Origin of the sequence: Corynebacterium sp. AOP36-E1-14 (assembly GCF_052377495.1) — a bacterium.
Lineage (GTDB): Bacteria > Actinomycetota > Actinomycetes > Mycobacteriales > Mycobacteriaceae > Corynebacterium.
This window is the reverse complement of sequence record NZ_JBQSWV010000018.1, coordinates 1-55955: the sequence shown is the minus strand read 5'-3', so window position 1 is coordinate 55955 and position 55955 is coordinate 1. Positions and strand designations below refer to the sequence as shown.

Genomic DNA, 55955 nt, shown 5'->3' with positions numbered 1-55955 from the left:
CCTCGCCCCGGTCGACGTCCGCGGCGTAGCGCAGGATCGCCACGGTGAAGGGCACCATGGAGACCTGGTACCAGACCGAGGCGTGACCCGGGTGCTGCTGGCTCATGTCGAAGCCCCACAGGGCGTAGGCCAGCACCACGGCCGTGGCGGACAGCGTCCACACGAACCGCAGGTAGGTCGGAGTGTAGCTCTCCAGCGACTTGCGGATCTTCGCGCCCGAGCGCAGCGACAGCTTGAGCTCCGCGTACCGCTTGCCGGCGGCCATGAACAGCGAACCGAACGCGGCGACCAGCAGGAACCACTGGGACAGGTCGATGCTCGCGGCCACGCCACCGGCCATGGCGCGCAGCATGAACCCGGAGGACACCAGCGCGATGTCGATGACCGGCTGGTGCTTCCAGCCGAAGCAGTAGCCCAGCTGCAGCCCGATGTAGATGGCGATGACGATCGCCAGCGAGCCGCCGTTGGACGCCAGGAAGCTCAACCCGATGGCGGCGACGATGAGCACCACCGCCATGGCGTAGGCCAGGCCCACCGGAAGCACGCCCGCGGCGATCGGCCGGTAGCGCTTCGTGGGGTGCTGACGGTCGGACTCCACGTCCTTGGCGTCGTTGACCAGGTAGATCGACGAGGCGCCGAGGCAGAACACGACGAAGGCGATGATGATGTCGGTGATCACCCGCCCCTGGAAGAGCAGGTCACCGCCGGCGGCCGCGGGCGCAGCGACGACGAGGACGTTCTTCACCCACTGCTTGGGGCGCAGCGCCTTGACCATCGCCTCGGGCAGGTTGCGCGGGGCACGGTGGCCGGTACCGGCACCGGTGTCCTCCGTCGACTCCTTGGCGTAGGTCTGGTCCTCCCACTCCGCCGGCTCCTCGAGCCCGGAGGTGTGCGGTTCGGACCCGATGAACACCTGACGCTCCCCCGGACGCTCGTTGGTGTCGTTGGACTCGGTGGGGTCGAATTCGGGGTCCGTCCCGGGTCGGGTCATCGGTTGATCTCCTTCGCAGTTCGGTGGACGGCCTTCTCGGTCGCCACCCCGAGGGCGACGCCGGCGAGGACGTCGGTGGGGTAGTGCACCCCGAGGACCAGGCGGGACGCCATCATCACCGGCACGCCGGCGAGCGGCAGCCGGGACCCGGTGACCCGGGTCAGCGACGTCAGCGCCGCGGCGGTGGACGTGGCGTGTGACGAGGGGAAGCTCAGCCGCGACGGCGTCGCCACCCCGACGCGGATGCGCGGGTCCGAGGGCCGGCGGCGTCGCACGACCCGCTTGAGGACGACGGACGCCGCGTGGGCGGTGAACGCCGAGACGCCCAGCTCCACCCAGGGTGCCACGCCGGCCGTCGCGCCGGCCGTGTCCTTACGTCCGCGCACGGCGGCGACCGCTGCGCCGGTGCCGGCGAGGGCGAACCAGCCGAGCGCGTGCTCGCCGAAGTGGCTCAGCCCGCGGGCGGTGGCGAGGACGGTACGGTCGGCCGGCGCCTTCAGGACGGCGTCCTGCACGGCGACGAGCACGTCCGCCTCGGAGCGGACCGCAGAGGTCATGACGTCTCCCCCGGCTCGAAGATCTTCGCCCAGGCGTCCACGCTGGTCAGCTCGGGGTGTGCCACGCGGTAGCGCTGCCGCATCTCGTCGAAGCGGGTCGCCACCTCCTTCTGCAGGCGCGCGGACTCGCGGGCCAGGTCACGGGCCTTGTCACGGTCGCGCTTGCGGTAGACCACGCCACGGCCGTCGGCGGTGGTCACGGTGACCCCGTCGAGACGGCCGAGGGAGAACCAGCGGGCCTCGATCGGGGGCAGGTTGACCTGCGGCACCTCGTGGTGGTGCGGGTCGGCCGGGCGCAGGTTGTTGGCCACGACCTTCGCCAGGCGCGAGACCTTGGCGAACGGCGACAGCGGGATGTCCGTCAGCTTCGCCGGTCCACCCACCGGGGCGGGCAGCTGCGCGGCGGACGGCACGACGACGGCGTCCGGGTACTGCTTGCGCAGCGCGTTGATGCGCGGCAGCGCGGTGTCGAGGATGTCGAAGAGCTGGTCCGGGCCGGCGAGGAAGTCCTTCATCGCCTCGTTCTGGATCGCCACGGTGGAGTACTCCAGGCACATGAGGTGCTTGGCGGTGGCCTTCGTCATCGAGGTGATGATGCCCGTCGGGCTGCCCTCGTGCTGCAGGGCGGCGACGATGAGCCGGTTGCGCAGGTGGAAGTAGGCCTGCCAGTCGATGGCGTCGTCCTTGTCGGACCAGGCCATGTGCCAGATCGCAATGCCGGGCCAGGACGCCGTGGGGAAGCCGTGGTCGCGGGCGCGCAGGCCGAACTCGCCGTCGTCCCACTTGATGAACAGCGGCAGGGGCTGGCCGATGGTGTCGGCGACGACGCGCGGGATCATGCACATCCACCAGCCGTTGTAGTCGGCGTCGATGCGGCGGTGCAGGTCCTTGGAGTCGACCGCCTCGCCGGAGGCGTTCTCCCCGTACTCGCCGCGGTCACGCAGCGGGTGGTTGTAGAAGTCGTGGTCGTAGTGCGTGTGCGGGGCGGCGGTCCACATGAAGCTGCCACGGTCGATGATCTCGCCCATGGTGTGCAGGTGGCTGCGCTCCTGCAGGTTCAGCATCTGACCGCCGACCAGCATCGGCGAGGTGGCGTAGCGCGACGCCGCCAGGGAGCGCAGCACGCTGTCCGGCTCGATGGCGATGTCGTCGTCCATGTAGAGGATGAACGGGCTGTCGGTGCCGCGCTCCGGGTGACGCGCCTCGTACATGATGCGCGAGTATCCGCCGGAGCCACCGAGGTTGCCCTGCACCGGCATGCGCAGCCGGTCGCCGTAGTGCTCCTCGACCGCCGGGAAGCCCGGCTCGTCCTTCGGGTGCTTCGTGCCCTGGTCGGGCATGATCAGCGTGTCCACGACCGAGTCGACGACCGGGTCGGACGACAGCGCCTCCAACGCGGCGACGGCGTCCGCCGGACGGTTGAACGTGGGGATGCCGATCGTCACGCGCGGCTCCGGGGCGGGCAGGACGTCTCCCGCCTTGAGCGTCTTCTTCCCGCCGGTGACGGGATCGGTCACCACGGTGTCGGAGACCACGCGCTGCTCCCCGGCGTCCTTCGTGGCGAACCAGCCGGCGCTGTGGATGACGGTCTCGGACTCGCAGGTGATGTCGAACCAGATCCAGCCGCCGTCCTCGAACGGGTCCAGGGACATGGTGAACTCCGCGACACCGCGGCCGTCCTCGTCGACCTCCACGATGCCGCCGGTCACGGCGATACGCGAGCCGTCGATCTTGGAGCGGTAGATGTCGATGCGCGCGTCGCCGGTGAGGTCGACGCGCAGCTGCACCTCGTCGAGCTGGCTCCACCGGCGCCAGTAGGACGCGGGGAACCCGTTGAAGTAGCTCTCGAAGCTGATCTCCTCGCCCGCGGGGATGCGGGCGGACGTGCGCGACAGGGCGGTGACGCGCCCCGGGGTCTGCTCGTTCTCCACGATGTAGAGGGAACGCACGTCCCGCGGTTCACCCCGCTTCGGCAGAATGACCCGGGCGAGGCGCCGCGGGTCGTATCGATCCTCGCTCCCGACGGCAGCCCGGTCGCCGGACTGGTCGCTCATCTCAGTGGTTGCGCTCATGAAGTTCTACGCCGGCCTCCGTTAGACAGTTGTACGCCGCCGATTATTCCCCATCAGCACCGCAGGGACGTAGTCGGGCACGCTGCATACGCCTGTGAGTCCTCTGTGGGTTCGGGCAGGGACACGGGTGCAGATACGGGTGAGGGTACAGGTGCGTAGCCTGGGCGGGCATGAATGACAGCAGAACGATCGTGATCACCGGCGCCAGCGACGGCATCGGCGCCGCAGCGGCGCGCCACCTGGCGGCGTCCGGCCACCGGGTCGTCCTGGTCGGCAGGTCGCCGGAGAAGACACGCGCCCTCGCCGACGAGCTGGACGCCCCCTACCACCTGGCGGACTTCCAGCACCTCGACCAGGTGCGCGACCTGGCGTCCGACCTGCTCGACGCCTACCCGCGCATCGACGTGCTGGCGAACAACGCCGGCGGCATCTTCTCGCAGGAGACCACGCAGGACGGGTACGACAAGACGTTCCAGGTCAACCACCTGGCCCCGTTCCTGCTGACGAACCTGCTGCTCGAGCGGCTACGCGAGTCGCACGCCACGGTGATCCAGACCGCCAGCATCGCCGCCCGCCTCTTCGGGGACCTTGATCTCTCTGACCTCGACAATTCAGGGAAGTGGAGCGCGAACAAGGCCTACGGCGACGCCAAGCTGGAGAACATCCTGTTCACCGGCGAACTGGACCGCCGGTTCGGCGACGAGGTCAACGCCGTGGCCTTCCACCCCGGCGTTGTCAGCACCAGTTTCGCCTCGGACACCTCCAGCCTCATGAAGATCGTCTACCACCTCCCCGTGGTCTCGAAGCTGCTGATGACCAGCCCCGAGGACAGTGCACGCCTCCTCGTCGACCTGGCCCTGGGCGAGCCCGGCACCGATTTCACCCCTGGCGGCTACCACGAGCGCGGGAAGCTGGCCACGAAGGTGAATCCGCAGGTCCACGACGCGGCACTGGCGGAGGGGCTGTGGGAGCGCAGCGCGGAGCTGACCGGGGTGGGGCGCCCGTAGGTTTCCGCACCGACATCCCCGTCGGTACTTTAGGGTGGAAACATGACCGCCGAGATCCTGTCCCGCGACGACCTGTCCTTCCTGCTCCACGACTGGCTGCGTGTCGAGGAACTCACCGACCACGCGCCGTTCGCCGAGCACTCCAGGGACACCTTCGACGCGATGCTCGACGCCTCCCGCGAGCTGGCGGTAACGTCCTTCCGCCCGCACATGCGGGCCTCCGACCTCGACGAGCCGACGTTCACCAGCCGCGACGGCAGCGTCCACACCCACGAGGCCATCGCCCCGGCACTGCGCGCCTTCGCCGACTCCGGCCTCGCCGCCGCGTCCTTCGGGGAGGAGCACGGCGGGGTCGACCTGCCGCTCACCGTGTCCCGCGCCTGCTTCGCCTGGGTCCAGGCCGCCAACATCGCCACCGCCGCCTACCCCATGCTCACCATGGCCAACGCCGCCCTGATCATCGCCCACGGCTCCCCGCAGCAGGTGACCGACTACGCCGACCCGCAGCTCGCCGGAGTCTTCAGCGGGACCATGTGCCTGTCCGAGCCCCACGCCGGTTCCTCGCTGGCCGACGTGACGACCCGCGCCCGGCGCGACGACGACAGCGGTACGTGGCGCCTCACCGGCACGAAGATGTGGATCTCCGGCGGCGACCACCAGATGACCGACAACATCATCCACCTCGTCCTCGCCCGCACCGGCGCAGCCGGGGTGAAGGGACTGAGCCTCTTCATCGTCCCGAAGGTCCTGAAGGACGGCGAGCGCAACGACGTGACCCTCGCCGGCCTCAACCACAAGATGGGCTACCGCGGCACCACCAACACCCTGCTCAACTTCGGCGACGGCACGCACTCCCCCGGCGGGTCGGCGGGCGCGGTCGGCTACCTCGTCGGCGAGGAGAACCGCGGGCTGCAGTACATGTTCCACATGATGAACGAGGCCCGCATCGGCGTGGGCACCGGCGCGGCCGCCCTGGCGATGACCGGGTACCTGGAGTCCCTGGACTACGCGCGCAACCGCCCGCAGGGCCGGCCCGTCGGTGCGAAGGACCCCGCCCGGCCGCAGGTGCCGATCATCGAGCACGCCGACGTCCGGCGCATGCTCCTGGCGCAGAAGGCCTACGCGGAGGGGTCCATGGCCCTGTGCCTCTACGCCGCGAACCTGGTGGACCGCTCCACCGTCGCAAGCGGTGAGCAACGCCGACGGTTCGACCTGCTGCTCGACGTGCTCACCCCGGTGGTGAAGAGCTTCCCCTCCCAGTACGGGCCCGCCGCCAACGACCTGGCGATCCAGGTCCTCGGCGGTGCCGGCTACACCCGCGACCACAACGTGGAGCAGTTCTACCGCGACAACCGGCTCAACCCCATCCACGAGGGCACGCACGGAATCCAGGGCCAGGACCTGCTCGGACGCAAGGTCGTGATGCAGGACGGCGCGGGCCTGCGCCTGCTCGCCGAGACGATCACCGCGACGGTGGACGCCGCCGCGGCGTCCTTCCCCGCGTTCTCGGACGCCCTCGCCGCCCGCCTCGCACGCCTCGTGGAGGTCACCGCGACGTTGCGGAAGGACGGGGACGCCTCAGCCGCACTCGCCCACGCGACCGACTACCTCGAGGTCACCGGGCACGTCGTGGTCGCCTGGATCTGGCTGGACATGGCACACGCCGCCCGTGAGGCCGGCTCCCCGCTGGCGGCCGGCAAACGGGCCGCCGCCGAGTACTTCTTCACCCGCGAACTCCCCCTCGTCGACCCGGTGCTCGACCGGCTCGCGCACCCGGACTCCCTGTTCACCGGACTGGACTGCGCTGATCTGTGACGCCGTGTGACGCCGTGGCTACCCGACGGTCTCAGCGTGCCGGGCGCACCACGGCACCGCCGTCCAGCGCCTCGGACAGGTCGTCGAGGAACCCTTCGTCCAGCGCCCAGCGGATACTGAGCGGACTGGGACCGTTGGTCGCCGAGGCGAGCGTCTCGTCCTCGAGGATGTAGTAGTTGCCGTCCTCGATCGGTCGCCACCGCGACATCGCCGGGGTCTCCAGCGTGTCCCGCGTCTGCTGCGCACTGCTCGACCAGCCGACGAAGAGGTCGGTGTCGACCCGTCCGACGTTCTCCAGACTGACGGTGCCGAAGAAGGAGTCCTCCTCCTCCAGGTCCATCGAGTCGGCGAGGTTGGAGCTGTCCACCAGGCCGAACTCCCGCAGGAAGGCGACCCGCGGGTCACCCGACACGTAGAGGCCCAGCTCCTGGGAACCGCCGTCGAAGGTCAGCCCGTAGACGAAGGACGAGTCCTGCAGGTTCGGGTACTCCGCGGCCTCGTCCGCCATCGCGGTCTCGGTCTCCCCGATGAGCTCGGCACCGCGCTCCTGCTCCCCCATCGCGGTGGCCACGGTCTCCGTCAGTTCCTGCCAGCTACCGGACTGCCAGGGGCTCTCGGTGTAGGCCACGGTCGGGGCGATGTCGGTGAGACGACCGTAGTCGACGTCGGTGATCCCGGAGTGCGGCGCGAGGATGAGGTCGGGTTCGGTGGCCGCGATCTTCTCCACGTTGATGCTCCCGTCCTCGGAGTCGGTGAGTTCGGGCATGTCGGCGTCCAGGACGTTCTCGACCTGGTCGCGGAACCACGGGCTGAACCCCTCGTCGTCGCCTCCCCAGGTCTCGTCGACCCCCACCGGGGCGGTGCCCAGGGCGGCGACGATGTCGTGGGTGATCCATCCGATGGTGACGATCCGCTCCGGCTTCTCCGGGATCTCCGTCTCGCCGTAGACGTGTTCCATGGTGACCGGGAAAGTGCCGGATCCGCTGTCACCGCCACTGCCGCCCGAGCTGTCCCCATCGTCGGACCCGCATGCGGTCAGTACCGCCGCCGACGCCAGCGCCACCGCGCTCAGCATCCCCAGCCAGGCCACTCGCATGCCCTGCACTCCACCTGTTTTTGTCATGGTCCCACTCCTGTTTTTTCTGCTTTTTCTGTTGTCATGTTGTCGTCCCGCGAGGAACTCACCGCACGGTGCGGAAGTACTGCGGGCCGCGTCCGGTGACGCGTTTCATCGCCGTGCTGAAGGCACTGGCGGAGGTGTAGCCCACCTTCCTGGACACCGCGCCGACCGGCGCGCCGTCCGACAGCAGCCGCACGGCCTCGGACATGCGGGCGGCCGTGCGCCACTCGCTGAAGGTCATGCCGGTGTCCGCCCGGAACGCCCGGGCGATGGTGCGCCCGCTGGTGTTGAGGATCCACGCCCAGTCGTCCAGGGAGCGGTCGTCGTCCGGACGTTCCATGACGTGACGCATGATCGGCTGGATCAGCCGGCTGTCCGGCAGCGGCAGTTCGAGCCCCGGCAGGCACGGCTCGGACATGAAGTCCAGGCACAGCCGCTGCGCCCGGAACCGCCGGTCGCGTCCCATCGCGTTGTAGGCCATCATCACCAGCATTTCCCTGGTGGCGGCGTTCACCGCGACATCGTGCACCCGGTCCGCCGGCCCCTCCCACGCGTCCGGTCGCACGTAGACCGCGGTCAACGTGCTGGACGCACCGGTGTCGGCGGCGTGCCCCACGCCGGCGGGCACGAAGACCCCGTGCCCGGGCGGGAGGTGGTGACGGTGCCCGTCCACGTCCACGTAGGCGCTGCCTCGCATCGGCCAGAAGACCACGTGGTGGTTGAGGTGGTGGTGCGTGTCCCCCGTGCAGACCTCCGGTTCGAGCGGACTGGGGTAGCGCAGTTCCCGCATCGTGAGCAGGTAGTCTCCGGGGATCAGGTCGTCCTGCTCGGCGGACATCGGCGGGACGGACTCCGGCGCGTCGAGTACCGCGCCCTGCAGCACGGTCACAGCCCGTTCGTCTCGTAGAGGCTGTCGACGAGGTCGGTGACCTCGTCGGGGTCGCGGTCGCTGTCGTAGAGGTCACGGACCTTGTCGGCGAACTCCTCGCCCAGCGCGTCGTAGGCGGCGATCCACCGCTCCTTGTCGTGGACCCAGTAGCCCATCGTCGTCGCCGCCGTCCGGGCCAGGCCCTTCTCCTCACGCAGCTGCCGGCGCAGCGTCCGCGAGACGCGGGTCTCCGTGCCCACCCACACCGCGGCGTCCTGCGGGATGTCCAGGTCCGACAGCGCCTCCGGCAGACGGGAGGGACCCACGCCGTTGCCACCGCCGGGCAGCCAGACGCATTCGACCTCGCCGCGACGCGGCGCGACCTCGTACCCGGCGTCCCGGACCTCGCAGACGAGGGTGGACGTCATGCCCGCCGGAGCGTCCTCGCAGATCCGCAGTGCCGCCGGCAGGCCCGGCTCGTCGCAGAGCAGGACCTGGTGGGTGGCGTCCTGCGCCCGCCGGTACACGGCGACAGGCTCGGTCAGGCCGACCTCGCCGCCGACCTCGACGGTGGTCGCCCACGTCGTCGCCACGCCGGTGCCGTGGACGACGAAGTCGACGTCCACCTCACCGGGACGCCAGTCGCGGATGGTGTAGGTGCGCATCTCCGAGGCCTCGACGCCGTCCGCGTACACCCAGCCGGTGCCCTCCACACGCGGCAGGCGGACGGGCTCGGTCGGGGCGTCCGGGAAGAAGACCCGCACCCACTCGTCGCCCACGTCCGTGGTGGGGTAGTCGGCCATGTCCGGTCCGCCAAGACTGACCCGCACCATCGCCTTGCCGACCCTCGTCACCGCCGTCACCCGGGCCCGGTGAATCCGGGGATCGGAACCTCCCTGACCTGCATCCACGCGTTTCTCCCGCCGTCCGCGCAGCACCCTGGCGGGTACCGCTGCACTTATTTTCGCTAAGGCAACCCTACATGTACCGGTCTTCGCGCAACGGACAGGTCACCTCGCACAGACGTCAGGGATGCGGTGCTGCCACGACCGGCGCCCCGGGCGCAGGGCTGTCGTGAAACAGACACAATCTGTCCGATGCCCGCAGATACCGACGGTTAGCGTCGACTCCATGACATCACGAGGACGTTTCACCGCACCGCTGCTCGCCGGCCTGTGCGCCGTATCCCTGACCGCGCTCGCCGCCTGCTCGTCGGACGAGGACTCCGCGACGGGTGGCGACTCCGGCGCCGACACCATCACCTTCGACTACGCCGACCAGCAGGTGGAGATCCCGGCGGACCCGCAACGGGTGGTCTGCATCGAGACCCGGCTCTGCCCCGAGTTCGCCGAGATCACCGGGCTCAACCTGGTGGCGACCCCCGAGATCACCGCGGAGTCCGCACAGAACAACGTGGTCAACGACGACCTGCCGGACACCGTGACCAGGTACGACTTCAACACCACCGACCCGGACGCCGAGGCCGTGGCGGACATGGACCCCGACCTGATCATCACCACGGCCGCCTGGTTCGACACCTACGACAGCGAACAGCAGCAACGCCTCGAAGAGATCGCCCCCGTGATCGGACTCGACGGCGACCTCGCCCGGGATGCCAGGGCGTCCTCCCTCGGAGACGACGCCTGGCTCGAGCCACTGCTCGACCAGGCCGAGCAGATCGGCAAGAGGGAGGAGGCAGAACAGAGCATCGCGGACTACCACCGCGTCGTCGAGGCCGGCGCCGAGGACCTCGGCGAGTACGCCGGACAGACCGTGGCCATCGTCGCACTGCAGGACGACCAGTTCGTGCTCGAGGACGAGAACCTCGCCCCCGAGGTGCTCACCGACCTGGGCTTCACCGTGCTGACCGACAGCGGGTCACGCGAAGCCGACGGATCGCTGCGGATGTACAGCAAGGAGAACCTGAACATCCTCACCGAGGCGGACGTGATCCTGGTGCAGAACCCCGACTCCGCCGTCGCCGACGACACGATCTGGAAGAACCTGCCCGCCGTGGTCGACGGCAAGACCCCGCAGCTGCTCTACAACCACCGCGCAGGGTACTCGAAGGTCGGGGCTGACTTCGCTGACTACGTCGTGGACCAGCTCACCGACTGACAGTCGAGCGCTACCCCGGCGCTACCCCACCGAAGCGGACAGGACATCCGCGATGTCCTCGACCGCCCAGGAGAGGCTCAGCGGCGTCGAGGTCGCCAACGCCAGGCCCACGTCCGGGTCCTCGATCACCGAGGCATCACCGTCCGCGACCGGCCCCCAGGCGGCGAACGTCCGGTCGGCGTCCACCGCGGCGTCCCACTCCTCGCGGCTGACGGTGCTCACGTTGGTGTCGGCGTCGGTACTGATCAGCCTTTCGACGGCGACGTTGAAGCTCGACTCCCCGTCCGCCTGCTCCGCCAGGGCGGCCAGGTCCGGCGACGGGGTCAGACCGAGCTTCTCCAACGTCCCGACCCGCGGGTCCGCCTCGGAGAAGATCACGACCTGGCCGTCCGTCGGGAGGAAGCCGTAGAGGAAGGACACCCCGGACAGTTCCGGGTGGGAGTCCGCGACCCCGCTGATCTTCTCGTCCAGCTCACCGGTGATCTCCGCCGCCCGTTCGGCGCGGCCCAGCGCCTCACCGACCATCGTCAGGTGGTCCTGCGCGGACGTGGCCCAGGGCTCGTCCGGGAAAGCGACCGTGGGGGCGATGTCGGTCAGCCGGTCGTACTCCTCGGCGCTGATACCGGAGTTCACCGCGAGGATCAGGTCGGGTTCCTGGGTCGCCACGAACTCCGTGTCGACCTCACCACGCTCCAGCGACTCATCGGTCGCCGGCAAGGGTGCGCCGAGTTCCTCGACGGCCTCGCGGAACCACGGGTGGTACTCGGCGCTGTCACCCTCGCCACCGGCGATGCCCTGGGCGACCGGGACGGTGCCGAGCTGTACGGCGAGGTCCGCGCCGCCCCACCCGACCACGAGGACACGCTCCGCCTGCTCCTCCACCGTGGTCTCCCCGTAGGCGTGGTCGATGGTGACGGGGAACGCGCCGTCGTCGGGTTCGGCGAAGACGCGTTCCGCGCCGTCGCCTGAGCCGGACGAGCCGGACGTCTCGTCCTGCGCCGAAGAACATCCGGCGAGCAGGGCGGGGACGGCGGCGAGCGCCAGGACGGCGACGGCCGCACGGCGGCGTGCCGGACGGACCCGTCGCGGCAGGGTGGTGTTCATGTGACTCCAGTCATCGGGAATAGGGGTGGAGCGGGGACAACGACAGGTCAGCCCTGCAGCGGGGCGAGGACCTTCTCCTCGATGATGTCGAGGAAGTCGACCGCAGAGGCATAGTCGGTGACCGACCCGTCGACGGGCACGACGTGGTCGTCCTGCGCGGCCTTGAGCTGCTGGAACAGCGGGTTGTCCATGACCTCCTGCATGCCCGGGTCCACCGTCCCGTCCGCGTTGAGGGGCACCATGACCACGTCGGCCTCACCGAGGAGGGAGCCGATGTTCTCCGTGGAGTACTCCTCCCACCCCTTGGGGAACTCGCCGGTGGGCACCGACGACGCCGTGGTCATGCCCACCTCCTCGAAGATCGCGCCGAGGATGCCGGAGGGGTAGTTGATGTAGAAGTTCGTCGGGTCGTCCATCGGGCCGATCGAGGCGAAGGTGTACTCGTCGAGCACGTCGGCGTAGTCGTCCTGCAGTTCCGCCAGGCGGTCCTCGTAGGCCGCCTTCGTCTCCTCGAGCTCGTCCTCGGTGCCCACGGCCTCGGCGATGGAGGCGACGATGGCCTTCCAGTCACCCCGGTCCTCACCCTCCACGATGACCGTCGGGGCGATCTCCGCGAGCTTCTCGTAGACGTCGTCGTCGATCTCGAGGACGTCGCCGACGATCAGGTCCGGCTCAGCCGCGGCGACCGCCTCGATGTCCAGCTCGAAGAACTTGCCGACCGGTTCGGCCTGCTCCACGAAGTCCAGCTGTTCCTCGGTGAACCCCTGCGTGTAGTCGCTGTAGTCCTGGGTACCGACGGGCGTGACGCCGAGGGACTTCAGCTGCCACGGGGTGTCGTAGGAGACGGCGACGACGCGCTCCGGGGTCTCCGGGACCTCCACCTCGCCGTAGGCGCTGTCCACGGTGCGGACGTTGTCGGCGTCCTGCCCGTCGTCGTCGCTGCCGCAGGCGGCGGTCGCCGCCACCAGCCCGGTGGCCACCGCCACCGCTGCGACGGTCCGGCCCACTCGCCGGCCCAGTTTCGTGGCCCAGTGCGTGGCCCCGGTTGTCGTCCTCATCTGCTGCTCCTCATCTGGTTCTCCTCGTGGCGTCCAGAAAACTCCATGGACATTCATCCAGACCGTAGCGGGCGGTCGGTCGGCGCAGCGGACACTGTCTGCAGCGCAACGGACACAGGAACCGACCCTGTCCGCTGCACGACGACTCCCGTCCGCCCCGCCGCGAGCCACGGCCCTAGCGTGAACTGTCATGCGGACCACCGACCCTTCCGGCGACCCCACTGCCGCTCCTTCCGGCGTCACCACCGGCCACGTCCTGCGCATCGCCCTGACCGGCGACGGCCGGGCGCGGCGCCTGGCGGCGTGCACCCTCGGCCTGGTGGTGCACAACCTCGGCGATGCGGCCGTGCCCGTGCTCATCGGCGTCATCATCGACCGGGCCGTCATGCCCGGAGACCCCCGGGCGCTGGCCGTGTGGCTGGGGGCGCTGGCGGGGGTCTTCCTGCTCACGTCGCTGAGCTACCAGCGCGCGATGCTGGGCATGGTGCGGGTCTACGGCCACGGTGAGCACGACCTGCGCCAGCTCGCGCTCGGCCGCGTCCTGCACCCGCGTGGGCACGCCCGGCGCTCCACCGGCGAGGTCCTGTCGATCACCACGAACGACACCTTCCAGGTCGCCGGGGTCTCCTGGAGCATCGTGCAGCAGCTCGCCACCGTCGCCGGACTCGTCGCCGCGGCCGGGGCGTTGCTGGCCGTCTCCGCTCCCCTGGGCATCGGGGTCCTGGCCGGGGCGGTGGCCGTGCTGGTGCTGATGCAGCGGCTCTCGCGTCCGATGTTCGCCCGCGGACGCACCGAGCAGCGGGCCGTCGCCGCCGCCAGCGACGTCGCCGCGGACGCGATGGCGGGACTGCGCACGATCCGCGGCCTCGGGGCCGAGGACGAGGTCGCCCGCCGGTACCGCGTCGCCAGCGCACATTCGCGCGATACCGCGGTGGCCTCGGCATTGTCGCTGCGCGGCTACGAGGCGGTCAGCGACGTGGTTTCGCTGGTCTACCTGGCAGTACTCACCTTCGCCGCCGGCTGGCTCGCACTCGACGGGACGATCACCCCGGGTGAGCTCGTCACCGTGATCGGGTTGGCGCAGTACCTCAAGGGCTCGCTGTCGCACATCGGCACGTTCGGGGCGAACTGGGCGTACAAGCGCGCCTCCGCGGCCCGGCTGCGCGCCTTCGTCGCCGAGGAGTACCAGCTGCCCGGCGCGGCGCACCCGGCGCCGCGCCGCAGCGGCGACGCCGGCGTCCTGACCTGGGAGGCGACTGCAGACGCCTCGGCGGCCACCGCGCCGACGGTGACGGCACGCGCAGGACGGCTCGTCGGCGTGCACGTCGCGACGTCCGACGCCGGACGCATCGCCGACCGGCTCGGCTTCCGCACCGTCCCGGCGCGCGGCGAACTCACCCTCGACGGGGTCGACGCGCTCGACCTCGGGCCGGACGCCTGGCATCGGGCCGTCACCGTGCCACCGCGCGACTCGACGCTGTTCACCGGCTCCCTGCGGGAGAACGTGACCTTCTCCGACGCGCAGGTGGACGCCGATGTCGCCACCGCCACCGCGTTGGACGACGTCGTCACCCACCTTGGTTCCGTCGAGGCCCCCGTCGGCGAGGGCGGCCACCGGCTCTCCGGGGGCCAGCGGCGCCGCGCGGTGCTGGCCCGCGCCCTACATGCTTCCGGGCATGTGCTCGTCCTCGACGAGCCGACGATGTCCCTGGACCCGGTGACCGCCCGCGACGTCGCCACCGGACTCGCCGCGCTCGTGCACGACAGGCCCGGGCTGGCGGTGCTGGTCATCACGTCCGACCACCTCATGCTGGACGCCTGCGACGAGGTGGTGGAGCTGTGAACACCACCACGAACCGGCTGCCCGAGGCCACCGTCCGGCAGACCGGTCGGGTCGTCGCGGAGCTGCTGCGACCCCGCCTGGGTGCGTTGTCGCTGGTGGTCGCGTGCCTCACCCTCGGCTCGGCCGCGGCGCTGGCCGTGCCCGCCCTGCAGGGGCGCCTCGTCGACGACGTGATCGACGGACGCGGCCTGGACCGTCTCGCACTCACCGTCGGCGGCGTCGTCGCGGCCGGCGTGGTCGCCGCACTGCTCGTCCTGTGGGGCGGTCGCCTGCTGGTCAGGACCCTGCAGGATGTGCTCGCCACCCTGCGGGAGGACGTGCTGGACGCCGCGGTCCACCTCGACCCAGGGGCCGTGGAGAGCGCCGGCAGTTCCGACGTGGTCTCCCGCGTGACCGGGGACGTGGAGTCCGTCACCACCGCGGTGACCGAGGTGCTGCCGCGCACGACCCAGGCCCTGTTCACCCTGGTGGTCACGGCCCTGGGCTTCGCCGTGCTGGACCCGTGGCTGGCGCTGGCCGCACTCGTCGCCCTGCCGGTGCAGGTGCTCTCCGGCGCGGTGTTCCTGCGCAGGTCACGTCCGCTCTACGTCCGTCAGCAGCGGATGGACGCCGAGCGCGGGCAGGCGCTCATCGAGACCGTGAACGGTGCGTCCACCGTGCGCGCCCACGGGCAGGGGGCGAACCGGTTACGCCTGGTGGCCGAGCGCAGCCTCGCGTCGGTGGAGATCGGGCGGGCGGCGACGAAGGTGCGCAACGTCTTCAACGGCGGGTTGAACGTCGCCGAGTTCCTCGGGCTGGCCGCGGTGCTGTGCGTGGGTTTCTGGCGGGTCGACGCCGGGGTGCTGAGCGTGGGGGCGGCCACCGCCGGCGCACTGTTCTTCCAGCGCATCTTCGCCCCGGTGAGCGTACTGCTGGCCAGCATCGACGACCTCCAGCGCGCGGAGGTGGGCCTGGCCCGGCTCGTCGGCGTGCTCGGGGTGGGTGGGGATGGGGTTGGCGCTGCTGGCGGGGCGGGCGGTACAGATGGCACTGTGCAGATCACGGACGTCCACTTCCGCTACGGCGGTGACCAGCGCAGCGGGACCGTCAGCGGGACCGGGCTCGACGGCATCACCCTCAGCGTCCCCGACGGGGCGCGGGTGGTGCTGGTCGGCGCGTCCGGATCGGGGAAGTCCACGCTGGCCCGTGTCATCTCCGGGGAGCTGCGCCCCGACCAGGGCCGGATGAGCGTGGGAGGGGTGGACGCCCACCGTGCCACAACGGCGTCCGGGAGACCGGCGGCGGTGCTGGTCACCCAGGAGGTCCACCAGTTCACCGGCACCGTGGCGGACAACCTGCGGCTGGCCTCCCCCACGGCCACCGACGCCGAGCTGACCGAGGCCCTGACCGCCGTCGGGGTGAACACCGACGCCCCTCTCACGTCCGCCGACACCCTCGACGAGGCGACGGTCCAGCAGTTGGCGTTGGCGCGCGTCCTGCTCGCCGATCCCCCGGTCGTGGTCCTCGACGAGGCCACCGCCCACGCGGGCACCGGCGAGGGTGCCGGACGCCTCGACGCCGCGGTGGACACCGTCGCCGCCGGCAGGACGGCGATCATCGTCGCCCACCACCTCTCCCAGGCGCAGACGGCCGACCTCGTGGTCGTCCTGGAGGACGGCCGGGTGGTCGAGTCGGGGACGCACACCGACCTCGTGGAGCGCGGCGGGCGCTACTCCCGACTCTGGGAGGCGTGGCTGCCCGCGGAGTGAGTCGCCTGCCCCGCTGAGCCCGTACCCAGTACCCCGCGCTGTTGTTGGTTTTCCGGAGCCAGACCAACAACAACGCGGGGTGATAGAACATCCCCCTCCGGTACGTCCGTGGGCCCCTCTACACTGATCAATGGCGCGGTCCTTTGACCGCCCTCCTCACTGCTGCGTGGCCCTGGTGCTCGCGCGCGACAGCGACGACGACCACGGCGAAAAGCCCGTTCACGGCAAAAGCAAAAGTCGCGGCCACCGTCCTCGTGCTGGGGACTCCGGTGGTCCGCGACTTCACAGAAATCGTGACCGCAGTACTTAGCTGGTTTACTAGCTAGGCACTACAGAGCACGTTGATGTTCGGCAGCCTCCGGAGATTAGGTCCTCCGGGGGCTGTTTTTATGATCAGAGCAACTCCCGCGGCGACGTGGGATCACCCTGATAGAAACCAGCCTACAACGGAGCGACGGAAAAACACCGCCTAGTCCGTCATCTGCTCCCGGACCTCCACACGTCGCACCTTGCCGAGCTGGTCGGCCGGCAACTCCTTGAACACCTGGAACACGCGCGGCACCTTGTAACGCGCCAGCCCCTCACGGCAGTGGTCCTTGAGGACCTCCTCGTCCAGCCGGGCGCCGTCGGCGAGGACCACGCCGGCGGCGACGGTCTCCGAGCCGTCCTCCCGCGGGAGGCCGACCACGCTGGCCTGCGCGATGGACGGGTGCTCGGAGAGCACCTCCTCCACCTCCGCCGGGTACACGTTGAACCCGCCGGTGACGATCATCTCCTTGATGCGCGAGACGATCTTCACGAAGCCGTCGGTCTCCTTGACCGCCATGTCACCGGTCCGGAACCAGCCGTCGACGAAGGCCTTCTCGTTGGCGTCCGGACGGTTGAGGTAGCCGCCGAAGACCTGCGGTCCCTTCACCACCAGCTCGCCGGCCTCGCCGTCGGGCAGCTCGCGGGCGGGGTCGTCCTGGTCCACGACGCGCACGTCGGTGTCCGGGAAGGGGATGCCGACGTACCCGGGGCGACGGTCGGTGCTCATCGGGTTGCCGATCACGATCGGCGAGGTCTCGGTGAGCCCGTAGCCCTCGACCAGCAGACCACCGGTCATGTTCTCCCAGCGCTTCACCAGTTCGACGGGCAGGCCGGACGCCCCGGAGAAGCTGGCCTTCACCCCGGAGATGTCGATCTTCTGCTGCTCGGCGATGTTCATGATCGTCTGGTAGAGCGTCGGCACACCGGGGATCCAGGTGGGCTTCTGCTTCTTCATCGCCGACGCCAGCAGCGGCTTCTCCGGCGCGGGCAGCAACAGCACCGTGCCGCCGATCAGCGGCCCGAGTGTGATGTTCATCGTCAGCCCGTAGGCGTGGAAGATCGGCCGCGCACCGAGCATGCGCTCGGGCTCCTCCCCCTTGCCCAGCCCCGGCACCCAGGCCACGCCCTGGATGATGTTCGCGCACAGGTTGGCGTGGGTGAGCTCCGCACCCTTCGGCTTGCCGGTGGTGCCGGACGTGTACAGCACGATCGCCGGGTCGGACGCCTCGACCTCGGCCGTCTCGATCAGCGCGCGGCCCTCGGACTCCGAGGCGTCCGCCACGAGGTCCGTCCACTCGGTGAGCCCGTCGGTGCTGCCCTGCAGCTTCTTGCGCATCGCCTTGACCGGGCCGACGGGCAGCTTCAACGCCGCGCGCAGGTAGGCCGGCATCGCCCGGGTGATGGTGACCGGGATGATCTGCTCGAGCGGGGCGACGGTGCGCAGCTCCCGGGCGACGTCCACTGCCTTGTCCCAGAAGATGCCGACCTTCGCACCGTGGTCCTTGAAGGCCACGGTGAGTTCGCGGGCGGTGTACAGCGGGTTGTGCAGCGTGGCCGTGGCCCCCAGGGAGAGCACCGCGTAGAAGCTGATCAGTGCCTGCGGGCAGTTCGGCAGCGCGATCGCCACCCGGTCACCCTTGCGCACGCCGCGGTTGTGCAGCATCGCCGCGGTCTTACGGACCTCGCGGGCGTAGTCGGCGTAGGTGAGGCTCGTGCCGAAGAACGTCATGGCAGGACGGTCCGGCCACGTCCTCACCGCGCGGTCGAAGACGGCGGCGAGGGTGTCCTCGCCGGGGGCGTCGTAGTCCAGCTCCGGGCTGGTCCACTCCGGGTAGTACTGCTGCCAGGTTTTGTCGGTCATGGTGAACAAGGTTACGCCTGTAACATAGGTCACTCCCCCATGCTCACAGCGTGGATCACACCACCGAGAGGTCACCATGTCCACCTGGCTCAACCCCTACCTCAAGTTCCGCGACACCGCCGCGGACGCACTCGCCTTCTACGCCGGGGTCTTCGGCGGGAAGGCGGACGTCCTGACCTTCGGGCAGGCCGGTGCCGCCGACACCCCCGAGCGCGAGAACCTGGTCATGCACGGTCACCTGGAGACCCCCGACGGCTGGACCTTCATGGCCTGCGACACCGCCGACGCCGACCCCCGCGACTTCGAGGCACCCCCGGTCGACCTGTGCGTGGGCGGCGACGCCGACGAGTACGACAAGGTCGCCGGCTGGTTCGCCGCCCTGTCCGAGGGCGGCTCGGTGTTCCTGCCCCTGGAGAAGCAGATGTGGGGCGACTGGTTCGGCCAGGTCCGCGACAAGTTCGGCGTGTCCTGGATGGTCAACGTCGCCGCGGACGGTGCCGCCGGGGACGCCCCCAGCTGAGCCGTTCCGCGCCTCGCTCTTCAGCACCGCTTCAGCCTCGCCGTGCAACACTGGGCGCCATGCGGATTCTGCTGGTGGACGACGAGAAGCGGCTCGCCGACGGCGTGCGCCGCGGCCTGGAGGCCGAGGGCATGGTCGTCGACGTCGCCCACGACGGTGCGTCCGGACTCGACCTGGCGTCCGACGCGGACTACGACGTCATCGTCCTCGACGTGATGATGCCCGGCATGAACGGCTACCGCGTGTGCCAGGCACTGCGCGCCGACGGCGACCACACCCCCGTCCTGTTCCTCACCGCGAAGGACGGCGAATGGGACGAGGTCGAGGGCCTCGACACCGGCGGGGACGACTGGCTGACCAAGCCCTTCTCCTTCCCGGTGCTGATCGCCCGGATCCGCGCACTCGCGCGACGTGGTGCCCGCGAACGCCCCGCCACGCTCCAGGCCGGCGACCTGACCCTCGACCCGGCGGCACGTCAGGCGTTCCGCGGTGACCAGGAGATCACGCTCACCGCCCGCGAGATGGCGGTGCTGGACTTCCTGCTGCGTCGGCGTGGGGAGGTCGTGACCCGTCGGGAGATCATCGCCAACATCTGGGGCGACTCCTTCACCGGGGACGCCAACATCATCGAGGTCTACGTCGGCCACCTGCGCGCCAAGGTCGACCGGCCCTTCGGGCGGCAGGCCATCGAGACTGTCCGCGGCGTGGGCTACCGGTTGTCCGGGACGGGTGGGTGAGACGGTGCGAGGCACACGTCACTCGATCCGTGCCCGGGTCACGGCCGGCGCGACCGTCATCGTCGCCCTCATCCTCGTCACCAGCGCGGTTCTCGCCGTCCTGGTCCTCGGCCGGGTCCTCACCGCGTCCGTCGAGGAATCGGCGGAGCAGGACCTCGAGTCCCTGAGCTCCCAGATCGAGGACGACCCGGCGCGGGCGGAGAGCATCGTCGCCGGGATCGACGACGACCAGCTCGTCCGGCTGAGCACCTCCGGTGGCACCGTGGTCAACGACGAGGACGCCCACCTGCTCCCGGAGCCCGGCGACTCCCCGCAGCAGGTCACCGTCGACGACGAACCCTACCTCGTGGTCTCCGACGACGCTGAGCTCGCTGGGGACGCTGAGGACGCCGGTACGCTCACCGTCGCCCGGACCACCGAGCACGTCGACGAGACGGTCACCGCGACGACGACCCTGCTGGCGATCGCCGTGCCGCTGGTCGTCCTGCTCGTCGGCGCAGTGGTGTGGATCGTCACCGGTCGGGCGCTACGCCCGGTCGACCGGCTCCGCCGCCAGGTCGACGCCATCACCGCCGAGGAACTGTCCCGACGGGTGGACGCCGGGGACGACGAACTCGGTGCCCTGGCAACCACCATGAACCGGATGCTCGCTCGCCTCGAACACTCCCAGGCCGTCCAGCGCCGGTTCGTCAGCGACGCCTCCCACGAGCTGCGCTCACCGCTGGCGACGGTGCGGCAGCACGCGGAGCTCGGGGCGTCCTACCCGGACGCCACCTCCCTGCCCGAGCTCAGCGAGGTCGTGCTCGACGAGGGCGAACGGATGCAGGACCTCGTCGAAGGCCTGCTGCTGCTGGCCAGACTCGACGAGGACCACCGCCCGCCCACCGAGACCGTGGACCTCGACGACCTGCTCTTCGCCGAGGCGGCCAGGCTGGCCCGGGTCAGCGAACTCGACGTGGACGTCACCTGGGTGGAGGCGGCGCAGGTGCAGGGCAACCCCCGGCTCCTCGGCCGCGCCGTGCGCAACCTCGTCGACAACGCCGCACGCCACGCGGCGTCGCGCATCGTCCTCGGGCTCCGGGACGCCGGCAGCACCGGCGGCGCGACGGTCGAGCTGACGGTCGCGGACGACGGAGACGGCGTCCCCACCGGCGACCGCGAGCGCATCTTCGACAGGTTCGCACGCCTCGACGACGGACGGGCGCGCGACACAGGTGGGAGCGGCCTGGGACTCGCCATCGTCAAGGAAGTCGCCCAGGCCCACCACGGTCAGGTGACCGCTGGCGAGAGCACCGGGACCGGAACACGCGGCGGCGCTGTCTTCACCCTCACCCTGCCGACTGGCGGATCCTGAAGGCGCTTTCAGCAAGCTTCAGAATGGGTTCAGTACCTGTCGGGCAGGGTGAGTGGCATGACAGAGAACACCGCACCCCAGAACCAGCAGAACGAACCATCCACCGACACCGCGGCACAGCCGAACAGGAAGCGCACGGGCCTGGCCATCGGCGCCGGCGCAGTCGCCGCCCTCGTCCTCGCCGGCGGAGTCGCCTACGGCGTGACCGGGAACTCCGGCGGCGACGGCGGAACCGTGGGCACCGCCGCCGCAGAGTCTTCCGGGAACTCCGGAGCCTCCGAGGCCTCCGGGTCAGACGCCGGAACGCTCCGCGAGGTCGCCGAGCAGGCGGTCTCCGAGGCCGGCGGACGCGGCGCCAGCTCCATCGAGGTCGAGAAGGACGGCCACGAGGTCGAGGTTGAACTCGACGACGGCCGGTCCGCGGACGTCCACGTCGGTGCCGACGGCACCGTTCGTGTCGACCCCGAGGATGAGGACGACGACGCGGACGAGGCCGATGCGTCCGGGCAGGACGAGCCCGTCCTCGACCTCGCCGCTCTCCAGGACGCCGTGGACGCCGGCTTGTCCTCAGCCGGTGAGGCCGGTGTCGCCGACGGTGTCGTGGAATCCGTGTCCGCCTCCGATGACCGGGGCGTGGCCTACGAGGTCAGCGTCCAGGGTCAGGACGGCCGTGAGGTCGATGTCGACCTGGCCGAGGACTTCTCCGTGGTCGCGACCGACATCGACGACGACTGACTCCACTCGGAGCCGGTCACACGGCAGCGCAGCAACAGCACAACAGAGCAATCACCCTCCCAGGTAGCGATTCGGGCCGAATGGCTACCTGGGAGGGCGACTATTTTTGATGTTGATGCGCAGTTGAGACCGTTGCGCGGGTGAGGCGGGAACGCCCCTACAGCAGCGGGGAGACCTTGTTGTCGAACATGCTCAGCGCCGCGCCGATGGCCATGTGCATGTCCAGGTACTGGTACGTGCCCAGGCGCCCACCGAAGAAGACGTTGTTGTCGGAGGTCTCGGCGTCGGCGAGCTCGCGGTAGCGCAGCAGCTTCTCGCGGTCCTCAGGCGTGTTGATCGGGTAGTACGGCTCGTCGTCGCCCTCGGCGAAACGGCTGAACTCCTTCATGATCACGGTCTTGTCGGCCGGGTAGTTCTTGCGCTCCGGGTGGAAGTGACGGAACTCGTGGATGCGGGTGAAGGGCACGTCCGCGTCGTTGTAGTTCATCACCGGGGTGCCCTGGAAGTCGCCGGTGTCGAGCACCTCGGTCTCGAAGTCGAGGGTGCGCCAGCCGAGGTGGCCCTCGGAGTAGTCGAAGTAGAGGTCCAGCGGGCCGGTGTAGACCACCGGTGCGTCCGGGTTGGCGGCGCGCAGCTCGTCGCGGACGTCGAACCAGTCGGTGTCGAGGCGCACCTCGATGTTGGCGTTCTTCGCCATGTTCTCCAGCCAGGCGGTGTAGCCCTCGACCGGCAGGCCCTCGTAGGTGTCGTTGAAGTACCGGTTGTTGAAGGTGTAGCGCACCGGCAGGCGGGAGATGTTCGCCGCGGGCAGGTCCTTGGGGTCGGTCTGCCACTGCTTGGCGGTGTAGTCGCGGACGAAGGCCTCGTAGAGGGGGCGCCCGATCAGGGAGATGCCCTTCTCCTCGAGGTTGGCGGCGTCCTCCGGGTTGAGTCCGTCGGTCTGGTCCTTGATGAGGTCACGGGCCTCGTCGGGGCTGTAGTACTTGCCGAAGAACTGGTTGATCAGGCCGAGGCCCATGGGGAACTGGTAGGCGGTGCCGTCGTGCATGGCGAACACGCGGTGCTGGTAGTCGGTGAAGTCGGTGAATTCGTTGACGTAGTCCCAGACCTTCTTGTTCGAGGTGTGGAACAGGTGGGCACCGTACTTGTGGATCTCGATGCCGGTGTCCGGCTCCGCCTCGGAGTAGGCGTTGCCGCCGATGTGGCTGCGGCGCTCGAGCACGAGCACCTTCTTGTCCAGCTGGCTGGCGGCGCGCTCGGCGACGGTGAGTCCGAAGAATCCGCTGCCGACGACGATCAGGTCGTAGGCGCTCTGGTCACTGTTGTCACTCATGGACGGTAACGTTACAGCCCCTGGCCTGCCCGGGTGCGGCGCCATGCCGGTGGCCCTACTATGGGGCCCCATGAGTTCCCGTGCAATCGAGCTGCCCACCACCATGTCGGCCGTCGCGGTCACCGGTGAGTTTCCCGTGGATGACCCCCGCTGTCTCACCGACGTGACCGTCCCACTTCCCGAGGTCGGCCCGCGCGACCTCCTCGTCGAGGTCCAGGCCGTGTCCGTGAACCCGATCGACACGAAGATGCGTCGTCGGGCGGGGGACGCCCTGGCGCGCGGCGAGCAGCCGGTGCTCGGGTACGACGCCGCGGGCGTCGTGCGCGAGGTCGGCGACGAGGTCTCCCGCTTCGAGGTGGGTGACCGGGTGTTCTACGCCGGTAGCCAGTTGCGGGCCGGCACGAACGCCCGCTTCCACGCCGTGGACGAGCGCATCGTGGGCCACCGTCCCACCACGTGTTCGGCGACGGAGGCGGCGTCGCTCCCGTTGACGGCGTTGACCGCGTGGGAGGCCCTGTTCGAGCGGCTCGGCGCGTCCATCGACTCCAACGGTTCGCTGCTGGTGCTCGGCGGTGCCGGCGGGGTGCCCAGCGTGATGATCCAGCTGGCCCGTGCGCTGACCGGGTTGACCGTGATCGCCACCGCGTCGCGCGAGGAGTCGCGTGACTGGGTCGTGGAGATGGGTGCGCACGAGGTCGTCGACCACCGTCGCAACCTCGCGTCCCAGGTGCTGGACCTCGAGCCGGACGGCATCGACCTGGTCTTCACCTCGAACTCCTCCGGCCATGCCGAGGAGTTGGCCGAGATCATGACGCCGCAGGCGCGGCTGTGCCTGATCGACGATCCGGAGGACTTCCAGATCGCGCCGTTCAAGAAGAAGTCGATCTCCATCCACTGGGAGTCGATGTTCACCCGCACCGTCTTCGACACCGAGGACGTGGATGAGCAGGGAGTGATCCTGGACCGCATCTCCGGCATGGTCGACGACGGCAAGCTGATCCCCACCGTCGGCGAGACGATGATCGGCATGAACGCCGCGACGCTGGCCGAGGCGCACAGCGAGATCGAGCGCGGTCACGTCACCGGCAAGATCGTGGTGCGGATCTAGCCTGGCCGTCCCCCGGCCGTCCCCTAGTAGTCGATGTCCTCCACGCCGTCCCCGAACCGCTCGGCCAGGGACGCGAACAGGATGCACCCGCCGGAGATCGCCGACAGGATGTGCTGGCTGATCTGGTCGTCGGCGGCACCGAAACGGTAGTGCACGGCATGCTCGACGGCCACGTAGATGTCCCCGTCCTCGTCCTCGGTCACCGCGGCGCTCGGCATGTGGTGCCCGGAATTCCAGTCGTTGCAGAACTCCAGCAGGTCAGCACGATATTCCGGGGGAAGATAGTCGCTCCAGTACCCGCTGACCGAGAGGATGTCGTCCGCACTACCGGCGAGATTGAAGTAGAAGCGACCGTGGTCCCACTTGCTGCTGATCTCCGCGTAGGTGTCCACCGAGTAGCCGAACTCGAGCCGTTCAAGGGCGTCCATGACGCGGTGGCGTGAGATCTGCCGCAGGACGACGTCCGGGAAATTCGTACGGGACCGGGCGGTGATGTCGGTGGAGTCGGTGGTGTCGTTGACGTGGCTCATGCCGTAGTTCTAACACGGGCCCCGGACACCGGATCCCCGTGTTCGATCGCGGTGTTCGATCCCCGTGTTCGGTCGCGGCACAACGACGGTTTCCGTCCGGCAGGTGACGACCACACCGGACAGCCGCTCAGCCCGTCAGAACCACTGCTCCAGGACCTCGGCGACCCCGTCGTCGTCGTTGGAGGACGTGCGTACGTCGGCGATAGCGGCCACCTCGTCGACCGCGTTGCCCATGGCGACGCCCACACCCGCCCAGCGCAGCATCGCCACGTCGTTCGGCATGTCCCCGAAGGCGACGACCTCCGACGGGTCCAGGGCCGGGACCTCCCCACCGCCGAGGGCGTGGGCCACACCGGAGAGCTTCGAGACCCCGGGAACGTTGATCTCCAGCAGCCCGCCGCTGAAGGACCACGTCACGTGCGCCACCTGCGGGTCCACGACCGGATTGACCAGGTCGAAGAGCTCCGCGCTACCCATCCCCTCGTGCCGGACCAGCAGCTTCACCGCCGGCTTGGCGCACAGCGACGCCAACGGCTCCACCGAGTGCTCCTCGGTCTCCCAGGCGTGCGGGTACTCCGGCTGCACCGCGAACAACTCCGAGGCACGGTCGAAGGCGCTGCGCCCGGCACGTTCCACGGCGAAGGTCACCGGCTCCAGTCCGCGTCCGGCGAGCGCCGGGCCGGTGGCCGCCATGATCTCCGAGGTCACCTGCCCCAGGACGTCCGGCGGCAGTTCCGCGGCGTAGACGATGCGGTCGGCGGCGGAGTCCCACACCACCGCCCCGTTGGCGCACACGCACATCGGGCGCAGCCCCAGCTGCTCGATTACCGGCAGCATCCACCGCGCCGGCCGCCCCGAGGCGGGGATGAACGTCACCCCGGCGGCAACGAGACGGTTGATGACCGCGCAGGCGCGCGGCGAGACACGCTCGGCAGAGGTGACGAGCGTGCCGTCCAGGTCGCTGACGACCAGCGTCGGGGTGGGGGCCACCTAGCGTCCCAGCTTCCCGCGCAGCCGCGAGAGCAGGGACTTCTTCCCACCGGACGCACTCTCCGGCGTGATGCCGGCGGCCTTCTCCGCGTCCCGCCGGATCCGCTCCTCGCGGCGCTTCGCCGCGTCCTCCCGGTCCTTGGTGGTCGCCTCCTCCAGGGAGGGGGCGGAGCCGCCGAGCGAGGCGGGCATCCAGTCCTCCCCCTCGGGGAAGGGTCCGAAGGCCTCGGCGTAGCGGGCGCGGGAGGTGTCGAGGATCGACACCATCGAGTCGTGCAGCCGGTCGGTGGCCTCGCGCGAGGTCCCGTCGAGGTCGACAGGCTCGCCGACGGAGATGATCAGGGAGGCGTCCTTCGGACGCCAGATCGGCTTGCGCCCCTTCGTCCAGATGCGCTGGGAACCCCACAGCACCACCGGGATCAGCGGCACCCCGGCGTCCTGCGCGATGCGCGCGGCACCGTCCTTGAACTCCTTGATCTCGAAGGAGCGCGAGATCGTCGCCTCCGGGAAGATACCGATGAGCTCGCCACCGGCGGCGCGGCGCGTGGCCTCACGCACCGACGCCCCACCGTCCTCCCGGTCCACCGGGATGTGGTGGCAGCCGGACATCGCCGGCCCGGCGACGGGGTTGTCCCAGATCTCCTTCTTCGCCATGAACCGCACCAGTCGCCCGCCGTTGACCGCGGACGGGATGCCGCCGAACACGAAGTCCCAGTACCCGGTGTGGTTCACCGCGAGGATCGCGCCACCGTCGGTGGGGATGCGCTCGGGGTGGTAGATCTCCACCTTCAGCTTCTGGACGTGACGCATCCAGAACTTCGCGAAGGGGATGATGATCCGTCCGTAGAACAGCTCCTTCGACTCCGGGTGTGCGGGCGTGTCCGGCACGCCGGTCGGGATCTCGAAGCCTCTGGGAATCCACATGCCGTGTTACTGCTCCTTACAAGCGTTGGTCGCGTCAGGCGTACTGTCAGGCGTTCTTGGGGGTCAGGACGTCCTTGCCCACGAACGGGCGCAGCGCCTCGGGGACCACCACGGAGCCGTCGGCCTGCTGGTTGTTCTCCAGGATGGCGACGAGCCACCGGGTGGTGGCCAGGGTGCCGTTGAGCGTGGCGGCGATCTGCGCCTTACCGTCCTCATCACGGTAGCGGGTCTTGAGCCGCCGCGCCTGGAAAGTGGTGCAGTTGGAGGTGGACGTGAGCTCGCGGTAGGTCTCCTGGGTGGGGACCCACGCCTCGGTGTCGAACTTGCGCGAGGCGGACGAACCGAGGTCGCCGCCGGCGACGTCGATCACCCGGTAGGGCACCTGCACCGCGGCGAGCATGTCCTTCTCCATCGCCAGGAGCTCCTGGTGCTGCGCCTCGGCGTCCTCCGGACGGCAGTAGACGAACATCTCGACCTTGTCGAACTGGTGCACGCGCAGGATGCCGCGGGTGTCCTTGCCGTAGGAGCCTGCCTCGCGGCGGAAGCAGGACGACCAGCCGGCGTAGCGCGCCGGACCGTCCGACAGGTCGATGATCTCGTCCTTGTGGTAACCGGCCAGGGCCACCTCGGAGGTGCCGACGAGGAACATGTCGTCGGCCTCCAGGCGGTAGATCTCGTCGGCGTGGGCGCCGAGGAAACCGGTGCCGGCCATGATCTCCGGGCGCACCAGCACCGGCGGGATCATCAGCTGGAAGCCGTGGTCGCGGGCCTTCTGCGCGGCGAGGCTGAGCATGCCGAGCTGCAGCAGCGCGCCGTCGCCGGTGAGGAAGTAGAAGCGGGCGCCGGAGACCTTCGCGCCACGCTCCATGTCGATCAGGCCCAGCGACTCGCCGAGCTCCAGGTGGTCCTTCGGCTCGAAGTCGAACTCGCGGGGCTGGCCCACGTGCTCGAGCACCACGAAGTCGTCCTCGCCGCCGGCGGGCGCGCCGGTGACGACGTTGGACAGCTTCATCTGCAGGTCCTGGACGTCCGCCTCGGCGGCCGACTGGGCGTCCTCGAGTTCCTTCACCGCCGCGGAGCGGGTCTTGCCCTCGGCACGCAGTGCGTCGCGCTCCTCGTCGGAGGCGTCCTTCATGGCCTTGCCCATGGTCTTGGAGAAGGCCTTCTGCTCGGCGCGCGCCTGGTCAGCGGCGGAAATGGCCTCGCGGCGGCGCTGATCGGCCTCCAGGAGCCGGTCGACGAGCGCCGGGTCCTCGCCACGGGTGCGCTGGGATTCACGGACGACGTCGGGGTTCTCCCGCAGGAACTTGAGATCAATCATGCCCATTAGTTTAGCTACAGTGGATTCAGCAGTGTCTGTGAAGTCCGGTACTCATGAGAGAATACGTGTCATGCCGCCCAGCAATCCGTCCGCCAGCCCCGACCGCCCTGCCGCCGCAGGCGCCGAATCCACGCCGCACCGCACGCGTCGCAGGACGCTGACCGTGCTGCTCACCGCGGCCCTCGCCGGCGGCGTCGGAGCGGGCGCGTACGAGTTCTTCGCCCCGGAGGGCGCGACCGTGGTCGCGCAGCGTGGCGCGGACCGTACCGAGGAGGCCCCGGAGCTCGTCGCCTTCACCGACGCGGACACCGCCGACTGCGTGAACTGGGAGCAGGACGGCGACGTCGCCACCGACTTCGCCGTCGTCGACTGCGCCTCCCCGCACCGCTTCGAGGTGTCGACCCGCGAGGACCTCTCCCAGTACCCGACCAGTGAGTTCGGCCCGGACGCCCCGCAGCCGGACCTGGAACGCCAGGGGCAGCTGACCTCGGAGATGTGCGAAGGGCCGACCCGGACCTACCTGGACGGGCGTCTGGACCCGCAGGGCCGCTACTCCATCGTCCCGATCCTGCCCCCGGAGGCCGCGTGGGACGGTGGCGACCGCACGATGCTGTGCGGCGTCGCCGTGCCGGAGTCGGACGGCGTGTACGCCGAGGCGACGGGACGCGCCGCGGAGACCGACCAGTCCCCGGCCGAGCCGGCCGAGACGTGCATGCGCGCCGAGGGCGACTCGGTGAACGTGACGGAGTGCGAGGAACCGTACTCCTGGCAGGTCACCTCCGTGGAGAACCTCGGGGAGACCTTCGACGGCACCTGGCCGACCATCGAGGAGCAGAACGACCACCTGGACGCGGTGTGCACCGCCGCGGCCATCGAGTTCCTCGGCGGCGGGGACGACGAGAACCTGTACCAGTCCACGCTGACACCGTTCTGGACGACGCTGCCGCAGGAGTCGTGGAACGCCGGGTCGCGCACCGTGAACTGTGCGCTGACCAAGGGCCGGGAGGACGGCGGCTTCGCCGACCTGCAGGGCGACGTACGCGGCGACTTCACCATCGACGGCAACCCGCCGGCGGACCAGCCGGAGCGTAACCCGCGACGGGACGACCGGTGATCGAGGTCTCCGACGAGGCCTTCGAGGACCTCGTGGACCGCGGATTGCGGATGATCCCGCGCCAGCTGCTGGACGCGCTGGACAACGTGGCCATCGTGGTGGAGGACCACAACGAGGCGGACCCGTCGATCCTCGGGCTCTACCACGGCGTGGCATTGACGGAGCGCTCCGTGGAGTGGCCGACGTTCCTGCCGGACAAGATCAGCATCTACAAGGACGCCCTGTGCAGCTTCTGCTCCACCCACGAGCAGCTGGTGGAGGAGGTGGCGGTCACCGTGGTCCACGAGATCGGCCACCATTTCGGCATCGACGACGCCCGGCTGCACGAACTCGGCTGGGGGTAAGGCGGGGCCAGGACTGGGGCCAGCGCGGGGTCGGGCCGCCTACCCCACCCGCGGTGGTTCCCCGTGCCCGGCCCAGTCGGTGACCTTCCAGCCCTCCTCGACGGCGTCGGCGGCTCCGCTGAGTCCACTGGCTCCGCTGAGTTCCGGGACCTCCAGTTCCACCCGCATCGTGTTCGGCAGCAGGGTGCGCACCGCGAACTCCGGGTCGACCCGCCCGAGGTAGGCGGCGATCAACCGGATCACCGCCCCGTGGCTCACCACCGCCAGGTCCGCCCCGACCCGCTGCGTGGTCGCCAGCACCGGCAACAGCGTGCGGAGGTAGCGTCCCACCACCTCCCGCCCCGTGGAGGCCCCCGGCACCGGCAGGTCCATCGCCCCGCCGAGCCAGTCGGCGAAGGTGCGGTGGTAGCCGTAGTGGGCCTCGGCGTCCTCACGCATCTCGTAGCGTCCGGCGGGGATCTCGGAGATCCCCGGCACCGCACCCGGCATCACCAGAGGCAGCGCGGCAGGCGCGGCAGGCGTGTCCGTCTTCACCGACGCCTCCCGCTCCGCGGCACCGGCCTCCGCCACTCCCCCGCCCAGGGCGACCGGTGCACCGGCCGTCGCGGACTCCTCCGGGCCCAGCTCCCCGAGCTCCACCTCACCGTGGTCGACCCCGTCGGTCACCTCGAGCTCGGCGAGGTCCGCCAGGGCGTCGGAGAAGTCGCTGCCCGGGGCCGTGGACTGCAGCTGGAGACCGAGACCGCTGCCACCCACGACGATCCCCGCCGCCGTCTGCCGGGCGCGCAGGGCCTGCGACGACACCAGCGCCAGCGGCGCGTCCTGCGTGTCCTGCTCGCCACCGAGGCGCTCGCCGGCGGCGCGCGCCTGCGACCAGCCAAGGTCGGTGAGGGCGGCGCCCGGCAGCCGTGTGTCCAGGGCATGGCTGATGTTCGAGGTCGTCTGCCCGTGGCGGATCAGCAGCAGTCGGCTCATGCCGGACCCCCCTCGGCCAGCTGCCGCACCCAGTCCCACGACGCCGCGTAGTCCGGCGGCACCGAACCGTCCGGCCCGTCGGCGCCACCGACCCAGCCCTCCTGCGGCCAGGACCCCAGGAACCGGATGCGTTCACAGTAGCGGTGCAGGCCTGCCAGGGCCTCCGACACCGCGGCGTCCTCCAGGTGCCCCACGATCTCCACGTGGAAGTGGTACGTGCCCGCCTTCTCCCGCGTGGGCCGCGACTCGATGCGCGACATGTCCACCCGGCGCGTCGCCAACTCCATCAACGCCATCACCAACGACGCCGGGACGTTCGGCACCTGCAGCACGATGGCGGTCCGGTCGTGCCCCGTGCGGGGCGTGGGTGTCTGCGGCAACCCGACGAGCACGAAACGCGTGTGCGCCCCGGCGACGTCCGCCACCCCGTCCGCCAGCGACTCCAACCCGTGGATCTCGCCCGCCCGGGCCGGTGCCGCCGCGGCGTCCGCCTCCCCGGCGGCGACCGCCGCGGCAGCCGCACCGTTGGAACTCGCCGGGACGAAGGAGGCGTCCGGCAGGTGCCCGCCAAGCCAGCGGCGCACCTGCGCCTCGGCGACGGGGTGCGTGGTGAACGTGCGCACGTCCTGAAGGCGTGTGCCGGGGCGCACCAGGATCGAGAAGACCACCGGCACATCGTGCTCGCGCAGGATCTGCACCGGCACGCCCGAGGCCAGGGAGTCAAACGTCTGGGTCACCGGGCCGTCCACGCTGCTCTCCAGGGCGACCACGGCGCGGTCGACCTCGCCGGAGCGCACCAGGTCCAGCGCCGCGGCCGGGGAGCTCACCGTGCGGTGGACGACGTCGGACGGCAGGTGCCCGGCGCCCGTGAGGTTCAGGACGGCCTGCTCGGTGAACGTGCCGCGGGGCCCGAGGTAGGCGACCTGCGTGGTGGCGGGAGATGCGGAGGGTGTGCTGGCCGGTGGGGCGGTCTGCTTCATGCCACCAACCTACCGGGGCGCCGGTAGTGTGTCCGACATGAATCCCTCCCCGCGCACCACCGAGGCGGTGACGGCCCGACTCGACCGCGCCTGCGCCCGCACCGGACTGACCCCCGCGGAGCTCGGGGTCGCCAGGATCTACGACCGACCCCACAGCGACGACACCGAGTTCGGCCCCCTGCGCGGGGTGGACGTCCTGGTCAAGGACCTCAACCTCGTCGCCGGGGAGGTCACCTCCTTCGGCTCGTTCGGCAACGACGTGGTCCCCACATCCCACGACACCGCCGTGGCCCGCCTGCTGCAGGACGGCGCCCGCCTCGTCGGCGCGAGCGTGACCGCCGAGTTCGGCGCCACCGTGTACACCGAGCCGGCGCACGGGCCCGGCCCGGTGAACCCGGTCGACCGGCGGATGACCACCGGTGGTTCGTCCTCCGGGGCGGCCGTGGCCGTGGCGCGCGGCATCGTGGACGTCGCCCACGCCAACGACGGCGGCGGGTCGATCCGCGTGCCCGCCGCCGCGGTGGGACTGCCCGGGCTGAAACCCGCGCACACGGTCGGCGGCGGCGTGCTCCCCAACCCTGCGGCGCAGGGGGTGATCGCCCGCGACCTGGAGCTCACCGGACGCGCGCTGGGCATCACGCACGGTGGTGCCACCGGTGCCGGCGCTTCCGCACCGGGCCGTCGGCTGAACCTGGGGCACACCAACCGGCCCTTCCACACCGACACCGCCGTGGACCCCGCCGTGGCGAACGCGACGGCGGCCGCGGCGTCCCTGCTGGTCACCAGCGACGCCATCGCCGGGGTTCGTCCGGTGCCCGCCCCCTACCCGGTGGAGCACTTCGAGGTGTACTCGCGCATCATGGCCGCGCGGTGCCGGGACCTTCCTGACCCGTCGACGGTGATGCCCGGCTGGCTCCGGCAGCAGGGCCGGGCGCTGAGCCCCGCCCAGGTCGCGGACTCCGCGGCCGCCGTCGCCGACCTGCCTGCACAGGTGCTGGACGCCTGGGGTGCCGGGGACGCCGACGCGCCGGTGGACGTCGTGGTGACCCCGATGCTCGCTTGCGCCCCACCGCCGGTCGGCGCCTTCTCCCGCTACTCCGCCGCCGGTGACCCCGCCACCGACTTCCTCGCGCAGACCGCGTGGACGCCGTGGGCGACCCTGTGGAACCTCACCGGTTGGGCCGGACTGTCCGTCCCGCTGGTCACCCCGGAGCATGCCGCCGGACGCTGGCCGGTGTCCGTCCACCTGGGCGCCGTCGCCGACCGCGCGTCGGCCGCCGACCTGCTCGGCCTGGCGTCCCACCTGCAGGACGCCGTCCGGCGCATGATCGACGCCGACCCTGCCGTCCTGCAGGCGCTGACCCTCGACGGGCCCGGCGACATCACCCGGCTGCTCCAGGACACACCGTGACCTCGGTGACTGGCACGCAGGTGGCCTCTGCCGGGCCCGCCGACCGTCGGGCGATCCGGTGGGAACTGCTCATCGTCCTGGCGGTGACCTTCGGTGCGTCCGGCGTGCGCTCGGCCCTGCGGCTGCTGGAGGCCGCGACCCGACCGGAGAACCTCAACGAGCAGACCACCACCCTGAATGCCCGCCAGTCCACGCTGGCGTGGCTGGACCCCGCCTTCCAGCTGATCTCCACCGGGGTACTGGTCGCCTGGGGCGGGCTCGCCCTGTTCCTGCTGCTCCGCCACGTCCCACCGACACTGTCCCTGCGTCCCCGGTGGCGCGACGCCCTGCCCGGCGCGGGACTCGCCGCGCTGATCGGGGTACCCGGGCTGGCGTTCTACGTGGGTGCGGTGCAGCTGGGGCTGTCGAAGGAGGTCGTGCCGACCGGGCTGGACCGCAGCGTGCAGGACCTGGTGCTGCTGGTGCTGAACTCCTGGGCCAACGGCTTCGCCGAGGAGATCCTGGTCGTGGCGTGGCTGTGCTGCCGGCTGCGCCAGCTACGCGTGCCGTGGGTGTGGGTCTTCCTCGCCTCCGCCGTGCTACGCGGGAGCTACCACCTGTACCAGGGCTACTCCGCCGGCCTGGGGAACATGGTGATGGGTCTGGTGTTCGTGTGGTTCTTCTACCGCACCGGCCGGGTGTGGCCGCTGGTCATCGCCCACGGGTTGATCGACACCGTGGCCTTCGTCGGCTACCAGGTGCTGGGGTCCACGCCGGGGTTGTGACCGGCGGCGCGGACGACAGCATCGGAAGCCCTGGACAGGTGCGGCTCAGCCGAAGACGGTGAGCTCGCGCTTGACGACCTTGCCGATCGGGTTACGCGGCAGCGGCTGGTCCATGAGCACCACGTCGCGCGGGACGGCGGGGGCCATGAAGTTGTCCCGCACGTGGTCGCGGATGTCGTCCTCGCTGACGCCCACGCTGCCGTCGGTGACCACGTAGGCCTTGACCCGCTGGAACTTCTCGTCGTCCTCCACGCCCACGCAGTAGGACTCCGACACCCCGTCGACACGGTCGATGATGTCCGCCACCGAGGTGGGCCAGATGTTCTCGCCGCCGACGATGATCATGTCGTTGTTGCGGCCGAGCACGCGCAGCCCCCCGGTGACCGGGTCGACGACGCCCTTGTCGCCGAGGTCCAGCATGCCGTCGCGGTACTCAGGCTTGTCCCGGTCGCCCAGGTAGCCCTTCATGGACATGGCGTTGTGCGCGTGGATGATGCCGACCTCGCCGGGGGCGACCTCGCGGCCGGTCTCCGGGTCGAGCAGTTCCAGGCGGCCGTTCCACACGCGGTGGCCCGCGGTGGTGGGGTCCTCAGCCAGGTCCTCCGGGGTGGCGTAGGCGACGAGCAGTCCCTCGGTAGAGCCGTAGCCGCTGGACAGGATGTTGCCGTAGCGCTCCTGCAGACCGCGGACCAGGTCCTCGCTCATGGCGTTGCCGGCGTTGAGGATCCAGGTCATCGTGGACAGGTCGTAGGAGCCGTCGTCCTCGGCGAGCACGTCCTTGAGGAAGACCGCGGAGCTCAACGTGCCGGTGCACTTGTAGTCCTGAATCTGCTGCAGCACCACCTTCGGGGTGAACACGCGCTGGGTGACCAGGGTGCAGCCGGCGGTGATGGCGAGCACGGCCGCGCCCCAGCCCAGTACGTGGAAGAGGCTGGCGGTGAGCTGCAGCCGGTCGCCGGCCTTGACGTCCAGTCCCTTCAGGACGGGACCGAGGACGCCGACCGGGAAGCTGGGCTCGCTGTGCGCCACGGCCTTCGGCGTGCCGCTGGTACCCGAGGACATGAGCACCACGCCGCCCTGGCTGGGGCGGGAGGGGAACCGGTCGTCGGCGGCCCCGGGGTTGGCCCAGAAGTCCTCGATCGTGGGGTAGTCGATGTCCGTGCGGTGGCCCTCCGCGGCGTCGGCGTGCACGAGGGTGGCGCCGAAGTCGGCGAGCTCTGCCGGGTCCTCGGGGAAGCGGTCGTCGAACTCGGAGTCGTAGAAGATCACGTCGAGCTCGTGCTCGCGGACGATCTCGGCGATCTGGTGCTTGCTGGCGCCGACGTTCAGCAGGAACACGGTGAAACCGAGGTAGCCCTTGGCGGCCAACGGGAAGAGGAAGCCGCGGCCGTTGCGGGCCATGATGCCCACGCGGCTCTCCGAGGTGATGCCGTGGCTGGCCAGGGTGTGCGCGGTGAGCCGGGAGTAGTTGGTGAGCTCCTGGTAGGTCAGTTCACCCTGGTCGTCGACCAGTGCCAGGCGGGAGGGGAACCGTGCGGTCGATCCCTCGAGGAGGCCGGCGAGGCTGGTGCCGTAACGTCCCAGGGCCTTGGCGACGCCCAGGCCCCCGGCCGGTGTGGACCCCTTGAGGAATCCGGTGTCTACGAAGGCCTTGGCTCCTTTTACAGCGCCTTTGAGGTCATAGGACAGCTGCTCGAACACTGTCTCTCCTTTACGTGGGTTGTTGGTCGTGTCTGTTCACGGAAGATGTTCACGGGGTCCGCCACGGGCCCGGGTGTCCCGTGCAAGGTACGCCGGGGCGGGACGTGGCGAAAGTCAGGGTGCGGTCGGCGGGCGGTCGGCGGCGGGCGGGAAAAATTACTTTCGTCCACCATACCGGCGTACGGGTGCTCTACGTTACCCGCAAGTCCGGATCGCCCCGCCCCCTCATGTCACTTGCGCAACATAGGTAACTTTAACCCCAGGGGTTACATTCCCGCAGATTAGCGGTTAAAGTCACGCTAATGTAACGTCGTTGCCCCGGGGAACGGTTGAGGAGACCGGATCCGTCCACGACCTGTCGGGGACACGTCGGGACACCACATGACACGTTTCACGAGAGGAACCTCAGCAATGAGCGCACGACACCGCACCGCGTCGCGGGCAGGACGCCGCATCGCCGGACTCGCAGCCGCAGCCGTGGCCACCGTCGCGGCCCTGTCCGGGACGTTGCTCTCGGCACCGGAGAGCCAGGCCGCCCCCGGCAACACCGTGGTCCTCGGCGACTCCGTCGTCGCCAACCCGGACATCTACAACTACCTGGCCGGCAAGGGACTGCCCCTGCCCGACCCGATCCTCAGCGGCTCGGGCTGCGGCACGGACAACCGGTTCACCAACTCCTACGCCCAGGCGTCCAACAAGAACGTCGACAACTACTCCTGCGCCGGCGGCTCCTACCGCACCGGCGGCATGCAGGTCAGCGAGCAGGCCCGGCGCGCCCAGGCCGGCGGCGCCCTGAACGCCGGCACCAGCGAGGTCGTCATCTGGGCCGGTGCCAACGACACCTACCCCTACATCCTCGGCGACAAAATGCCGGTCTCCCAGATCGAGTCCCAGCTGCGCGCCTCGGTCAACCGCACCGTCGCCCAGGTGAAGGCAGCCGCACCGAACGCGAACGTGAAGGTCCTCGGCTTCCCGCACATCACCAATGGTGCCGGCCAGGTCTGCCCGATCAACGTGATCCCCAACGTGCAGGTGCCCAGCGCCTTGTTCCAGGTCTCCGACATCGAGTGGGCCCTGGAGCGCGCCCTGCGCGCCGGTGCCAACGACGCCGGCGGCCAGTTCGTCGACCTCAAGGGTCCGAGCAACGGGCACGAGATGTGCTCCAACGACCGGTGGGTCGTCGGCCTGATCGACACCACCTCGCAGCGTCGCAACCTGCCGCTGCACATGACGGACGTCGGACTGCGCGCCATGGGCCGCGCCGCTGCCGCCGCCTGACACCGGACGAACAGCCCTCCTGACGCGGGGCCCGTCGGTCATCTGACCGACGGGCCCCGCGTCATTTCTTCTGCCCCGCCCTCCCCCGCCTTCCCCCGCCCTGCTCCGGCCAGCCGGCCCCCGGACCGGCCCCACATTTCGCACCCCATAAGAATCTGCACCGAATATGACCTGGTGTTTCATGCTGATCAGGCGCTTATGGGGTGCGATGATTGCCGTCGGTTCGGAGCATCAGTCCACGGTGTCGGCGAGCAGCGGGGCGAGCGTGTCCAGCGCCCAGCGCGACGACAGCGGACCGGGGTAGGCCACGGCCCACGCCAGGTTGCCCTCGTAGTGCTCACCGTTCGCCTCGAAGGACGCCTCGTTGCCCTGCTTGAAGGCGTTGTTCGTGATCATCAGCACCTGGCCGTCCTGCACGGCGGGGATGCTGCGGAACACCGCGTTGTCCTCGAGGTCACCGGCCTGGCCGTCGGAGTTGTCCAGGACCACGACCACGTCGGCGGCGAGGTCGTCCACCCGCTCGGCGCTGAGCTGCACGCCCTTGAGTTCCGCGGTACCCGGGTCGTCCTCGAAACCGATGTCACCGAACAGCGTCGCGGCATCGGTGCCGGACGGGTTGAGCAGCCGCATCTCGTCCATCCCGAAGTACTGGATCAGCGAGACCGTCTTCCCGGCGAACTCCGGGTGCTGCTCACGGATCGTCACGGCGGCGTCCTCGGTCTGCTCGATGACCTGGTCGGCGCGCTCCTCCTCGCCGAGACTGGACAGGGTCTGCTGCCAGTTCCCCGCCACGTCCTCCATGTCCTCCGCGGCGATGACCGGGGCGATGTCCGAGAGCTGGCCGTAGACGTCCTGCAGGTCGAGCTGGCTGGCGACGATGAGGTCGGGCTCGGCGGCGGCGATCTCCTCCAGCGGCGGCATCCCGTCGCCGTCGTAGGCGAAGGTCGTGTCGGGGACTCCGCCGTCGGTGTCCTCCAGGGCGTCGACGGTCCACACCTCCTGCTTCGGGGTGTTCTCCGGCCAGATCACCGGACTCTGCCCCATCGAGGCGATGATGTCGGGATCCTTGTAGCCGACCGCGGCGATGCGCTCCGGCGGCGCCTCGAGGGTGCTCTCACCCCAGGGCGTGGTGAACGTGACCGGGGTGAAGTCCGCGGCGGAGGTCTCCCCGCCGTCCTCCCCGTCCTCGGAGGTGCACGCCGTCAGCGTGAGCGCGGTGGCCGCGGCGAGGGCCGTGAGGCTCCCCAGCACACGACGGGAACGGTGGACGAGGTGTGGTGATGAAAGCACAGGCGCATCCTTCTCGGTGGGGCGACGGCCGACGGTCGCGGCACGGTCGCGGTGGACTGGCACACGTCAGAGTGCCGGTCCGTCGAGAATACACCAAGGTCAGGCTGCCCTGACCGGTTGCAGCGCCCCGGAGGCGACTACCGCTTCTTCCCCTTCTTCTGCTTCGCCTTGCCCTTCGCCTTACCCTTCTTTCCCTTCTCCGCCTCAGCCGCCTCAGCCTCCCTGGCCGCGCGGTTGGCCGTCAGCGTCACCGGAACCAGGCTGACCACGACCACGAAGAAGGGGACCACGCCGAGCGCGGTGACCCAGGCACCGTCGAAGAAGAAGGAGAGGACGATGATGACGAACGCCAGCAGCGACACCCCCAACGTCACCCTCCGCGTGACCGGTTCGGCGGCGGTGTGGCCGGCGGTCCAGGCCGCGTCGCCGGACTTCGTGGCCGGCGTCCTGATCCCCACCGCGCCGGAACGCGGCAGGTCTCCCCGGGCGGCAGCCTTCGTCACCTGCGAGACGACCATGGCCAGGACCACCGCCATGACCGCGGGAAACGCGACCGCCATCAAAGAATCACTCATGGTCAGCATCCTACTGGACTCCGTTTTCGACCCCTCCAGCCCGTAGTATGTCCCCATGTCACCAACCTCCCCCGACAACGACGGTCGCTCCCGGCACTCCGCCGGGGACTCCTCCGGGGACTCCGTCGCCCGCGACAGGAACGGCCGTCCGATCCTCGACAGGTACGGACGCCCCGTCCCCCGCCGGTCGTCGGCACCGGTCCCGCCCCCGCAGGACGCCACCCGCACCTACGGGGACGGCGCCGGGCACGCCGGACGCCACGAGGCGCCGCAGGCACGGCAGGAGCCGGCGGCGCAACCGCCGCAGTACCGTCGGCAGCCGGAGCAGCCGCCGCAGGCGGCCCCCTACCAGCCGCCCCAGCAGTACCGGCAGAACCAGTACCAGAACCAGCAGCCGTACCAGCAACAGGCGCCGCCGCGTCCTGCCGAGCCGGCGGAACGTCCTGCGCAGCCGCGCCGCCCCCGTAAGAAGCGGCGCATCCGTCCGCTGCGCATCATCGGCGCGTTGCTACTGGTCATCGTGCTCGTCGTCGCCGGCACCGCCTGGTGGGTCGACTCGCACATCAACCGCATCGACGCCCTCACCGACTACGAGGGACGCATCGGCAACACCTCCGGGACGAACTGGCTGCTCGTCGGCTCGGACTCACGCGTGGGCATGAGCGAGGAGGACGGCGAACGCTACGCCGCCGGCGACCTCTCCGACGAGGGTGCGCGTACCGACACCATCATCGTGGTGCACGTCCCCACCTTCGGCGGCAAGCCCACCATGGTGTCGATCCCCCGCGACTCCTACGTTGACGTCCCCGGCTACGGCCAGGACAAGATCAACTCCGCCTTCTCCTACGGCGGCCCGCAGCTGCTGCAGCAGACCGTGGAACAGGCCACCGGCATGCGTATGGACCACTACATGGAGATCGGCTTCGGCGGCTTCGGCAAGATCGTCGACGCCGTCGGCGGTGTGGAGCTGTGCCCCGCCGAGGCCATCGACGACCCGATGGCCGGCCTCAACGTGGAGGCCGGCTGCCAGGAGATGGACGGTCCCACGGCCCTCGGCTACGTGCGCACCCGCTACACCTCGGCGAACGGGGACCTCGACCGGGTGAAGCGCCAGCGTGAGTTCCTCAGCGCCGTGGTCTCCAAGGTCGGGTCCTTCGGCACTCTGGCCAACCCGTTCCGGGCGTTGCCCCTGATCAACGCCTTCTCCGAGGCGCTGACCGTGGACGAGGGCGACCACGTGTGGCACCTGGCGCGCCTGGCGTTCGGCATGGTCCGCGGTGCGGACCAGCAGACCGTGCCCGTCGGCGGCTTCGCCGACACCGACGCCGGCAGCGTGGTGCTCTGGGACGACGAGGCCGCCGAGGAGCTGTTCAGCGACATGCGCTGACCGTTCAGTTCAAGTCCGGTCAGCTCAAGCCCGCTCAGTTCAGGACGGCGAGGGCGGCGTCGTAGTCCGGCTCGGTGGTGATCTCCGGGACGAGCTGCGAGTGCAGGACGGTACCCTCGGCGTCCAGCACCAGCACGGCGCGGCCCAGCAGGCCGGCCAGCGGGGAGTCGGTGAGGGTCACGCCGAAGTCCTCGCCGAAGGAGGAACGGAACGCCGAGGTCGCCTCGACATTCTCGATGCCCTCCGCGGCGCAGAAGCGGCCCAGGGCGAAGGGGAGGTCCTTGGAGACGGACACCACGGCGGTGTTCTCCAGCCCGGCGGCGCGCTTGTTGAACTCACGCTCGGAGGCGGCGCACACGCCGGTGTCCACCGAGGGGAAGATGTTGAGCACCACGCGCCTGCCGCGCAGGGAGTCGCCGTTGACGTCCTTGAGCTCTGCGGAGACGGTGGTGAAGTTCGGGGCCTGCTCGCCGACTGCGGGCAGGTCACCGACGGTGTGGGCGGGGGTTCCTTGGAATGCGGTATCAGCCATGCCACCCATGGTGGCACAGAATGCCCGTCAGCGGATCGTGACCTCGCGGGCGACGATCGTCTGACGCGACTTCTGCTCCTCACCGGTCAGCGGCGAGGAGTCCCCGGAGAGCTCGGTCAGGGCGGCACCGATCCGCTCGTCCAGCTCCTTGAGCGGGGCGGCGAACTCGGAGGCGTCCACGGTGTTGTCCAGGTCGAAGACCGGCACGAGGATGCCGTGGGTGCGGAAGACACCGGCGAAGCGGGTGTCCTCACCCAGGTTGAGCTGGCCGGCGGCGTGCACGCGCGCCAGGGCGGGCAGCAGCTGTGCCTCGGTCTCCGGACGCACCCAGCGGATGTGGGCCTTCTCGCCCGGGTCGATCCACCAGGCGGCACCGGTGACGTCGACGTCCACACGCACGCTCGGCAGCACCGAGGCGTTCGCCTGGTCGAGGGTCGCCACGACCTGCGGGTTGGCCCGCTGGTCCTCGGTGAGCCACCAGTTGAAGTCCTCACGGACCTCGATGGACGGGGTCTGCCCGGCGACGAGCAGGTCCGCCAGTGCGGGCTCGGAGCCGTCGGCGACGGCCACGTCCAGGCTGGTGCCCGGCTCCGCGTCCTTCACCCAGTTCAGCGCGAAGGCGAGGTCGCGGTTGGGGTTGTCGCCACGGTGCTGGGTCTGCAGGGCGACGAGCGCCTCGCCACCCTCCTCCTCGGCGCGGACGAGGGCCGCCGCCGCACCCGGCAGGACGGTGCACACCGTCACCGGGCGGGTGAAGCCGGCGTCCGCCACGGTCTCGGCGGTGAAAAGGGCCGAGGGGACGAACTCCTGCAGCGCGATCAGGTCGGCCTCGGCGGCGAACCCGTCGTACGGGCGCGGGTCGCGTTCGAGCGCGGCACGCTCGGCGGCGCGCTTGGCGAGCTTCGCCTGCCGGCGGCTCATGCCCTCCGGCAGGTCGTCCTGGTTCTGGTTCTTCCTGTTCTTCTTAGCCACGGGGCACAGTCTAGCCGGTGCACCGCCGAGGTCGCCGCTACCGCAGGGCCACCGCGCCGCGCAGCGTCTCACGCGCGCGGTCCGGGTAGTCCGTGGCGGCCCACCGCACACCGTGACGGTGCAGCCACAGCAGGTCGTCCTGCCGGTTGGCGGTGAACACGTAGGTGGAGTCACCGACGCCGGCGACGTCCTGCGGCGCCTGCCGGGCGCGCGCGACGGAGAACCCCTGGCACTGCGCCACGCCGGCGGGCTCCAGGTGCTTCGCCAGACGCCACATCCGGTACTCCTTGCGCAGGTAGATCCGCGGGATCTGCGGGTTGAGCGCGGCGAAGCGGGCGAGGGAACCGTGGTCGAAGGAGATCAGGTGCACCCCGGCGTCCTCCTGCGCCAGGCCGGTGGCGTGCAGCTCGCGGTTCACCGCGGCCTCCAGGCGGCCGTCGCGCTCACCGGCACTGCCGAGGCGTTTGGTCTCCACGAAGAGTTCGGGACGGTACGTCGCGGTGCGCGCGTCGCGCACGAACTCCAGCAACTCGCGCAGGGTCGGGACCTGCTGGGGACGCTGCGTGGTGCCCACGTTGACCTCCCGCAGCTGCGCCAGCGTCATGTTCACCACGGTGCCGGTGCCGTCGGACGTGCGGTCCACGGTGGCGTCGTGGATGACGACGGGCACCCCGTCGGCGGTGAGCCGGACGTCGCCCTCCAGGCCGTCGGCGCCGAGCTCCACGGCGAGTTCGTAGGCTGCCAGGGTGAGCTCGGGGCGGTAACCGCTCGCCCCACGGTGCGCGATGATCTTCACGCCCCCATTGTTACCCGATACCCACGGTGGTGCCGCCGTCAGCCCTGTACTATGAATTCCCGTGGAAGATTATCCGGCAGTCGCCCGCCCCACGCCGGGAGTGGGGCAGGGACGGGGCGTCCCGAGCAGGTCGGTCAGCGACACCGCCCTGGTCTTCGAGGGCGGGGCGATGCGCGCGGCGTTCTCCTCGGCGATGGTGCAGGCACTGCTGGAGGAGGGGATCCAGTTCGACTGGGCCTACGGCAACTCCGCCTCCGCGGTGCACGTGGCCACCTACCTGTCCAAGGACACCCGCCTGGCCCGCGACTACTTCACCGTGTTCCCCGGCGACCCCCTGTTCGGCGGCATCCGCCCGTTCCTGCGCGGCGACGGGTTCTTCAACGCCCGCTACATCTTCGGTCCCGACGCCCAGGTCGAGGACCGCAGCATGGTCCCCGACTGGGACGCCATCAAGGCCAGCCCCGGCAACTTCCGGATCTCCGGGTTCAACGGGCGCAGCGGTGAGACCGTGCACTGGTCGCGCGAGGACATGAACGGCTTGGACGACTTCCTGCGGCACGCCCGCGCCTCGGCGTCGCTGCCGATCGTCATGCCGCCGACGAAGATCGGCACGGAGACCTACTTCGACGGCGCCTTCGGCTCCACCGGGGGCATCCCGGTGGACTCCGCGATCGAGATGGAGGGCTTCGACCGGTTCCTCGTGGTCATGACCCGCACCCGCTCCTACCGCAAGAGCGCCTCCCGGTTCACCTGGTTCGTGAAGAAGGCGTTCCCGCAGTACCCGGCGTTGGCGCAGTCGATGCTGGACCGGCACGCCCGCTACAACCGCACACGCGACTGGATCTTCGAGCAGGAACGCCGCGGCAAGGCCTATATCTTCGCCCCGCACCGCATGCCCCTGGGCAACGGCACCCGCAAGCTCAACGAGCTGGCGGAGACCTACGAGGCCGGGCTCGCCCAGGCGCGTGAGGAGATGCCGCTGATCCGGCGGTTCCTGCGGGTCTGACGGTGTTTACAGCTCGAAGACCCCGGCGTCCGTCATGACCTGCTGCAGGGTGCCGGCGGAGGCGTCGAACTGCTCCTGCTCGGTGTCGTCGAGGTCGAGTTCGACGACCTCGCGGATACCGCGGTTGTTCACCACCGCCGGGGTGCCGATGTACAGCGCCGGGGCGTCCCCGCGACCGTACTGGCCGTCCACCAGCGCGGAGACCGGCAGGACGACGTCCTCGTTGCGTAGCACCGCGCGGCTGATCCGCGCCATGCCCACGCCGATGCCGAAGCTGGTGGAGCCCTTGGCGTTGATGATCTCGTAGGCGGCGTCGCGGGTGCGGCGGAAGATCTCCGCCACGCTGTCCCCACCGTCCGGCGCCTGCGCCAGTCGCGCCGGCAGCGGGACGCCGGCGACGCTGCCCGCCGACAGGACGGGCAGTTCGGTGTCGCCGTGCTCACCGATGACGTAAGCGTGCACCGAGGTCGGCGACACCTGGAAGTACTCGCCGAGGGCGGACCGGAACCGGGCGGTGTCCAGCACCGTGCCGGACCCGATGACCTGGTTCGACGGCACCCCGGCGATCCGCCAGGTGGCGTAGGACAGGATGTCCACCGGGTTGGAGGCGACCAGGTAGACGCCGTCGAACCCGGAATCACGCACCTTGCCCACGATGTCGCGGAAGATCGACACGTTCTTGCCCACGAGGTCCAGGCGGGTCTCCCCGGGCTTCTGGGCCGCGCCGGCGCAGATGCACACGATGGAGGCGTCCGCGCAGTCGGAGTAGTCGCCCTGGGACACCCGCGTGCCGTGGCCGGACCACGGGACGGCGTGGTTGAGGTCCTGGACGTGGCCCCAGGTCTTGCGCTCGTCGACGTCGATGATGACCAGGTGGTCGCAGAGCCCCTGGTTCACCAACGCGTAGGCGTAGGCCACGCCCACGTCCCCCGCGCCGATCAGAACGATCCTCGTACCTGTGCTGGCTCTCATGGGCTGCTCCTGTCGGGTGCTGGTGGGTGTCAGTCGGTGCGAGCGTGCCGCCGTGAATCGAACCCCAGGGTACGCCGACCCCACGATCGGTGCAGGTGGCAAGACCTTTATGACCACATCCCCTTTGTTCTTCCTATTGAACTTAGCGATTCAATAGGCAAATCATTGCGAGCGGACCGGAAACTGACCAGACTGGTGGACGGAATTAACGATTACCCGCAACGGAAGGATCTTCAACCATGGCTGTCTACGAGCTTCCCGACCTGCCCTACGACTACGACGCCCTCGAGCCGCACATCTCCGCCGAGATCATGCAGCTGCACCACGACAAGCACCACGCGACCTACGTCGCCGGCGCCCACACCGCCCTCGAGGCCCTCGAGAAGGCCCGCGAGGAAGGCACCAACCCCGACCAGATCCGCGCGCTGTCGAAGAACCTCGCGTTCAACCTGGGTGGCCACACCAACCACTCCATCTTCTGGAAGAACCTCTCCCCCAACGGCGGCGGCGAGCCCACCGGTGAACTGGCCGAGGCCATCACCCGCGACTTCGGCTCCTTCGACAAGTTCAAGGACCAGTTCTCCTCGGCCGCCCTGGGCCTCTACGGCTCCGGCTGGGCCGTGCTGGGTTACGACCACATCGCCGGACGCCTCGTCGTCGAGCAGCTCACCGACCAGCAGGGCAACACCTCGATCAACCTCACCCCGCTGCTGATGCTCGACATGTGGGAGCACGCCTTCTACCTGCAGTACAAGAACGTCAAGCCGGACTACGTCAAGGCCGTCTGGAACGTGTTCAACTGGGACGACGTCGCCGAGCGCTTCGCCGCCGCCAAGAACTAGCGTGACGCGCTAGACGGACCGCACCCACGGCCCCGTACTCCCCGCAACGGGGAGGGCGGGGCCTTCGTGGTACCGCGACTAGGATGGTCACCGTGGGCAAGAAGAAGAACAGCACCGGCACCGGCAGCACCCCGGCCACCCTCGCGTTGGAGAAGGCGGGGACCACCTTCACGGTCCACACCTTCACCCACACCCCCGGGGTCACCGACTTCGGCGGGGAGGCCGCCAGCGCCCTCGGCGACGTGGAACCCGACCGGATCTGCAAGACCCTCCTGGTCAGCCTCGACGGCGGACCGCTGAGCGGGAAACTTGCGGTCACCGTGGTCCCGGTCACGATGACCCTTGACCTCAAGGCCGTGGCCCACGCCTTCGGCGCGAAGAAGGCGACCATGGCCGACCCGTCCGCCGCGGAGCGCTCCACCGGCTACGTCGTCGGCGGGATCAGCCCCGTCGGCCAGAAGAGGCTGCTGGACACGGTGGTCGACGCCGGCACCCGCGAACACCCCACCGTCTTCGTCTCCGGCGGACGCCGCGGCCTGGACATCGAGATCGCCCCCGGCGACCTGGTCGACGTGCTCGGCGCGCGCTTCGACCCCGTCGCCCGGCACTGAAAAGCCCCGGAGCCCCCGCGAGTCCCCCTACCCGCAGGTCACCCCGGTGGCGTGCACCGGGCAGTAGCCGCCCGGGTTCTTGTCCAGGTACTGCTGGTGCTCGTCCTCGGCCAGGTAGTACTCCCCGGACGGGGTCTCCGACAGCAGCGAGACCTCCGTGGTGATCTCGCCGAAGCCGGCCTCCGCCAACTTCTCGCCGTAGGACGCCACCTCCGCCGCGGCCACCTCACGCTGCTCCGGGGTCACCGCGTAGATCACCGAGCGGTACTGGGAGCCCACGTCGTTGCCCTGCCGGTCGCCCTGGGTGGGGTCGTGGTTCTCCAGGCCGGTGCGGATCACGGTGCGCAGGTCCACCCGGGCCGGGTCGAAGACCACGTCCACGACCTCGGAGTGGCCGGTGCGCCCGGTGCACACCTCCCGGTAGGTGGGGTTGACGGTGTAGCCGCCGGCGTAGCCCACCGAGGTGGACTCCACCCCGTCGAGCTGCCAGAACAGCTTCTCGGCGCCCCAGAAGCAGCCCAGGCCGAGGACCACGTGCTCCTGGCCGTCCTTCCACGGGCCGGTGATGGGCGTGCCCAGCACGGTGTGCGGACGCGGGTTCTCCAGCACGGGGTGGCGTCCCCCTGCCAGGGCGGTGTCGGCGGTCGGACGTTCGGCGCGGAAAGGCCCGCCGGACTGGGCGGCGTTCATGGCGAGGATTCGGTCGAGGAAGCTCATACCCTGTCCAACGGACGGGACAGCGCAGGGATTCCCGGCGCGCCCCGACGCAGCCAGCTGCGCACGGCGGCGGTGGCGAAGCAGTCGTCGGCGTTGTAGCGCTCCAGGGTGCGCTGCGCCGCCGAGGCGGCCGTGCCCTCCGCGCCGACGGCGACCTCGAAGAGGTCCACGGCCACGCGACCGTCGACGTCGTCCTGACTGAAGGTGAAGCCCGCGAGCGGGGCGACCGCCTTGAGCCCCAGCGAGGAGTTGGCGGCGACGGCCGCGCCCACCAGGGCGAAGACGTCGACCCATTCCTCGGACGCCAGGAAGGCGTTGACCTCCTCCAGCGTGGGCATCACCGCCTCACCGCCGTCGGGCAGGGGGTACACGGTGCCGCCGTGGCGTCCTGCGTAGTGCCGGAGCCAGTGGTTCTCGCCCTGCCGGGAGTAGCAGTACACCCGGCAGGGGCGGCCCCCGCGCGCGGCGGCGGCGCGCCGCGCCGTCAACCAGGTCCAGAAGGACGCGACGTGGCGTCCTGCGTCCCCGTCGCGGCTGAAGTCGGTGAAGGAGCGGTAGACGCCGCCGTCGAAGGTGCCCCACAGGAACGTGCCACGGCTGGGGTGCGCCTCCATGTCCACGTCGATCTCCACGGCGTCGGCCAGTTCCTCGCCCATGGGGCTCTCCCCGTCGACGAGGTGCTCGGGCATGCGGAAGGTGTGGCCGCACCACAGGTCGGTGCGCACCATCCACCGGCGCATCGGACGCCGCAGGTAGCCCACCCCCGCCAGCCAGGCGGTGGCCAGCGCGGAGGTCTCGCCGGCGTCCTCGTGGGCCAGCTCCGCCAACGTGTCGACGCCCCGGTCGCGCCAGCGCTGCGCCCGGTCGCCCGGCAGCATCAGGCTGAGGTCCCCGGTACGCAGCAGGCGGGCCCGGCAGTGGTTGTGGAACTCGCAGGTACCGCACTCACGCACGCGCGTGGGCTCGGCCGGCACCGGCGCCTCCAGGGCGCGCACCAGCCCCGGCACGACTCGGTCGGCGGGGATGACCAGGCAGGACGCCAGGCCCGCGCCGATGAAACCGACGTCGCCGGACGCCACGCCCAGCACGTCGAGCAGCGTGTGCGCGACCGCCACCTTCTGCGAGTCCACCGGCGTGCTGCGGTGCTTCATGGCCACCGGCACCGGACGTGCCAGCCCCAGGACGCCGAGGTCGACGGTGCGCACCCCGGCGCCGCGGGCGGCGCGTCCCTGCGGCCGCGACGACGGGGCGCCGACCGTGTGGGAGGTGACGGTGACCGGCATGTACGTCATCGTGGTCGTCGGACCGGCCGCGTCGTCGGTGCGCACCAGCAGGTCCACGTCGCAGGCCAGGGCGCCGTCCGCCAGCCGGGCACCGACGATGAGTCGGGTGCCCGCGGCGATCGCCTCCAGCGTCTGCTCCCCGGCGGTGGCGTCGTCCACGACCTCCACCCGGGTCGGCACGAGCCGCTCCCCGAAGCGTGGCTGCGTGGGCAACGCCGCGGCGACCGCCTCACGCCGCAGCCGCGCCCGGTAGCGGGCGAGCGTGCGCTCCACCACGGACGACACCGTCAGCTCCGGCGACAGCCGTCCGGACCCCACGGCGCGGTTGAGTACCCGCCGGTGGCGGCACCCCGTCAGGTCCGACGGGGTGACGGGTCCCGCGGAACCCTCGGGTCCCACGGAACCACTGCCCTGATACGCCCACATACCGCCCCATACTATTGAGTAGACTGGCACGGAGAAAACAGCCGTCGACACGGTGACACGGCAGCAAAGGCAACCACGACAGGTACGGGAGAACATCGACCATGGGAATTCTCAGCTCGGCACGACGGCGCCGCCACGAAAAGCGGGCGAGCTACAAGGCGGCGAAGGTCCAGGCCCGCACCGAGGCACGTGAGACCGCCAAACTCGACAGGAAGAAGCAGGACTACCTGGAGAAGATGGCACGCAAGGTCCGCAAGGAGGAGTCCCGCAACCTCAAGGCGGAGCGTAAGCACGACGCGAAGCTGGCGCAGGCCACCGTGGAACAGATCAAGGCCGGCCGGTTCAACGCCAAGACGGTGGTGCGCTACACCGGCGCACTGCGCGTGCTGCTCCCCGTCGCCATCCCGCTGGCGTACCGGGCGTTCACCCAGCTGTCCCAGCGTTCCTCCGGCGCCGGCCGCGGCACGACGGCCGAATTCTCCAACTTCGTCGGAGTCGGCGCCCCGCAGCGCGCCCGGATCGCCGACCTGCGTACCCGCATCGACCGCGGAAATGTTCCCGACGGTTTCGCCAAGGACGCCAATGCCCGGCTCGACGAGTTGGAGAATTCACTCGACAATGCCTCGGGAATGTCCGACTCGCAGACGAGCAACCTCACTTCCAGCGTCTCCACGGAACTGGACCTGCTGGACCGTCAGTTCGCCGAGAAAGTCTGACGTTCCCCCTTCCCCCACTACTCTCCCCATAAGTAAAAGATCATCTTATATCCACCATGAAATGGCGGGAGATCATCGGGGATGACAATTAGTGCACGAATGGACTACACTTCCGGTCAATGGCACCTTCACATGCCACATATTCGCGCCATAAAGGCGCACACGACCGGAAGGAAGTAACAGAAACCATGGCACGCAAGGAAGTCACCCAGTTCTTCGATGACCTCGACAACACCCCGCTCACCGCGGACGAGGTCAACGTCGTCGAATTCACCTACAAGGGCTCCACCTACGTTCTGGACCTCTCCGAGGAGAACGCCCAGAAGTTCGCCGACACCGTCGAGCCCTACATCGCCGCCGGCACCAAGGTCACCCGCGTCCGCGGCCGTGGCCGCCCGGCAGGCAACACCGGCAAGTCCGATTCCGGCCGTAACCGCCGCATCCGCGAATGGGCACGGGACAACGGCCTGACCGTCTCCACCCGTGGCCAGATCGCCCGCGAGGTCATCGACGCCTACGAGGCCGCCAACCCCTCGGACCGTTGAGTCCCCGGCGGGGGTTGTGCCCCCGTCAGAGCATGCGTCACAGCATCCCCGCCTCACGTGCCGCCGCCACGGCGGAGGTCCGTGAGCGCACACCCAGTTTGTCGTAGACGTGGGCGAGATGCGATTTCACCGTGGCCTCGGACAGGAAAAGATCCGACCCGATGTCACGGTTCGACTTTCCCCGGGAAACGGCGTGGAGAACCTCGAGTTCGCGGGCGGACAACGTCGTCGCCGGATCCTTCTCCCGGTCACGTAGCCGGTGCGCGACCGCCCCGGACAGCGCCGCCGCCCCCTGCGCGGCCGAGCGCACACCGCTGATGAGTTCCGCCGGAGGGGAATCCTTCAACAGGTATCCCACCGCGCCGGCCTCCACCGCCCCGAGGATCTCCACGTCCGTGTCGTAATTCGTGACGACGAGGACATTGGGTGGGGCCGGGAGTTTCCGGATTCGTTCCGTGGCCTGTGCCCCGGTCTCCACCTCCCGCCCGGCCGCACCTGCACCGAAACGCAGGTCCATGAGGACCACGTCCACTCCCGGGCCGTCCTCCGCAAGGTCGGCGACGGCGTGCACCGCCGAATCGGCCGAATCCACCTCGCCGACGATGTCGATGTCCTCGGCGCTCTCGAGGACGGCACGCAGGCCCATTCTCACGATTTCATGGTCGTCCGCCAACAGGACACGAATCATGTCGTTTTCCTCCAGTGCCGTCGTTTCCGGGTCCATCCTACAATTCCCCCGTCGACGGCCCCCCCCCCGGACAATCACGGCCGCAGCGGCACCTCCACGGCGACGGCCGTGCCCGAACCCGGCGCGGTCTCCACGACCACGCTGCCTCCGAGGTCGCTGACCCGTCGACGCATCGTCGCCAGGCCGATGTGGCCTTCCCCGGCGCGCTCAGCCAGCGTGGACTCCACCTCGGGCAGGTCGAAGCCCGCGCCGTCGTCCACCACGTCGAGACGCACCGCGTCCGGGTTCACCGACAGGGTGACGCGCGCGCGTGAGGCTCCCGAATGCTGCCGGACGTTCGCCACCGCCGACTGCGCCACGCGCAGCAGCACCGTCTCCACGCTCACCGGGAGGCGCGCCTCGGCGCCGCCGGCCGCGTCCGCCGGGGCGTCCACACTGACCTCCAGCCCGTCGCCGGACGTGGCGCGGGCGAGACGCCGCAGCGCGTCCACCAACGAACCGTCGTCCAGGCCCGACGGCTGCAGCGCGGCGATCATCGCCCGGGTCTCCCGCAGACTGCCGGCGGCGACGTCGCGCGCGAGCAGGAGCTTGTCGACAGGCGGCTCCCCTACGTCCCCTGCGTCCCCTGCGTCCTTGTGCGCCCGCACGTCGCGCTCGGCGGCGTGCAGCAGCATCTGGATGCTCGACAGCCCCTGCGCCACCGTGTCGTGGATCTCGTGCGCGAGACGTTCCCGTTCCTCCACCACCCCGGCCGCACGCTCCGACTCCGCGAGCAGGTGGCGGGTGCGCACCAGCTCGTCGATGAGCCGGCGCCGGTCCTCACTGACCACGTAGAGGCCCTCGACGGTCACCCCGATCGCCACGGCGACCAGCCCGGACAGCACGGGCCCGAGGACCGCACCCGTCGACGGACCGGCCACCGCCACCGACAGGCCCGCGGCCACGACCGTCACCACCGCCGTCGCCGTCACTCCCCACCACAACGGCAGCAGGTACAGGTAGAGCGCGAACAACGCCAACGCCAGGTACGACGCCGTCGCCTCCTGCACCGCCAGCAGGATCCACAGGACGGTCAACGCCGTCAGCCACGTCACCCGCCCCGGCAGCGCCGCCGGCACCGGACGCGACAGCCCCGCCGCGGCGAGCAGGCCGAACGGCACCGCCGTCACGGCCACCAACGTCGGCGGACCGTCCCCCCGTCCCGCCGCCGACCAGACCGTGACCGCCAGCAGAAGGCCCACGAGGATGGCGATACCTCCCCGCATCACCACCGAATCCCGTACCGCGACGTCGTTGTCCATGGGAACACAGTATCCTCGACACGTGGAGTTCATCGAGTACCCGGTATCCGCAGTGATGAAGCTGTGGCACATGGCGCTGACCGCCATGGGCGTCGCCGACGCCACCGCATGGACGGCGTCGATCGCGCTGCTGGTGCTCACCGTCCGGCTCTTCCTCGTCCCCTTCGCCTACCGCGCCTACCGTTCGACGCGCGTGCTGGTGAACCTGCGCCCGGCCCTGCACGCCCTCGACGAGGAGTACCGCAACCGGCTCAGCCAGCCCGAACGCCGCGAACTGCTGAAGAAGCGCCGGGAGCTGCAACTCGCCAACGGCTACCGGGTGCGCGACGGTTGCGTGCCCGCCCTGATCCAGGTCCCCTTCTTCATCGGCCTGTACCGCATCCTGCTGCAGGTCGCCCGACCCACGGACCTGGAGGCCGCGTCCCACCCCGGCATCGGGGCGCTCAGCGGGGACGACGTGGCGCACTTCCTCGACGCCGACATCCTCGGCGTCCCGCTCGCCGCGTACTCCACGATGACGGACGAGCAGTTCGCCTTCCTCGGCACCACCGGTGCCGAGGTGTTCACCTTCGCCCTGCCGTTGTGCATCACCGCCTCGGTGTTCACCACGCTGAACATGGCGTACTCGATCTACCGCAACTGGCTCACCCTCGACGAGAACAACGGCACCTCCCGCGCCCTGTTCAAGATGCTGTTCTTCCTGGCGCCGGTGGCGATCCTGGTGCCGATCGTCTTCGGACTCGCCGGCCCCGCCCCCGCGGCGATCATGTGCTACTGGGTGATGAACAACCTGTGGACCATGACGCAGAACATCAGCCTCCACCTCGTCCTCGACCGGCAGGTGCCCTACTCCGAGGAGTTCCGCGCCCACCGCGCCGAGGTCGGCGCGGCGCGCAAGGCCCGACGGGCCGAGATCAAGGACGCCGGACGCTCCCTCCGCGAGCGATCCCGCGAGCGCAGCGCCCGCATCAAGGCGTTGGACGCGACGCTGCGTCGTTCCTCCCCGGCGTCGGTGTGCGACGACGCCACCGCCGAGCGCGAGCGCCTCGTCGCCGAGGAAGCCGCCGACCGGGAGGCGACCGGGAGGCTCATCAAGCGCGAGAAGCTGGAGCGCGCCGCACGGCGCACGCGCCAGCGGGAACTGCAACGCCAGGCGATCGCCGCGAAAAAGGCGGCGAAGGCCTCGAAGGCCGGGCAGGATGCTGTCGGCGCGGCCGGGGACTCCGGGGACTCCGGGGACTCCGGGGACTCCGGGGACTCTGACGGCACGGAGGGACCCGAGAGCGCCGAGGGTGCGTCCGACGCCGTTCAGGCCGCCGAAACGTCCGGCCCCACCGCACCCAGCGCGCCCAGCGGAGGCCGGCACCGGCTGCCCGAGCCGGACGAGGACGCCGATGCCCGCCCCTACCGGGGGCGGCACCGCCTCAACCGCTGACCCCGGCCAGATCCGCCGAGGGGCGAAGATCGAGTACATCATCGGTGCCGTGTAGAGCATCTGCTTGGCGAGCTCACGCGCTGTCTCCAGCGGGGTGACGGTGCGGTTCATCTTCGCCCCGGCGATGCCGCCGTCGAGGAACACCATCAGCTGGTCGGCCAGGGTGCGCGAGGCGTAGCCGAACTTCTCCGTGAGCAGGTCCGCCATCGTGTCACGACACCAACGCCGGTGCTCGAGAGCGGCGGCGCGGATGCGGTGCTCGCTGTCGGTGTCCGGCCGCGGGTACTCGCTGGCGGCGTTCTGGAAGTGCGAGCCCCGGAAGTTCTCCCCCGGCTGCTCGGCGATGCACATGTCGAAGAAGGCGAGGATGCGGTCCTCCGGCTTCGGCCGGTCCTCGCACATCTTCTCCCAGCGCTCACGCCAGTCCTTGTCGAGCTCCTCGATGTAGGCCACCACGAGGTTGTCCTTGGAGCCGAACAGGGAGTAGAGACTGGCCTTGGCCACGTCCGCGTCACGCAGGATACGGTCGATGCCGATCACGCGGATGCCCTCGGTGGTGAACAGGTGCGTCGCGCTGCCCAGCAGGCGCTGACGCGGCCCCGGACGGTTGCGACGACGCGACGCCGCCGGCTTCGACTTCGACGTTCCCCCGGCCCTCGTCGTCTTCTTCGCCTTGGACGGGGACGCGTCACTGCCGTCGGTCGTCGTGGAACCGGTGCCGGCCATGTCGTCCCTCCATGAGTACGGATTCGTTCTGTCGGCGGGAAAAGACCCGCCGTTCCTGCAGTATTTTACACAAGGCGGTGCCGCCGCCGACACACTGTCGGCGACGGCACCGGTGCGTGCCCGACGCCCCGCTACTTGTGGTTGGGGCGCACGACCATCATCGGGCAGGGCGCGTACTGCAGCAGGGCCCGCGAGGTGGAACCCAGCAGCATGCCGCGGAATCCGCCACGACCGTGGGAGCCCAGGACGAGGAGCTGCGCGTCGTCCGAGTTCTCCTTCAGGACCTGGATCGGACGGTCGCGCTCCACGACCTCCTCGACGGTGACCTCGGGGTACTTCTCCCGCATCGGCGCCAACTCGTCCTGCAGGATCTTGCGCTCCTGGGCGGACATGGCGTCCAGCTGGCTCTGCACGGCCGCGAGGCCGACGAGGCTGGTCTGCACCTGCGCGTCCGCCCAGCTGTGGACCGCGCGCAGCGTCGCGCCGCGCGCGTCTGCCTCGCGGAAGGCGTAGTCGAGCGCCTTGCGGGAGATGTCGGAGCCGTCGACACCGACGACGACGGGGCCGTACTTGTTCTCGACGGTGACGTCGTTGTCCTTGCGCACGACCACGACCGGGCAGGCCGCGTGGGAGACGACCGCCGAGGAGACGGAGCCCAGCACCAGGCCGGACAGGCCGCCGAGGCCGCGGGAACCCATGACGACGATGTCGGCGTCCTCCGAGAGCTGGAGCAGCAGGTCGATCGGGGTCGCCTCGCCGATGTAGTAGCTGACCTCGATGTTCTCGTCGAAGCCCGTGACGATCTCGCGGGCGTCGTTGATCTTCTCCATCGCCTCGTCCTCGAGCTGGTCGTACAGCTCCTGAGGCGGGATCATCCCGTCGGCGTACATAAACTGGGGCATCGTGTAGGCCGTGACGAGCTTCAACGGTGCACTGCGCTTGGCCGCCGCATTCGCGGCCCAGGCGACGGCCGCGGCCCCTGCATCCGAGCCGTCCACGGCGACGACGATTTCATTGGTGGCCTTGGCGTCCGACATCTCGGAACCCCTTTCAGGTGGGTGACTTCCAACAACCCCCATTATCCCCGCACGTGAGGTTCACCGCAGAACACCTCCCATTCAGGGGTAGGTGCCCGGGGTAACGGGTGGTGGGCACGGGGGTGGGTATACTCGGCACCGACATGACGGGGTCGTCACTGTGACGAACCAGGTCAGGCACCCGCGCCCGGCGCACCCGGAGAATTACTCGGGAAGAAGAGCTCGTAGATAAACTCCACGGCGCCCAGAACGGCCTGACCGATGGTTGTCTGCAAGAATTCGACGATCTGAGAAGTATCCATGGACAGGAGCTTAGCCTGCGTAATCCACCGCTCCCAATAGTGGACGGACTCAATCCGTCCCGGGTCAGGGTCGAGGCCGACGGCACGGCCGCCGCCCTCGTGCGTCACCTCATCGACAGCCAGCAGCACCACGATCCGACCGACGACTCCACCGCGATCACCGCGCGGTTCGACGAGGGCAAGGTCCGGCTGGACGACGGCCGCGTACTACGGCCCGACGACACGGTGACCGCCGGCGAGTTCCTCTGGTTCTACCGCCGCCCGGCACCGGAGCGTCCCGTCCCCGGCGAACTGAGGGAGCTGCACCGCAGTCCGCGCCTCCTCGTCGTGGACAAACCACCGTTCATGTCGACGCTGCCGCGCGGCCAGCACATCACCGAGACCGCGGTGGTCCGTGCCCGACGCCAATTCGGCATCGACACCCTCTCCCCCGCCCACCGGCTGGACCGGTTGACCCGCGGCGTGCTCCTGTTCACCACCCGCCAGGACGTCCGCGGCGCCTACCAGCGTCTCTTCGAGGCACGCGAGGTACGCAAGACCTACGAGGCCGTGACCGAGGTCCCCGAGGGCTGGTTGCCCCTGCTGCAGGACGCCCCGACATCGGACGGTGCCCGACCGCTGCTTCCTGTACCCGCCGGCGCCTTCGCAGCGGACAGCCCCGCCGGGCTGCACCCGGCACCCACGGTCGAAGAGCCCTGGGTTCTGCGCCACCACATGGTGAAACTGCGTGGCCGCATGGCCACGTACCTGACGCAGGACGCTCCGAACGCCGAGACCCGGGTCACCGGTGTGCGCCTCGAACGCCCCGCGATGACGCCGTTGGGGACGACAGACACGGTGGCGACGCCTGGGGCCGATGCGCCATGGCGCCTGGTGTGGACTCTCGAGCCGCAAAGTGGACGCACCCACCAGTTGCGGGTGAATATGCGGCTGTTCGGTGTCCCGATCATCGCCGACCCGTTGTACGGCGAGCTCAGCGACGCCGCACTGTGGGACGTGGATCAACCGATGCCGTTCGTGCCTGCCGTCGCCGACGAAGACTTCAGCCGCCCGATGGGGCTGACGGCCGTGAAGATGATGTTCACCGACCCGTTCTCCGGCGAGCTCCAGGCATTCCGCACGTCGTACCGGGCTGACGACTTCTAGCTGGCCGGCCCGTGCCCCCAGGGGCAGAGGGGTTGCCGGGGCCTGTAGCGGGGGGACTGC

The 55955-nt window shown here is 69.9% G+C and carries 52 protein-coding genes and 1 pseudogene (1 of these 53 running past the window's edge); 23 read left to right on the top strand and 30 right to left on the bottom strand.

The window, feature by feature from the left end:
* The 3 genes in view from ACT3TD_RS09715 to ACT3TD_RS09705 are tightly spaced (each overlapping or abutting the next) and all read right to left on the bottom strand, a layout consistent with a single transcriptional unit that may run on beyond the window.
* Nucleotides 1–991 carry the 5' portion of a decaprenyl-phosphate phosphoribosyltransferase gene (locus ACT3TD_RS09715; RefSeq protein ID WP_301441666.1) on the bottom strand. The gene continues 110 nt to the left of window position 1, outside the view, so the window shows 991 of its 1101 coding nt (coding positions 1–991); the start codon lies at nt 989–991; its stop codon lies off the left edge, out of view.
* Nucleotides 988–1548, bottom strand: a complete 561-nt coding sequence (locus tag ACT3TD_RS09710; protein ID WP_301441667.1) for a phosphatase PAP2 family protein — start codon at nt 1546–1548, stop codon at nt 988–990. Before ACT3TD_RS09710 ends, ACT3TD_RS09715 begins: the two co-directional genes overlap by 4 nt.
* Nucleotides 1545–3602 (bottom strand): glycosyltransferase, encoded by a 2058-nt coding sequence (locus tag ACT3TD_RS09705; protein WP_301441680.1) that lies wholly within the window; start codon nt 3600–3602, stop codon nt 1545–1547. The genes ACT3TD_RS09710 and ACT3TD_RS09705 overlap by 4 nt, the downstream gene beginning before the upstream one ends.
* Before the next feature lie 188 nt (nt 3603–3790).
* Between ACT3TD_RS09705 and ACT3TD_RS09700 the strand changes: the two genes are divergently transcribed.
* Nucleotides 3791–4627, top strand: a complete 837-nt coding sequence (locus ACT3TD_RS09700) for an SDR family NAD(P)-dependent oxidoreductase (RefSeq protein ID WP_301441668.1) — start codon at nt 3791–3793, stop codon at nt 4625–4627.
* 42 nt (nt 4628–4669) lie between these two features.
* Nucleotides 4670–6442, top strand: coding sequence for an acyl-CoA dehydrogenase (locus ACT3TD_RS09695; RefSeq protein WP_301441669.1), 1773 nt, complete (start codon nt 4670–4672; stop codon nt 6440–6442).
* Between the two features lie 31 nt (nt 6443–6473).
* Here the strand turns inward: ACT3TD_RS09695 and ACT3TD_RS09690 are convergent, their stop codons facing one another.
* The 3 genes from ACT3TD_RS09690 to ACT3TD_RS09680 are packed head-to-tail and all read right to left on the bottom strand — an operon-like array spanning nt 6474 to nt 9293.
* Nucleotides 6474–7565, bottom strand: a complete 1092-nt coding sequence (locus ACT3TD_RS09690) for an ABC transporter substrate-binding protein (RefSeq protein ID WP_441578819.1) — start codon at nt 7563–7565, stop codon at nt 6474–6476.
* A 58-nt stretch (nt 7566–7623) separates the two neighbouring features.
* On the bottom strand, nt 7624–8451 hold the full coding sequence (locus ACT3TD_RS09685) for a helix-turn-helix domain-containing protein (RefSeq protein ID WP_301441671.1): 828 nt from the start codon (nt 8449–8451) through the stop codon (nt 7624–7626).
* Nucleotides 8448–9293, bottom strand: coding sequence for a siderophore-interacting protein (locus tag ACT3TD_RS09680; RefSeq protein ID WP_441578822.1), 846 nt, complete (start codon nt 9291–9293; stop codon nt 8448–8450). The genes ACT3TD_RS09685 and ACT3TD_RS09680 overlap by 4 nt, the downstream gene beginning before the upstream one ends.
* A 268-nt stretch (nt 9294–9561) precedes the next feature.
* Between ACT3TD_RS09680 and ACT3TD_RS09675 the strand changes: the two genes are divergently transcribed.
* Nucleotides 9562–10548 carry an ABC transporter substrate-binding protein gene (locus ACT3TD_RS09675; protein WP_301441673.1) on the top strand — a complete coding sequence of 329 codons (987 nt, stop codon included), beginning with the start codon at nt 9562–9564 and terminating at the stop codon, nt 10546–10548.
* A gap of 21 nt (nt 10549–10569) precedes the next feature.
* Here ACT3TD_RS09675 and ACT3TD_RS09670 read toward each other — a convergent pair whose 3' ends face one another.
* On the bottom strand, nt 10570–11652 hold the full coding sequence (locus ACT3TD_RS09670) for an ABC transporter substrate-binding protein (RefSeq protein ID WP_301441674.1): 1083 nt from the start codon (nt 11650–11652) through the stop codon (nt 10570–10572).
* A 47-nt stretch (nt 11653–11699) separates the two neighbouring features.
* Nucleotides 11700–12710, bottom strand: a complete 1011-nt coding sequence (locus ACT3TD_RS09665; RefSeq protein ID WP_301441675.1) for an ABC transporter substrate-binding protein — start codon at nt 12708–12710, stop codon at nt 11700–11702.
* 190 nt (nt 12711–12900) lie between these two features.
* Here ACT3TD_RS09665 and ACT3TD_RS09660 point away from each other — a divergent pair, with 190 nt between their 5' ends.
* Both ACT3TD_RS09660 and ACT3TD_RS09655 read left to right on the top strand, forming a co-directional pair.
* Nucleotides 12901–14553 carry an ABC transporter transmembrane domain-containing protein gene (locus ACT3TD_RS09660; protein ID WP_301441676.1) on the top strand — a complete coding sequence of 551 codons (1653 nt, stop codon included), beginning with the start codon at nt 12901–12903 and terminating at the stop codon, nt 14551–14553.
* Nucleotides 14550–16301: an ABC transporter ATP-binding protein gene (locus tag ACT3TD_RS09655; protein ID WP_441578817.1), complete on the top strand. Its 1752-nt coding sequence runs from the start codon at nt 14550–14552 to the stop codon at nt 16299–16301. Before ACT3TD_RS09660 ends, ACT3TD_RS09655 begins: the two co-directional genes overlap by 4 nt.
* Nucleotides 16302–16770: 469 nt before the next feature.
* On the opposite strand, the gene ACT3TD_RS09650 is transcribed toward ACT3TD_RS09655, so the two are convergent.
* On the bottom strand, nt 16771–18471 hold the full coding sequence (locus tag ACT3TD_RS09650) for a long-chain-fatty-acid--CoA ligase (protein ID WP_444637985.1): 1701 nt from the start codon (nt 18469–18471) through the stop codon (nt 16771–16773).
* A 76-nt stretch (nt 18472–18547) separates the two neighbouring features.
* Between ACT3TD_RS09650 and ACT3TD_RS09645 the strand changes: the two genes are divergently transcribed.
* The 4 genes from ACT3TD_RS09645 to ACT3TD_RS09630 are packed head-to-tail and all read left to right on the top strand — an operon-like array spanning nt 18548 to nt 21817.
* Nucleotides 18548–18991, top strand: coding sequence for a VOC family protein (locus tag ACT3TD_RS09645; protein WP_301443833.1), 444 nt, complete (start codon nt 18548–18550; stop codon nt 18989–18991).
* A gap of 59 nt (nt 18992–19050) precedes the next feature.
* Nucleotides 19051–19728: a response regulator transcription factor gene (locus tag ACT3TD_RS09640; RefSeq protein ID WP_301443832.1), complete on the top strand. Its 678-nt coding sequence runs from the start codon at nt 19051–19053 to the stop codon at nt 19726–19728.
* Nucleotides 19729–19732: 4 nt separating this feature from the next.
* Nucleotides 19733–21082: a sensor histidine kinase gene (locus tag ACT3TD_RS09635; RefSeq protein ID WP_301443831.1), complete on the top strand. Its 1350-nt coding sequence runs from the start codon at nt 19733–19735 to the stop codon at nt 21080–21082.
* A gap of 57 nt (nt 21083–21139) precedes the next feature.
* Nucleotides 21140–21817 carry a hypothetical protein gene (locus ACT3TD_RS09630; RefSeq protein WP_301443830.1) on the top strand — a complete coding sequence of 226 codons (678 nt, stop codon included), beginning with the start codon at nt 21140–21142 and terminating at the stop codon, nt 21815–21817.
* A gap of 157 nt (nt 21818–21974) precedes the next feature.
* Here the strand turns inward: ACT3TD_RS09630 and glf are convergent, their stop codons facing one another.
* Nucleotides 21975–23150: a UDP-galactopyranose mutase gene (gene glf / locus ACT3TD_RS09625; RefSeq protein WP_441578815.1), complete on the bottom strand. Its 1176-nt coding sequence runs from the start codon at nt 23148–23150 to the stop codon at nt 21975–21977.
* 70 nt (nt 23151–23220) lie between these two features.
* On the opposite strand from glf, the gene ACT3TD_RS09620 reads away from it, so the two are divergent.
* The gene (locus tag ACT3TD_RS09620) at nt 23221–24258 is read left to right on the top strand and encodes a zinc-binding alcohol dehydrogenase family protein (RefSeq protein ID WP_301443986.1); all 1038 of its coding nucleotides are present in this window, start codon (nt 23221–23223) and stop codon (nt 24256–24258) included.
* Nucleotides 24259–24281: 23 nt separating this feature from the next.
* Here ACT3TD_RS09620 and ACT3TD_RS09615 read toward each other — a convergent pair whose 3' ends face one another.
* The 4 genes from ACT3TD_RS09615 to serS all read right to left on the bottom strand — a co-directional run bounded on the left by ACT3TD_RS09615 (nt 24282) and on the right by serS (nt 28023).
* On the bottom strand, nt 24282–24788 hold the full coding sequence (locus tag ACT3TD_RS09615; RefSeq protein ID WP_301443985.1) for a YbjN domain-containing protein: 507 nt from the start codon (nt 24786–24788) through the stop codon (nt 24282–24284).
* Between the two features lie 135 nt (nt 24789–24923).
* Nucleotides 24924–25778 (bottom strand): HAD family hydrolase, encoded by an 855-nt coding sequence (locus ACT3TD_RS09610; protein WP_441578814.1) that lies wholly within the window; start codon nt 25776–25778, stop codon nt 24924–24926.
* The gene (locus tag ACT3TD_RS09605; RefSeq protein ID WP_301443983.1) at nt 25779–26702 is read right to left on the bottom strand and encodes a lysophospholipid acyltransferase family protein; all 924 of its coding nucleotides are present in this window, start codon (nt 26700–26702) and stop codon (nt 25779–25781) included.
* A 46-nt stretch (nt 26703–26748) separates the two neighbouring features.
* Entirely contained in the window at nt 26749–28023 is a 1275-nt protein-coding gene (gene serS, locus ACT3TD_RS09600; protein ID WP_441578813.1) for a serine--tRNA ligase, read from the bottom strand.
* A 70-nt stretch (nt 28024–28093) separates the two neighbouring features.
* On the opposite strand from serS, the gene ACT3TD_RS09595 reads away from it, so the two are divergent.
* Both ACT3TD_RS09595 and ACT3TD_RS09590 read left to right on the top strand, forming a co-directional pair.
* Nucleotides 28094–29137: a septum formation family protein gene (locus ACT3TD_RS09595; protein ID WP_301444158.1), complete on the top strand. Its 1044-nt coding sequence runs from the start codon at nt 28094–28096 to the stop codon at nt 29135–29137.
* On the top strand, nt 29134–29481 hold the full coding sequence (locus ACT3TD_RS09590; RefSeq protein WP_301444157.1) for a metallopeptidase family protein: 348 nt from the start codon (nt 29134–29136) through the stop codon (nt 29479–29481). Before ACT3TD_RS09595 ends, ACT3TD_RS09590 begins: the two co-directional genes overlap by 4 nt.
* Nucleotides 29482–29520: 39 nt before the next feature.
* Here ACT3TD_RS09590 and ACT3TD_RS09585 read toward each other — a convergent pair whose 3' ends face one another.
* Nucleotides 29521–30456 (bottom strand): histidine phosphatase family protein, encoded by a 936-nt coding sequence (locus ACT3TD_RS09585; RefSeq protein WP_441578812.1) that lies wholly within the window; start codon nt 30454–30456, stop codon nt 29521–29523.
* A complete protein-coding gene (gene pheA, locus ACT3TD_RS09580; protein ID WP_301443443.1) occupies nt 30453–31436 on the bottom strand; it encodes a prephenate dehydratase in 984 nt (327 codons plus the stop codon). Before pheA ends, ACT3TD_RS09585 begins: the two co-directional genes overlap by 4 nt.
* 37 nt (nt 31437–31473) lie before the next feature.
* Here pheA and ACT3TD_RS09575 point away from each other — a divergent pair, with 37 nt between their 5' ends.
* Nucleotides 31474–32847 carry an amidase family protein gene (locus ACT3TD_RS09575; RefSeq protein ID WP_301443444.1) on the top strand — a complete coding sequence of 458 codons (1374 nt, stop codon included), beginning with the start codon at nt 31474–31476 and terminating at the stop codon, nt 32845–32847.
* Nucleotides 32848–32852: 5 nt separating this feature from the next.
* Nucleotides 32853–33611: a CPBP family intramembrane glutamic endopeptidase gene (locus tag ACT3TD_RS09570; protein ID WP_301443445.1), complete on the top strand. Its 759-nt coding sequence runs from the start codon at nt 32853–32855 to the stop codon at nt 33609–33611.
* 45 nt (nt 33612–33656) lie between these two features.
* Here ACT3TD_RS09570 and ACT3TD_RS09565 read toward each other — a convergent pair whose 3' ends face one another.
* Nucleotides 33657–35312: an AMP-binding protein gene (locus ACT3TD_RS09565; RefSeq protein WP_441578811.1), complete on the bottom strand. Its 1656-nt coding sequence runs from the start codon at nt 35310–35312 to the stop codon at nt 33657–33659.
* A 411-nt stretch (nt 35313–35723) separates the two neighbouring features.
* On the opposite strand from ACT3TD_RS09565, the gene ACT3TD_RS09560 reads away from it, so the two are divergent.
* On the top strand, nt 35724–36590 hold the full coding sequence (locus ACT3TD_RS09560) for a GDSL-type esterase/lipase family protein (protein WP_301443447.1): 867 nt from the start codon (nt 35724–35726) through the stop codon (nt 36588–36590).
* Between the two features lie 231 nt (nt 36591–36821).
* Here ACT3TD_RS09560 and ACT3TD_RS09555 read toward each other — a convergent pair whose 3' ends face one another.
* Together ACT3TD_RS09555 and ACT3TD_RS09550 are read right to left on the bottom strand one after the other, a co-directional pair.
* Nucleotides 36822–37880: an ABC transporter substrate-binding protein gene (locus ACT3TD_RS09555; protein WP_441578810.1), complete on the bottom strand. Its 1059-nt coding sequence runs from the start codon at nt 37878–37880 to the stop codon at nt 36822–36824.
* A gap of 137 nt (nt 37881–38017) precedes the next feature.
* Nucleotides 38018–38455, bottom strand: a complete 438-nt coding sequence (locus tag ACT3TD_RS09550) for an SdpI family protein (RefSeq protein ID WP_301444273.1) — start codon at nt 38453–38455, stop codon at nt 38018–38020.
* 55 nt (nt 38456–38510) lie between these two features.
* Here ACT3TD_RS09550 and ACT3TD_RS09545 point away from each other — a divergent pair, with 55 nt between their 5' ends.
* Nucleotides 38511–39842: an LCP family protein gene (locus tag ACT3TD_RS09545; protein ID WP_441578809.1), complete on the top strand. Its 1332-nt coding sequence runs from the start codon at nt 38511–38513 to the stop codon at nt 39840–39842.
* Between the two features lie 34 nt (nt 39843–39876).
* On the opposite strand, the gene tpx is transcribed toward ACT3TD_RS09545, so the two are convergent.
* From tpx to ACT3TD_RS09530, 3 genes are read right to left on the bottom strand one after another with little or no spacing between them, the layout of a single operon-like run.
* Nucleotides 39877–40374, bottom strand: coding sequence for a thiol peroxidase (gene tpx, locus ACT3TD_RS09540; RefSeq protein ID WP_301443674.1), 498 nt, complete (start codon nt 40372–40374; stop codon nt 39877–39879).
* Nucleotides 40375–40401: 27 nt separating this feature from the next.
* Nucleotides 40402–41346, bottom strand: a complete 945-nt coding sequence (locus ACT3TD_RS09535) for a DUF5926 family protein (protein WP_301443673.1) — start codon at nt 41344–41346, stop codon at nt 40402–40404.
* Nucleotides 41347–41383: 37 nt separating this feature from the next.
* Nucleotides 41384–42142, bottom strand: a complete 759-nt coding sequence (locus ACT3TD_RS09530) for a glycerophosphodiester phosphodiesterase (protein ID WP_301443672.1) — start codon at nt 42140–42142, stop codon at nt 41384–41386.
* A gap of 61 nt (nt 42143–42203) precedes the next feature.
* On the opposite strand from ACT3TD_RS09530, the gene ACT3TD_RS09525 reads away from it, so the two are divergent.
* Nucleotides 42204–43148: a patatin-like phospholipase family protein gene (locus tag ACT3TD_RS09525; protein WP_301443671.1), complete on the top strand. Its 945-nt coding sequence runs from the start codon at nt 42204–42206 to the stop codon at nt 43146–43148.
* Between the two features lie 6 nt (nt 43149–43154).
* Here ACT3TD_RS09525 and ACT3TD_RS09520 read toward each other — a convergent pair whose 3' ends face one another.
* The gene (locus ACT3TD_RS09520; RefSeq protein WP_301443670.1) at nt 43155–44120 is read right to left on the bottom strand and encodes an L-lactate dehydrogenase; all 966 of its coding nucleotides are present in this window, start codon (nt 44118–44120) and stop codon (nt 43155–43157) included.
* A 239-nt stretch (nt 44121–44359) separates the two neighbouring features.
* On the opposite strand from ACT3TD_RS09520, the gene ACT3TD_RS09515 reads away from it, so the two are divergent.
* Together ACT3TD_RS09515 and ACT3TD_RS09510 are read left to right on the top strand one after the other, a co-directional pair.
* Nucleotides 44360–44962 carry a superoxide dismutase gene (locus tag ACT3TD_RS09515; protein WP_444615249.1) on the top strand — a complete coding sequence of 201 codons (603 nt, stop codon included), beginning with the start codon at nt 44360–44362 and terminating at the stop codon, nt 44960–44962.
* A gap of 83 nt (nt 44963–45045) precedes the next feature.
* The gene (locus ACT3TD_RS09510) at nt 45046–45573 is read left to right on the top strand and encodes an aminoacyl-tRNA deacylase (protein WP_441579697.1); all 528 of its coding nucleotides are present in this window, start codon (nt 45046–45048) and stop codon (nt 45571–45573) included.
* Nucleotides 45574–45600: 27 nt separating this feature from the next.
* Here ACT3TD_RS09510 and msrA read toward each other — a convergent pair whose 3' ends face one another.
* Both msrA and ACT3TD_RS09500 read right to left on the bottom strand, forming a co-directional pair.
* Nucleotides 45601–46263 carry a peptide-methionine (S)-S-oxide reductase MsrA gene (gene msrA, locus ACT3TD_RS09505; protein ID WP_441583070.1) on the bottom strand — a complete coding sequence of 221 codons (663 nt, stop codon included), beginning with the start codon at nt 46261–46263 and terminating at the stop codon, nt 45601–45603.
* Between the two features lie 23 nt (nt 46264–46286).
* Entirely contained in the window at nt 46287–47999 is a 1713-nt protein-coding gene (locus ACT3TD_RS09500) for a ribonuclease H-like domain-containing protein (protein WP_444626715.1), read from the bottom strand.
* A gap of 101 nt (nt 48000–48100) precedes the next feature.
* Between ACT3TD_RS09500 and ACT3TD_RS09495 the strand changes: the two genes are divergently transcribed.
* Nucleotides 48101–48715 (top strand): DUF6474 family protein, encoded by a 615-nt coding sequence (locus tag ACT3TD_RS09495; protein WP_301443420.1) that lies wholly within the window; start codon nt 48101–48103, stop codon nt 48713–48715.
* 188 nt (nt 48716–48903) lie between these two features.
* A complete protein-coding gene (locus ACT3TD_RS09490) occupies nt 48904–49260 on the top strand; it encodes a histone-like nucleoid-structuring protein Lsr2 (RefSeq protein WP_301443421.1) in 357 nt (118 codons plus the stop codon).
* Nucleotides 49261–49297: 37 nt separating this feature from the next.
* On the opposite strand, the gene ACT3TD_RS09485 is transcribed toward ACT3TD_RS09490, so the two are convergent.
* Entirely contained in the window at nt 49298–49948 is a 651-nt protein-coding gene (locus ACT3TD_RS09485) for a response regulator transcription factor (RefSeq protein ID WP_301443422.1), read from the bottom strand.
* Nucleotides 49949–50022: 74 nt separating this feature from the next.
* The gene (locus ACT3TD_RS09480; protein WP_441588441.1) at nt 50023–51249 is read right to left on the bottom strand and encodes a sensor histidine kinase; all 1227 of its coding nucleotides are present in this window, start codon (nt 51247–51249) and stop codon (nt 50023–50025) included.
* 22 nt (nt 51250–51271) lie between these two features.
* On the opposite strand from ACT3TD_RS09480, the gene yidC reads away from it, so the two are divergent.
* A complete protein-coding gene (yidC, locus tag ACT3TD_RS09475; protein ID WP_441579692.1) occupies nt 51272–52684 on the top strand; it encodes a membrane protein insertase YidC in 1413 nt (470 codons plus the stop codon).
* Nucleotides 52685–52711: 27 nt separating this feature from the next.
* Here the strand turns inward: yidC and ACT3TD_RS09470 are convergent.
* The 3 genes and pseudogenes from ACT3TD_RS09470 to ACT3TD_RS09460 form a co-directional block, all read right to left on the bottom strand.
* Nucleotides 52712–53410 (bottom strand): annotated as a pseudogene (locus ACT3TD_RS09470) (TetR/AcrR family transcriptional regulator); the annotation flags it as partial.
* 131 nt (nt 53411–53541) lie between these two features.
* Nucleotides 53542–54447, bottom strand: coding sequence for a universal stress protein (locus ACT3TD_RS09465; protein WP_441579691.1), 906 nt, complete (start codon nt 54445–54447; stop codon nt 53542–53544).
* A 173-nt stretch (nt 54448–54620) separates the two neighbouring features.
* Nucleotides 54621–54749, bottom strand: a complete 129-nt coding sequence (locus tag ACT3TD_RS09460; RefSeq protein WP_441579690.1) for a hypothetical protein — start codon at nt 54747–54749, stop codon at nt 54621–54623.
* 39 nt (nt 54750–54788) lie between these two features.
* Here ACT3TD_RS09460 and ACT3TD_RS09455 point away from each other — a divergent pair, with 39 nt between their 5' ends.
* A complete protein-coding gene (locus ACT3TD_RS09455; RefSeq protein WP_441579689.1) occupies nt 54789–55895 on the top strand; it encodes a pseudouridine synthase in 1107 nt (368 codons plus the stop codon).
* Nucleotides 55896–55955 lie beyond the last annotated feature (60 nt).

Excerpts from the sequence above, each read along its gene's own strand:
- ACT3TD_RS09710 (WP_301441667.1), bottom strand. The coding sequence starts at position 1,548 with ATGACCTCTGCGGTCCGCTCCGAGGCGGACGTGCTCGTCGCCGTGCAG.
- ACT3TD_RS09705 (WP_301441680.1), bottom strand. The coding sequence starts at position 3,602 with ATGAGCGACCAGTCCGGCGACCGGGCTGCCGTCGGGAGCGAGGATCGA.
- ACT3TD_RS09700 (WP_301441668.1), top strand. The coding sequence starts at position 3,791 with ATGAATGACAGCAGAACGATCGTGATCACCGGCGCCAGCGACGGCATC.
- ACT3TD_RS09695 (WP_301441669.1), top strand. The coding sequence starts at position 4,670 with ATGACCGCCGAGATCCTGTCCCGCGACGACCTGTCCTTCCTGCTCCAC.
- ACT3TD_RS09690 (WP_441578819.1), bottom strand. The coding sequence starts at position 7,565 with ATGACAAAAACAGGTGGAGTGCAGGGCATGCGAGTGGCCTGGCTGGGG.
- ACT3TD_RS09675 (WP_301441673.1), top strand. The coding sequence starts at position 9,562 with ATGACATCACGAGGACGTTTCACCGCACCGCTGCTCGCCGGCCTGTGC.
- ACT3TD_RS09670 (WP_301441674.1), bottom strand. The coding sequence starts at position 11,652 with ATGAACACCACCCTGCCGCGACGGGTCCGTCCGGCACGCCGCCGTGCG.
- ACT3TD_RS09665 (WP_301441675.1), bottom strand. The coding sequence starts at position 12,710 with ATGAGGACGACAACCGGGGCCACGCACTGGGCCACGAAACTGGGCCGG.
- ACT3TD_RS09660 (WP_301441676.1), top strand. The coding sequence starts at position 12,901 with ATGCGGACCACCGACCCTTCCGGCGACCCCACTGCCGCTCCTTCCGGC.
- ACT3TD_RS09650 (WP_444637985.1), bottom strand. The coding sequence starts at position 18,471 with ATGACCGACAAAACCTGGCAGCAGTACTACCCGGAGTGGACCAGCCCG.
- ACT3TD_RS09645 (WP_301443833.1), top strand. The coding sequence starts at position 18,548 with ATGTCCACCTGGCTCAACCCCTACCTCAAGTTCCGCGACACCGCCGCG.
- ACT3TD_RS09640 (WP_301443832.1), top strand. The coding sequence starts at position 19,051 with ATGCGGATTCTGCTGGTGGACGACGAGAAGCGGCTCGCCGACGGCGTG.
- ACT3TD_RS09630 (WP_301443830.1), top strand. The coding sequence starts at position 21,140 with ATGACAGAGAACACCGCACCCCAGAACCAGCAGAACGAACCATCCACC.
- glf (WP_441578815.1), bottom strand. The coding sequence starts at position 23,150 with ATGAGTGACAACAGTGACCAGAGCGCCTACGACCTGATCGTCGTCGGC.
- ACT3TD_RS09620 (WP_301443986.1), top strand. The coding sequence starts at position 23,221 with ATGAGTTCCCGTGCAATCGAGCTGCCCACCACCATGTCGGCCGTCGCG.
- ACT3TD_RS09615 (WP_301443985.1), bottom strand. The coding sequence starts at position 24,788 with ATGAGCCACGTCAACGACACCACCGACTCCACCGACATCACCGCCCGG.
- ACT3TD_RS09605 (WP_301443983.1), bottom strand. The coding sequence starts at position 26,702 with ATGTGGATTCCCAGAGGCTTCGAGATCCCGACCGGCGTGCCGGACACG.
- serS (WP_441578813.1), bottom strand. The coding sequence starts at position 28,023 with ATGATTGATCTCAAGTTCCTGCGGGAGAACCCCGACGTCGTCCGTGAA.
- ACT3TD_RS09595 (WP_301444158.1), top strand. The coding sequence starts at position 28,094 with ATGCCGCCCAGCAATCCGTCCGCCAGCCCCGACCGCCCTGCCGCCGCA.
- ACT3TD_RS09585 (WP_441578812.1), bottom strand. The coding sequence starts at position 30,456 with ATGAGCCGACTGCTGCTGATCCGCCACGGGCAGACGACCTCGAACATC.
- pheA (WP_301443443.1), bottom strand. The coding sequence starts at position 31,436 with ATGAAGCAGACCGCCCCACCGGCCAGCACACCCTCCGCATCTCCCGCC.
- ACT3TD_RS09575 (WP_301443444.1), top strand. The coding sequence starts at position 31,474 with ATGAATCCCTCCCCGCGCACCACCGAGGCGGTGACGGCCCGACTCGAC.
- ACT3TD_RS09560 (WP_301443447.1), top strand. The coding sequence starts at position 35,724 with ATGAGCGCACGACACCGCACCGCGTCGCGGGCAGGACGCCGCATCGCC.
- ACT3TD_RS09550 (WP_301444273.1), bottom strand. The coding sequence starts at position 38,455 with ATGAGTGATTCTTTGATGGCGGTCGCGTTTCCCGCGGTCATGGCGGTG.
- ACT3TD_RS09545 (WP_441578809.1), top strand. The coding sequence starts at position 38,511 with ATGTCACCAACCTCCCCCGACAACGACGGTCGCTCCCGGCACTCCGCC.
- tpx (WP_301443674.1), bottom strand. The coding sequence starts at position 40,374 with ATGGCTGATACCGCATTCCAAGGAACCCCCGCCCACACCGTCGGTGAC.
- ACT3TD_RS09520 (WP_301443670.1), bottom strand. The coding sequence starts at position 44,120 with ATGAGAGCCAGCACAGGTACGAGGATCGTTCTGATCGGCGCGGGGGAC.
- ACT3TD_RS09515 (WP_444615249.1), top strand. The coding sequence starts at position 44,360 with ATGGCTGTCTACGAGCTTCCCGACCTGCCCTACGACTACGACGCCCTC.
- ACT3TD_RS09510 (WP_441579697.1), top strand. The coding sequence starts at position 45,046 with ATGGTCACCGTGGGCAAGAAGAAGAACAGCACCGGCACCGGCAGCACC.
- msrA (WP_441583070.1), bottom strand. The coding sequence starts at position 46,263 with ATGAACGCCGCCCAGTCCGGCGGGCCTTTCCGCGCCGAACGTCCGACC.
- ACT3TD_RS09500 (WP_444626715.1), bottom strand. The coding sequence starts at position 47,999 with ATGTGGGCGTATCAGGGCAGTGGTTCCGTGGGACCCGAGGGTTCCGCG.
- ACT3TD_RS09495 (WP_301443420.1), top strand. The coding sequence starts at position 48,101 with ATGGGAATTCTCAGCTCGGCACGACGGCGCCGCCACGAAAAGCGGGCG.
- ACT3TD_RS09490 (WP_301443421.1), top strand. The coding sequence starts at position 48,904 with ATGGCACGCAAGGAAGTCACCCAGTTCTTCGATGACCTCGACAACACC.
- ACT3TD_RS09485 (WP_301443422.1), bottom strand. The coding sequence starts at position 49,948 with ATGATTCGTGTCCTGTTGGCGGACGACCATGAAATCGTGAGAATGGGC.
- ACT3TD_RS09480 (WP_441588441.1), bottom strand. The coding sequence starts at position 51,249 with ATGGACAACGACGTCGCGGTACGGGATTCGGTGGTGATGCGGGGAGGT.
- ACT3TD_RS09465 (WP_441579691.1), bottom strand. The coding sequence starts at position 54,447 with ATGTCGGACGCCAAGGCCACCAATGAAATCGTCGTCGCCGTGGACGGC.
- ACT3TD_RS09460 (WP_441579690.1), bottom strand. The coding sequence starts at position 54,749 with ATGGATACTTCTCAGATCGTCGAATTCTTGCAGACAACCATCGGTCAG.